The sequence below is a fragment of the Kosakonia oryziphila genome (assembly GCF_900094795.1).
Classification (GTDB): domain Bacteria; phylum Pseudomonadota; class Gammaproteobacteria; order Enterobacterales; family Enterobacteriaceae; genus Kosakonia; species Kosakonia oryziphila.
In genome coordinates, this window is record NZ_FMBC01000006.1 from 57,672 (window position 1) to 114,446 (window position 56,775).

The 56,775-nt window shown below is 53.9% G+C and carries 52 protein-coding genes and 4 pseudogenes (2 of these 56 running past the window's edge); 26 read left to right on the forward strand and 30 right to left on the reverse strand.

The window, feature by feature from the left end; genetic code table 11:
- Together dcuR and GA0061070_RS04390 are read right to left on the reverse strand one after the other, a co-directional pair.
- On the reverse strand, window positions 1-46 hold the start of the coding sequence (dcuR, locus tag GA0061070_RS04385; RefSeq protein WP_090134002.1) for a two-component system response regulator DcuR. Its footprint begins 674 nt before the window's first position; only the first 46 of its 720 coding nucleotides appear in the window; its start codon is at window positions 44-46; its stop codon lies beyond the left edge, outside the window.
- Complete coding sequence (locus GA0061070_RS04390) at window positions 43-1,659, reverse strand: sensor histidine kinase (protein ID WP_090134003.1); 1,617 nt, start codon at window positions 1,657-1,659, stop codon at window positions 43-45. The genes dcuR and GA0061070_RS04390 overlap by 4 nt, the downstream gene beginning before the upstream one ends.
- A 176-nt stretch (window positions 1,660-1,835) precedes the next feature.
- Between GA0061070_RS04390 and GA0061070_RS04395 the strand changes: the two genes are divergently transcribed.
- Complete coding sequence (locus tag GA0061070_RS04395) at window positions 1,836-2,750, forward strand: N-acetylmuramic acid 6-phosphate etherase (protein ID WP_090134005.1); 915 nt, start codon at window positions 1,836-1,838, stop codon at window positions 2,748-2,750.
- Window positions 2,751-3,031: 281 nt separating this feature from the next.
- A complete protein-coding gene (gene mqo / locus GA0061070_RS04400; protein WP_090134007.1) occupies window positions 3,032-4,684 on the forward strand; it encodes a malate dehydrogenase (quinone) in 1,653 nt (550 codons plus the stop codon).
- Here mqo and GA0061070_RS24625 read toward each other — a convergent pair.
- Together GA0061070_RS24625 and GA0061070_RS04405 are read right to left on the reverse strand one after the other, a co-directional pair.
- Window positions 4,685-4,857: pseudogene (locus GA0061070_RS24625) on the reverse strand (IS3 family transposase); the annotation flags it as partial.
- A 12-nt stretch (window positions 4,858-4,869) separates the two neighbouring features.
- Entirely contained in the window at window positions 4,870-6,606 is a 1,737-nt protein-coding gene (locus GA0061070_RS04405; RefSeq protein ID WP_090134009.1) for a sigma-54-dependent Fis family transcriptional regulator, read from the reverse strand.
- A gap of 272 nt (window positions 6,607-6,878) precedes the next feature.
- Between GA0061070_RS04405 and GA0061070_RS04410 the strand changes: the two genes are divergently transcribed.
- Together GA0061070_RS04410 and adhP are read left to right on the forward strand one after the other, a co-directional pair.
- Complete coding sequence (locus GA0061070_RS04410) at window positions 6,879-8,399, forward strand: aldehyde dehydrogenase family protein (RefSeq protein WP_090134010.1); 1,521 nt, start codon at window positions 6,879-6,881, stop codon at window positions 8,397-8,399.
- 27 nt (window positions 8,400-8,426) lie between these two features.
- Window positions 8,427-9,458 (forward strand): alcohol dehydrogenase AdhP, encoded by a 1,032-nt coding sequence (gene adhP / locus GA0061070_RS04415; RefSeq protein WP_090134012.1) that lies wholly within the window; start codon window positions 8,427-8,429, stop codon window positions 9,456-9,458.
- Between the two features lie 276 nt (window positions 9,459-9,734).
- Here adhP and gap read toward each other — a convergent pair whose 3' ends face one another.
- Together gap and GA0061070_RS04430 are read right to left on the reverse strand one after the other, a co-directional pair.
- Entirely contained in the window at window positions 9,735-10,745 is a 1,011-nt protein-coding gene (gap, locus tag GA0061070_RS04425; RefSeq protein WP_090134013.1) for a type I glyceraldehyde-3-phosphate dehydrogenase, read from the reverse strand.
- A gap of 78 nt (window positions 10,746-10,823) precedes the next feature.
- Window positions 10,824-11,804: a GlxA family transcriptional regulator gene (locus tag GA0061070_RS04430; protein WP_090134015.1), complete on the reverse strand. Its 981-nt coding sequence runs from the start codon at window positions 11,802-11,804 to the stop codon at window positions 10,824-10,826.
- Between the two features lie 178 nt (window positions 11,805-11,982).
- On the opposite strand from GA0061070_RS04430, the gene GA0061070_RS24630 reads away from it, so the two are divergent.
- Window positions 11,983-12,192 (forward strand): hypothetical protein, encoded by a 210-nt coding sequence (locus GA0061070_RS24630; protein WP_139109727.1) that lies wholly within the window; start codon window positions 11,983-11,985, stop codon window positions 12,190-12,192.
- A 346-nt stretch (window positions 12,193-12,538) separates the two neighbouring features.
- Here GA0061070_RS24630 and katG read toward each other — a convergent pair whose 3' ends face one another.
- On the reverse strand, window positions 12,539-14,722 hold the full coding sequence (katG, locus tag GA0061070_RS04435; protein WP_090134017.1) for a catalase/peroxidase HPI: 2,184 nt from the start codon (window positions 14,720-14,722) through the stop codon (window positions 12,539-12,541).
- Between the two features lie 337 nt (window positions 14,723-15,059).
- Here katG and GA0061070_RS25440 point away from each other — a divergent pair.
- From GA0061070_RS25440 to GA0061070_RS04455, 5 genes and pseudogenes are all read left to right on the forward strand, one after another.
- Window positions 15,060-15,218: pseudogene (locus GA0061070_RS25440) on the forward strand (IS4 family transposase); the annotation flags it as partial.
- A gap of 262 nt (window positions 15,219-15,480) precedes the next feature.
- Complete coding sequence (locus GA0061070_RS04440; RefSeq protein WP_090134019.1) at window positions 15,481-15,936, forward strand: MarR family transcriptional regulator; 456 nt, start codon at window positions 15,481-15,483, stop codon at window positions 15,934-15,936.
- 22 nt (window positions 15,937-15,958) lie between these two features.
- Window positions 15,959-17,137, forward strand: coding sequence for an HlyD/EmrA/EmrK family protein (locus GA0061070_RS04445; RefSeq protein ID WP_090134020.1), 1,179 nt, complete (start codon window positions 15,959-15,961; stop codon window positions 17,135-17,137).
- 10 nt (window positions 17,138-17,147) lie between these two features.
- A complete protein-coding gene (locus tag GA0061070_RS04450) occupies window positions 17,148-18,686 on the forward strand; it encodes a DHA2 family efflux MFS transporter permease subunit (protein ID WP_090134022.1) in 1,539 nt (512 codons plus the stop codon).
- A 143-nt stretch (window positions 18,687-18,829) separates the two neighbouring features.
- A complete protein-coding gene (locus GA0061070_RS04455) occupies window positions 18,830-20,062 on the forward strand; it encodes an MFS transporter (RefSeq protein WP_090134023.1) in 1,233 nt (410 codons plus the stop codon).
- 128 nt (window positions 20,063-20,190) lie between these two features.
- Here the strand turns inward: GA0061070_RS04455 and GA0061070_RS25305 are convergent, their stop codons facing one another.
- Entirely contained in the window at window positions 20,191-20,526 is a 336-nt protein-coding gene (locus tag GA0061070_RS25305; RefSeq protein WP_244153035.1) for a LuxR C-terminal-related transcriptional regulator, read from the reverse strand.
- A gap of 29 nt (window positions 20,527-20,555) precedes the next feature.
- Window positions 20,556-21,881 carry a cation:proton antiporter gene (locus tag GA0061070_RS04465; RefSeq protein WP_090134025.1) on the reverse strand — a complete coding sequence of 442 codons (1,326 nt, stop codon included), beginning with the start codon at window positions 21,879-21,881 and terminating at the stop codon, window positions 20,556-20,558.
- A 197-nt stretch (window positions 21,882-22,078) separates the two neighbouring features.
- Here GA0061070_RS04465 and GA0061070_RS04470 point away from each other — a divergent pair, with 197 nt between their 5' ends.
- The 7 genes from GA0061070_RS04470 to GA0061070_RS04500 all read left to right on the forward strand — a co-directional run bounded on the left by GA0061070_RS04470 (window position 22,079) and on the right by GA0061070_RS04500 (window position 31,016).
- Window positions 22,079-22,987: an SDR family oxidoreductase gene (locus GA0061070_RS04470; protein WP_090134027.1), complete on the forward strand. Its 909-nt coding sequence runs from the start codon at window positions 22,079-22,081 to the stop codon at window positions 22,985-22,987.
- 38 nt (window positions 22,988-23,025) lie between these two features.
- Window positions 23,026-24,219, forward strand: a complete 1,194-nt coding sequence (locus tag GA0061070_RS04475) for a zinc-dependent alcohol dehydrogenase (protein WP_090134028.1) — start codon at window positions 23,026-23,028, stop codon at window positions 24,217-24,219.
- Window positions 24,220-24,276: 57 nt separating this feature from the next.
- Complete coding sequence (locus GA0061070_RS04480; protein ID WP_090134030.1) at window positions 24,277-24,783, forward strand: 2-oxo-tetronate isomerase; 507 nt, start codon at window positions 24,277-24,279, stop codon at window positions 24,781-24,783.
- Window positions 24,784-25,200: 417 nt separating this feature from the next.
- Window positions 25,201-28,173 (forward strand): formate dehydrogenase subunit alpha, encoded by a 2,973-nt coding sequence (gene fdhF, locus GA0061070_RS04485; protein WP_090134032.1) that lies wholly within the window; start codon window positions 25,201-25,203, stop codon window positions 28,171-28,173.
- Entirely contained in the window at window positions 28,173-28,652 is a 480-nt protein-coding gene (locus GA0061070_RS04490; protein WP_090134034.1) for a helical membrane plugin domain-containing protein, read from the forward strand. The genes fdhF and GA0061070_RS04490 overlap by 1 nt, the downstream gene beginning before the upstream one ends.
- A complete protein-coding gene (locus tag GA0061070_RS04495; RefSeq protein WP_090134036.1) occupies window positions 28,645-30,036 on the forward strand; it encodes a cytochrome ubiquinol oxidase subunit I in 1,392 nt (463 codons plus the stop codon). Before GA0061070_RS04490 ends, GA0061070_RS04495 begins: the two co-directional genes overlap by 8 nt.
- A complete protein-coding gene (locus GA0061070_RS04500; protein WP_090134038.1) occupies window positions 30,033-31,016 on the forward strand; it encodes a cytochrome d ubiquinol oxidase subunit II in 984 nt (327 codons plus the stop codon). The genes GA0061070_RS04495 and GA0061070_RS04500 overlap by 4 nt, the downstream gene beginning before the upstream one ends.
- Window positions 31,017-31,032: 16 nt before the next feature.
- On the opposite strand, the gene GA0061070_RS04505 is transcribed toward GA0061070_RS04500, so the two are convergent.
- The 7 genes from GA0061070_RS04505 to GA0061070_RS04535 all read right to left on the reverse strand — a co-directional run bounded on the left by GA0061070_RS04505 (window position 31,033) and on the right by GA0061070_RS04535 (window position 36,113).
- The gene (locus tag GA0061070_RS04505) at window positions 31,033-31,161 is read right to left on the reverse strand and encodes a DUF2474 family protein (RefSeq protein ID WP_082934097.1); all 129 of its coding nucleotides are present in this window, start codon (window positions 31,159-31,161) and stop codon (window positions 31,033-31,035) included.
- Window positions 31,161-32,171, reverse strand: coding sequence for a cytochrome d ubiquinol oxidase subunit II (cydB, locus tag GA0061070_RS04510; protein ID WP_090134040.1), 1,011 nt, complete (start codon window positions 32,169-32,171; stop codon window positions 31,161-31,163). The genes GA0061070_RS04505 and cydB overlap by 1 nt, the downstream gene beginning before the upstream one ends.
- Window positions 32,171-33,571 (reverse strand): cytochrome ubiquinol oxidase subunit I, encoded by a 1,401-nt coding sequence (locus GA0061070_RS04515; protein WP_090134042.1) that lies wholly within the window; start codon window positions 33,569-33,571, stop codon window positions 32,171-32,173. The genes cydB and GA0061070_RS04515 overlap by 1 nt, the downstream gene beginning before the upstream one ends.
- 276 nt (window positions 33,572-33,847) lie before the next feature.
- A complete protein-coding gene (locus GA0061070_RS04520; RefSeq protein WP_090134044.1) occupies window positions 33,848-34,723 on the reverse strand; it encodes a manganese catalase family protein in 876 nt (291 codons plus the stop codon).
- A gap of 21 nt (window positions 34,724-34,744) precedes the next feature.
- The gene (locus GA0061070_RS04525) at window positions 34,745-35,251 is read right to left on the reverse strand and encodes a ferritin-like domain-containing protein (protein ID WP_090134046.1); all 507 of its coding nucleotides are present in this window, start codon (window positions 35,249-35,251) and stop codon (window positions 34,745-34,747) included.
- A gap of 86 nt (window positions 35,252-35,337) precedes the next feature.
- Window positions 35,338-35,832, reverse strand: coding sequence for a YciE/YciF ferroxidase family protein (locus tag GA0061070_RS04530; RefSeq protein ID WP_090134048.1), 495 nt, complete (start codon window positions 35,830-35,832; stop codon window positions 35,338-35,340).
- Window positions 35,833-35,930: 98 nt separating this feature from the next.
- Window positions 35,931-36,113, reverse strand: coding sequence for a con-10 family general stress protein (locus tag GA0061070_RS04535; RefSeq protein ID WP_090125319.1), 183 nt, complete (start codon window positions 36,111-36,113; stop codon window positions 35,931-35,933).
- Between the two features lie 782 nt (window positions 36,114-36,895).
- Here GA0061070_RS04535 and GA0061070_RS04540 point away from each other — a divergent pair.
- The gene (locus GA0061070_RS04540; RefSeq protein ID WP_090134051.1) at window positions 36,896-37,222 is read left to right on the forward strand and encodes a four-helix bundle copper-binding protein; all 327 of its coding nucleotides are present in this window, start codon (window positions 36,896-36,898) and stop codon (window positions 37,220-37,222) included.
- Between the two features lie 36 nt (window positions 37,223-37,258).
- On the opposite strand, the pseudogene GA0061070_RS04545 reads toward GA0061070_RS04540, so the two are convergent.
- A pseudogene (locus GA0061070_RS04545) lies at window positions 37,259-39,649 on the reverse strand (phosphoketolase family protein).
- Between the two features lie 159 nt (window positions 39,650-39,808).
- Between GA0061070_RS04545 and GA0061070_RS04550 the strand changes: the two are divergent.
- Window positions 39,809-40,132, forward strand: a complete 324-nt coding sequence (locus GA0061070_RS04550; RefSeq protein ID WP_090134053.1) for a hypothetical protein — start codon at window positions 39,809-39,811, stop codon at window positions 40,130-40,132.
- A 249-nt stretch (window positions 40,133-40,381) separates the two neighbouring features.
- Here GA0061070_RS04550 and GA0061070_RS04555 read toward each other — a convergent pair whose 3' ends face one another.
- Window positions 40,382-41,947, reverse strand: a complete 1,566-nt coding sequence (locus tag GA0061070_RS04555) for an EAL domain-containing protein (RefSeq protein ID WP_090134054.1) — start codon at window positions 41,945-41,947, stop codon at window positions 40,382-40,384.
- Between the two features lie 517 nt (window positions 41,948-42,464).
- Between GA0061070_RS04555 and GA0061070_RS04560 the strand changes: the two genes are divergently transcribed.
- Both GA0061070_RS04560 and cybB read left to right on the forward strand, forming a co-directional pair.
- Window positions 42,465-43,154: a VIT1/CCC1 transporter family protein gene (locus tag GA0061070_RS04560; RefSeq protein WP_090134056.1), complete on the forward strand. Its 690-nt coding sequence runs from the start codon at window positions 42,465-42,467 to the stop codon at window positions 43,152-43,154.
- 42 nt (window positions 43,155-43,196) lie between these two features.
- Window positions 43,197-43,733: a cytochrome b561 gene (cybB, locus tag GA0061070_RS04565; protein ID WP_090134058.1), complete on the forward strand. Its 537-nt coding sequence runs from the start codon at window positions 43,197-43,199 to the stop codon at window positions 43,731-43,733.
- 103 nt (window positions 43,734-43,836) lie between these two features.
- Here the strand turns inward: cybB and GA0061070_RS04570 are convergent, their stop codons facing one another.
- Window positions 43,837-44,313, reverse strand: coding sequence for a cold-shock protein (locus GA0061070_RS04570; RefSeq protein ID WP_090134060.1), 477 nt, complete (start codon window positions 44,311-44,313; stop codon window positions 43,837-43,839).
- Between the two features lie 154 nt (window positions 44,314-44,467).
- On the opposite strand from GA0061070_RS04570, the gene GA0061070_RS04575 reads away from it, so the two are divergent.
- The 4 genes and pseudogenes from GA0061070_RS04575 to GA0061070_RS04590 form a co-directional block, all read left to right on the forward strand.
- Window positions 44,468-44,986 carry a hypothetical protein gene (locus tag GA0061070_RS04575; RefSeq protein ID WP_244153036.1) on the forward strand — a complete coding sequence of 173 codons (519 nt, stop codon included), beginning with the start codon at window positions 44,468-44,470 and terminating at the stop codon, window positions 44,984-44,986.
- Between the two features lie 78 nt (window positions 44,987-45,064).
- Window positions 45,065-45,319: a hypothetical protein gene (locus GA0061070_RS04580; RefSeq protein WP_090134061.1), complete on the forward strand. Its 255-nt coding sequence runs from the start codon at window positions 45,065-45,067 to the stop codon at window positions 45,317-45,319.
- Window positions 45,320-45,327: 8 nt separating this feature from the next.
- Window positions 45,328-45,756, forward strand: coding sequence for a WapI family immunity protein (locus tag GA0061070_RS04585; protein WP_090134063.1), 429 nt, complete (start codon window positions 45,328-45,330; stop codon window positions 45,754-45,756).
- 38 nt (window positions 45,757-45,794) lie between these two features.
- Window positions 45,795-45,920, forward strand: a pseudogene (locus tag GA0061070_RS04590) (RluA family pseudouridine synthase); the annotation flags it as partial.
- A gap of 8 nt (window positions 45,921-45,928) precedes the next feature.
- Here GA0061070_RS04590 and GA0061070_RS04595 read toward each other — a convergent pair.
- The 6 genes from GA0061070_RS04595 to GA0061070_RS04625 all read right to left on the reverse strand — a co-directional run bounded on the left by GA0061070_RS04595 (window position 45,929) and on the right by GA0061070_RS04625 (window position 52,120).
- Window positions 45,929-46,468 carry a DUF2058 domain-containing protein gene (locus GA0061070_RS04595; protein ID WP_090134064.1) on the reverse strand — a complete coding sequence of 180 codons (540 nt, stop codon included), beginning with the start codon at window positions 46,466-46,468 and terminating at the stop codon, window positions 45,929-45,931.
- 57 nt (window positions 46,469-46,525) lie between these two features.
- Complete coding sequence (locus GA0061070_RS04600; protein ID WP_090134066.1) at window positions 46,526-47,674, reverse strand: alpha-hydroxy acid oxidase; 1,149 nt, start codon at window positions 47,672-47,674, stop codon at window positions 46,526-46,528.
- Window positions 47,675-47,960: 286 nt separating this feature from the next.
- On the reverse strand, window positions 47,961-49,211 hold the full coding sequence (locus GA0061070_RS04610; protein ID WP_090134068.1) for a flavin-containing monooxygenase: 1,251 nt from the start codon (window positions 49,209-49,211) through the stop codon (window positions 47,961-47,963).
- Window positions 49,212-49,348: 137 nt separating this feature from the next.
- Complete coding sequence (locus GA0061070_RS04615) at window positions 49,349-50,167, reverse strand: ABC transporter permease (RefSeq protein ID WP_090134069.1); 819 nt, start codon at window positions 50,165-50,167, stop codon at window positions 49,349-49,351.
- Between the two features lies 1 nt (window position 50,168).
- On the reverse strand, window positions 50,169-51,023 hold the full coding sequence (locus tag GA0061070_RS04620; RefSeq protein ID WP_090134071.1) for an ABC transporter permease: 855 nt from the start codon (window positions 51,021-51,023) through the stop codon (window positions 50,169-50,171).
- A 65-nt stretch (window positions 51,024-51,088) separates the two neighbouring features.
- The gene (locus GA0061070_RS04625; RefSeq protein WP_090134098.1) at window positions 51,089-52,120 is read right to left on the reverse strand and encodes an ABC transporter substrate-binding protein; all 1,032 of its coding nucleotides are present in this window, start codon (window positions 52,118-52,120) and stop codon (window positions 51,089-51,091) included.
- Between the two features lie 342 nt (window positions 52,121-52,462).
- Here GA0061070_RS04625 and GA0061070_RS04630 point away from each other — a divergent pair, with 342 nt between their 5' ends.
- Entirely contained in the window at window positions 52,463-53,425 is a 963-nt protein-coding gene (locus GA0061070_RS04630) for a LysR family transcriptional regulator (RefSeq protein WP_090134073.1), read from the forward strand.
- 19 nt (window positions 53,426-53,444) lie between these two features.
- Here GA0061070_RS04630 and GA0061070_RS04635 read toward each other — a convergent pair whose 3' ends face one another.
- The 5 genes in view from GA0061070_RS04635 to GA0061070_RS04655 are tightly spaced (at most 12 nt apart) and all read right to left on the reverse strand, a layout consistent with a single transcriptional unit that may run on beyond the window.
- Window positions 53,445-54,374, reverse strand: a complete 930-nt coding sequence (locus GA0061070_RS04635; RefSeq protein WP_244153038.1) for a 2-hydroxyacid dehydrogenase — start codon at window positions 54,372-54,374, stop codon at window positions 53,445-53,447.
- Window positions 54,371-54,820 carry a type II 3-dehydroquinate dehydratase gene (locus GA0061070_RS04640; protein WP_090134075.1) on the reverse strand — a complete coding sequence of 150 codons (450 nt, stop codon included), beginning with the start codon at window positions 54,818-54,820 and terminating at the stop codon, window positions 54,371-54,373. Before GA0061070_RS04640 ends, GA0061070_RS04635 begins: the two co-directional genes overlap by 4 nt.
- 12 nt (window positions 54,821-54,832) lie before the next feature.
- Window positions 54,833-55,444, reverse strand: coding sequence for a glutathione S-transferase (locus GA0061070_RS04645; RefSeq protein ID WP_090134077.1), 612 nt, complete (start codon window positions 55,442-55,444; stop codon window positions 54,833-54,835).
- Entirely contained in the window at window positions 55,444-56,436 is a 993-nt protein-coding gene (locus GA0061070_RS04650; RefSeq protein WP_090134078.1) for an NAD(P)H-quinone oxidoreductase, read from the reverse strand. The genes GA0061070_RS04645 and GA0061070_RS04650 overlap by 1 nt, the downstream gene beginning before the upstream one ends.
- A gap of 6 nt (window positions 56,437-56,442) precedes the next feature.
- Window positions 56,443-56,775, reverse strand: partial view of an ABC transporter ATP-binding protein gene (locus tag GA0061070_RS04655; RefSeq protein ID WP_090134080.1) — the 3' portion only. 816 nt of this gene lie beyond the right edge of the window; 333 of the gene's 1,149 nt are visible here — the last part of the coding sequence; its start codon lies off the right edge, out of view; its stop codon occupies window positions 56,443-56,445.

The following is a 56,775-nucleotide window of genomic DNA, read 5'->3' on the forward strand; positions in this document are numbered from 1 at the left end:
GTTCTGCCACCATGGCATCATCGTCAACAATTAATACATTAATCACGCTGCCTTCCTTTCACTATCCCAGGGGAGATGGACAAAAAATTGGGTAAATACGCCGGGCTCGGACTCAACAGTCAGAGTTCCACCCAGTTCGGTAAGTTGCTGGCTGGCAAGAAATAGCCCAACGCCACGTTTATCGCCTTTGGTCGAAAACCCTTTACGGAAAATCGCATCAATGTTGTCTGGCGCAATGCCCGGACCGTCGTCGCTGACCTCGCCGACAAGCCAGCCATCCTGATAATGCAGCAACAGACTGACTTCGCCCTCCGCTTGCTGGCTTAACGCATCGAGCGCGTTTTCAATCAGGTTACCGAGCACCGTTACCAGCACGGTAACTTGTTTTTCGTTCGGATTATCAGGAACCAGGCTTTCATCGGCCAGCCTCAGGGTCACGCCGCGCTCTTTCGCCCGGTTGAGTTTACCTAACAGAAAACCGGCGACCACTGGCGATTTAATTCGATGCTGAATGGAACCAATATCGGTCTGATAATTCTGCGCCGTTTGCAGCACATAATCCTCCAACTTGTCATAACGCTTCATATTCAGCAGGCCGAGGATCACGTGCAATTTGTTCATAAATTCATGGGAGGCGGTGTGCAGGGCGTCAACATAGTTCACCATCCCGTCCAGCCGTTGCAACAATTGGCTGACTTCTGTTTTATCACGGAACGTGCTGATAGCACCGATAATCGTGTTCTGGCTGCGCACTGGCACAGTATTGCACAGCAACAGCAGGCCATTACAGCCCAGTTCACGATCCTGAATCGACACCCCGGTTTTCAATACCTCCAGCAGATCGGCCAGCAGCGGGGCGTGGCCGACAGCGCCATCGGCGGCATTGGTCAGCAGCATCTGTCGCGCGGCGTGATTAAGCAACGTAATGCGACCATCTTCATCCACCGCAATCACCCCTTCTTTAAGCGACTGTAACATCGCCTGGCGTTGCTTAAACTGTGCAGAGATTTCGTACGGTTCCAGCCCGAGCAGAATACGTTTCAGTGCCCGCACCAGTTGCCAGATGCCGAGCGAGACAACCAGCGCGCTGAACAGTAGCATCCACATCACCGCCCAACGGCTGCGGTTTACCTGATCCTGCACTTTACTGAGCGAAATGCCGACCACCACTACGCCAATTTGCTGATAGCGGTTGTCATAAACCGGCGTAAATACGCGCAGCGCCAGTCCCAACGTACCGCGATTCACCGCCACATTCTCTTTGCCACGTAGCGCGGGTTGCAGGTCATCGCCGATAAAAGTCTGCCCGATGATCGCGGCATTCGGATGTGAATAACGAACCCCTTGCATATTGGTGACGATGGCGTAAAGCAGATCATTGCGCGCGGTCACCGCCGAAGCAAGCGGTTGAATCACATTGCTGCCTGGTGGCAACAGCAGACCGCGTTTGATCTCCGGTGCATCAGCCAGCGTGCGTGCTACTGCCAGCGCCGTCTCTTTCACCCCATCGCGCGTGGTGTTGCTGATTTGCCAAAACCACAGGGCAAACGCCAGCAGCAGCACGGATCCCGTGACGCTACATACCATCAATGTCACCGTGGTGCCGAGCTTCATAGGACGTTTGCGCGGTTTTATCGCCGGAGGCGCTAAGTCGTTCATGCCAGACCTGATTCTCTCTAAATAAGAAACGTATTATCACCGATGGCGATGATTTCATAAAGCCGTGTGAAAAAAGGAAAAGTGTCCAATCCGGGGCGGGAAGCGTGACCCCATTCGCAGGTATAACAAATAAATAACCTTATAGTGTGTATGGAGCCATTCAGAAGGAGCAGGGTATGAGCAATAAGCCAAACGGTTCAGTAATGGAACGCCGTCACACAGAGACCGCTGATATCGATCGGCTGGCAACGCAGGATATGCTGGCGCTCATCAACCGCGAAGACCAGGCGGTCGCCAGCGCGACAGGGGCCTGTTTACCGGAGATCGCCCGGCTGGTGGATAACGCCAGCGCCACGTTAAATCGCGGCGGTCGGGTGGTGATTGTGGGAGCGGGGGCATCCGGGCGCGCCGCGCTACAGATGGTTGCGGATTTCGCGCCGGAAGCGCACCCGCAACTCATCGGTCTGATGGCGGGTGGCGCGGGAGCAAAAAGGCAGGATCAGGAAAAAGCGGCGGCGAACTACGCGCTGGGTGTTGCCGATCTCCAGGCGATCCGATTTGGTCATCAGGATATGCTGGTGGCGCTGTCGGTCAGCGGGAAAACACCGTGGATGTGGGGCGCACTGCGCCATGCCTGGTCGGTTGGCGCGTGCATTGCGCTGCTCAGTCACTCCCGGGAGAGTGAGGCCGCACAGATGGCGGATATCGTGATTGCGCCGGAAACGGGCGCTGAGGTGATAGCCGGTTTTAACGAACCGAAAGCGCACCTGGCGCAGCAGCAGATCCTCAATATGCTGGCGAGCGGGCTGGCAATTCGCACCGGGCGAGTCTACAGCAATTTGCGCGTTGACCTTAAGCCCGATAATACGCACTGGATCGAGCGGCAAATCGCGCTGGTGATGGCAGCGACGCAGTGCAACCGCGAGCAGGCGAAAAACGCACTGGCCTCCAGCGATAATGACTGCCGTACGGCGATTCTGATGCAACTGACTGGCCTGAACAACGCGAAGGCGCAGGATTTGCTGGCGGAAAATCACCAGAGCCTGCGTATTGCCCTACAGGAGGCGAAACCGCAACTGGTGGAAGCCTGATATTTCTGCCCGCCAGACGCTGATCTGGCGGGTTTTTCCGCACTCATTTCTCACTATATAATTTATTATCTGGCGAAAATCGGCTTGATATTTCTCTGCTTTAAAATAAATCTTTGTGATATTAATTCCACACACTTTACGTCATTGCTTTTTTTAATTTAAAAAAGTAGTTAGCTATTGGTGCGGGTATTTAACAAGGTTGTGAATGATATTTTAAAATAACGTAAAGATGCGTTAATATCAGTTTTCACAAATCACACTTGCTATGTAACCTAATCAATATGCCTGCAATTAAAAAGACAATTATATCGCTGAGCGCCGTTGCGCTGCTCGTCAGTTCCGTGACCAGTGCCTGGGCGGAAGAAAATCAGAAAACTGACTTCCTGCTGATTGGCGGCGGCATCATGAGTGCTTCTCTGGGAACCTGGCTGCAGGAATTACAGCCGGAGTGGAAACAGGTGATGGTCGAGAAACTCGACGCTGTTGCACTGGAGTCCTCGAACGGCTGGAATAATGCCGGTACCGGGCATTCTGCCAATATGGAACTGAACTATACGCCGCAGCGTGCGGACGGTTCTATTGATGTCAGCAAAGCGCTGGAAATTAACGAGCAGTTTATGATTTCCCGCCAGTTCTGGTCATCGCAGGTTAAACGCGGCGTATTAAATAACCCGCACAACTTTATTAATTCCACCCCGCACATGAGTTTTGTCTGGGGCGATAATGTTGATTATCTGGCAAAACGTTATGCGGCTTTGCAACAAACCACGTTATTCCAGGGAATGAAATTCTCCACTGACCATCAGCAAATTAAACAGTGGGCGCCGCTGGTGATGGAAGGGCGCGATCCGAATCAGAAAGTGGCCGCCACCTGGACGCCAGTGGGTACGGATGTGAACTACGGTGAAATTACCCGCCAGTTGGTAGGCAGCCTGAAAAAGAGCAGCAATTTCTCCCTGCAAACCTCCTCTGAGGTTACCGATTTTAAACGTAATGCCGACAACTCCTGGCATGTCACCATCAAAGATGTGAACAGCGGCAACGAGCACACCATCGATGCGAAATATGTCTTTATTGGTGCTGGTGGCGGTGCGCTAAAACTGTTGCAAAAAACCGGTATTCCGGAAGCGGATAACTATGCGGGCTTCCCGGTTGGTGGTTCCTTCCTGATGACCGAAAACCCGGCGATTACCAGCCAGCATTTGCAAAAAGTGTACGGCCAGGCTTCTGTGGGTGCGCCGCCGATGTCGGTACCGCATATTGATGCCCGCTTTATCGATGGCAAACGTGTGGTACTGTTCGGGCCATTCGCAACTTTCTCCACCAAATTCCTGAAAAATGGTTCGTTCTTCGACCTGCTGAGCACCACCACCACCAGCAATTTTATGCCGATGACCCACGTAGGCCTCGACAATTTTGACCTGGTGAAGTATCTGGTCGGTCAGGTAATGCTGAGCGATGACGATCGTTTTGCGGCGCTGAAAGAGTACTATCCACAGGCGCGTAAAGAGGACTGGAAACTGATTCAGGCCGGTCAGCGTGTACAGATCATCAAGAAAGATGAAGAGAAAGGCGGCGTGCTGAAGCTGGGCACCGAAGTGGTGGTCGATCAGCAAAAAACCATTTCTGCGCTACTGGGTGCGTCACCGGGCGCTTCTACCGCTGCGCCGATTACGCTGAACGTTATCAAGAAAATGTTCCCGCAGCAGTTCAGCTCAGCGGAATGGCAGAGCAAAATCCGTGAAATCGTTCCGAGCTACGGCCAGCAGATGAATGGCAACGTGGCGCTGACACAGAAAGTATGGGATGACACCGCCGCAACGCTGCAACTGGCGAAACCTCCGGTGATTCAGATGCAAGAGAGTGCAACGCCGGAAGCTAAACCGGTAGCGCCAAACATGGAAAATACGCCGCAACACGACATGGCGCTGTGATTAATCTTTATATAGATTGACATTTTTCTGCCGGTCAAACGCCTGATGTATATCATCAGGCGTTTTGTATTTCAGGGGCTAATGGGGCCGCACGTGGTGATCAATTGCATGGGGCCTTTTACCATTTTCCGGGCTTGTGCCAGATCGGCCGGGCGTGACAGTGAAAACGCATTCGGCCGGTCATTCTATTTTGCCAGCCGTCGATACAACGTGCTGCGCGCAATGCCGAGTTTTTTCGCCGCAAGACTCATATTCCCTTGTGCTTGTGCAATGGCGCTCTGTTCGTCGCTGGACCCTTGCGGCGCTGGCGCAACGCGGATTTCGCCGGGCAGGTCGGCGAGCTTGATCTGATCGCCATCTTCTGCCAGCGCCATTAATACCCGTAGCTGGCTTAACAACTGACGCACATTGCCTGGCCATGGCCGATGCGCTAGCGTGCTCACTACCTCATTGCTTAACGTTAAACCACGGCTGGCAGCGCCCAGTTCGTGCCATAATTTCTGGATAAACCCCTCTTTATGCTGCCATTCACGCAGGGGCGGAATGCGCAGGTGAAACTCCTGAATGCGGTACAGCAGATCCTCGCGGAACGTGCCAGCCTGCACCCGTGCGGCCAGATCCTGATGCGTTGCACAGATCAAAGCAAAATGTACATCCCAACTGGTATTGGCACCCAGAGGCGTCACTTTTTTCTCCTGCAACACGCGCAACAGGCGGGTTTGCAGCGCCAGCGGCATATCACCGATTTCATCAAGAAACAGCACACCGCCATCCGCTTCGCGGCATTTGCCGATATACCCTTTCGGGCTGGCGCCGGTAAAGGCGCCGGGAACATAGCCGAACAGCTCTGATTCAATCAGATGTTCGGGTAACGCGGCACAGTTGATGGCGACGAAATTTCCCGTATGCCACTGGCTGCGGCTGTACAGTTCGCGCGCCAGATACTCTTTGCCACAGCCGGTTTCACCGGTAATACATAACGCAATCCCGGCATTCACAATGCGCAGCGCTTTCTCTTTTTCGATACCGTGATGATCTGTCTGCTGCACATTGGAGCGTCCGCTAAAACGGCGGGCTGGCAGCGTCTGGCGAGCATAGAAACGCTGATGATTACCGGTTTCCAGCACCGTTTCACCGGCGCGCAGCTCAAGGCCGGGAAACAACGCATCCAGCTCAAGTGCGCCAAAATGACCGCTGGTCAGAGCGAAAGCATCCATCGCCAGCTTATTGGCGCCGAGCAGTGTGCGATCGTCAAAAATCAGCAGCAATTCCTGCGCGGTGCCGAGGATTTTTTCATCATGGTGCAGGCTTAATAGCCAGCGATTAGCGCCCAGAGCGCTGGTGGCCCAGGCGTGCTCTATCTGGCATATCGTGCGGCGGATCAATGTGGCTGCATCGTGGCGCGGCGCCAGGGCCGGGGTGGAAAGATCAAGCACCCCGGCAACCTGGCCGTCAGGACGAAATACCGGCGCGGCTGAGCAGAACAACCCGGCGTTACGGCTCAGATAGTGTTCGCCGCCTGCCACTTCACAATGCTGCTGGAGCGCCAGCGCGGTACCGATAGCATTAGTGCCGCGCGCATGTTCGCCCCACAGATTGCCGGGCGAAAGCGCATAACGCTGCGCTTTATGCAGAAAATCGCTGTTGCCATGCGTCTCCAGCACCAGGCCGCTCGCGTCTGACATCACCATAATCGACGGGTGTTTGTTCAGTTCAGGTCGCAGCCGCGTCAGCAGAGGTGCCACCAGGTGTTTCACCCAGCCATTTTCCGCACGCGCATCTTTCAGCATCGCGTTAGCCACCCACGGCTGGGCGTCATCATCCCGTGTCAACCCATAGTTGAGGCTACGTTGCCACGAATCCTGCAACTGGCAAGGCAGACCGGAACGGGTTGTTGGCAAAGCGTCTACGCGCGTTGGCATGTTACTCTCCGGCAATTGCAATGTTACATTTATGTAGCATAAGAGTGTCTCGTGTGTAGCGATGTGCGACACAATTCCTGCATTCGCTGCACCTCATTTTTTGCCGTTTTGTACGTCAGATCGTTAAACTTTCCTGTTACTCATTGTTTTTAAAAAATAAAACCTGTTTATCCTTATGATGCCAGCAATCTGGCATAAGAAGTGCTTATGTTCCTCTGTCCGCTTTGGCGCGAGACGCCTCACCTGTACCGATAATAAAAGAGGAACATCTGATGAAATATGCTCACCCTGGCCTTGATGGCGCAAAAGTCTCTTTTAAACAGCGTTATGGCAATTATATCGACGGAAAATTTGTAGACCCGGTAGAGGGCGGCTGGTTTACCAATACCTCGCCGGTAACCGGACAGGTGATTGCCGAATTCCCGCGTTCGGGCGCGGTGGATATAGAGAGGGCTCTGGATGCAGCGCATGCTGCTGCCGACGCCTGGGGAAAAACCAGCGCGCAGGAACGTTCGAATGTGCTGCTGGCGATTGCAGACTGCATTGAAGCCAATCTGGAAGTTCTGGCGTTAACAGAAACATGGGATAACGGGAAACCCATTCGCGAAACGATGGGGGCGGATATTCCGCTGGCGGTCGATCATTTTCGTTACTTTGCCGGTTGCATTCGGGCGCAGGAGGGGACAGCCGCTGAAATCGACAGTAATACGGTGGCTTATCATATCTATGAACCGCTCGGCGTGGTCGGGCAGATCATTCCGTGGAACTTCCCGTTGTTGATGGCGGCCTGGAAACTGGCACCTGCGCTGGCTGCGGGTAACTGCGTGGTGCTGAAACCTGCGGAGCAAACGCCGCTTGGCATTTGCGTGCTGATGGAGTTGATTGGCGATCTGCTGCCAAAAGGCGTGCTCAACGTGGTTCATGGCTTTGGTTCGGAAGCGGGCGAACCGCTGGCTCGTAGCAAACGCATTGAGAAAATTGCGTTTACCGGCTCGACACCGATTGGCCGTCACATCCTCTCCTGCGCGGCGGAAAACATTATCCCCAGCACCGTCGAACTGGGCGGTAAATCACCCAATATTTACTTTGAAGATGTGCTCAATGGCGATGCTGAATTTATCGATAAAGCCGTCGAAGGCGTCGTGCTTGGCTTCTTTAACCAGGGCGAAGTCTGTACCTGTCCGTCACGCGTGCTGGTGCAGGAGTCCATCTATCCGCAGTTCGTGGAAAAAGTGCTCGCGCGCATGGAAAACATCCGCAAAGGCGACCCCTTTGATACCGAGACGATGATTGGTGCTCAGGCTTCGCAGGAGCAGTACGACAAAATCCTTTCCTATATCAACATTGCCCGCGAAGAGGGGGGCGAAATCATCACCGGCGGCGAGCTTATCAGGCACGGTGATGCGCTGCAAAACGGCTTCTATATTCAGCCGACATTGATTAAAGGCCACAACGGCATGCGCTGTTTCCAGGAGGAAATTTTTGGGCCGGTGCTCGGGATCACCACTTTCAAAGATGAGGCTGAAGCGCTGCGTATTGCTAACGATACCGAATTCGGCCTTGGCGCCGGGCTGTGGACGCTGGATATCAACCGCGCATGGCGCATGGGGCGCGGCATCAAAGCCGGGCGCGTGTGGACCAACTGCTACCACCTCTATCCGGCACATGCTGCTTTCGGTGGCTACAAAAATTCGGGCGTTGGGCGAGAAACGCACAAGCTGGCGCTGAGTCATTATCAGCAGATTAAAAACCTGCTGGTCAGCTACAGCGGAACGCCGCTGGGTCTGTATTAATCAATCTCATCAGGATGAGGCAATGCTATGCAACTGAAAACGATGAAAGCGGCAGTGGTTAAAGCATTCGGGCAACCGCTGGTGATTGAAGAAGTCATGGTACCTGCGGTGGCAGCGGGCAAAATTCTGGTTAAGATCGCGGCGACCGGCATTTGCCATACCGATTTGCATGCCGCAGAAGGCGACTGGCCGGTGAAACCGAATCCACCGTTCATTCCCGGTCACGAAGGTGTTGGTCATGTGGTCGCGGTGGGGCCGGGCGTGACACATGTAAAAGAGGGCGATCGGGTTGGCGTGCCGTGGCTTTATTCTGCCTGCGGGCACTGCGAACACTGCCTGAGCGGTTGGGAGACATTGTGCCATGGGCAACAGAATTCCGGTTATTCGGTAAACGGTACTTTTGCTGAGTATTGTCTGGCGGACGCTAACTATGTCGGTCTTCTGCCGGATAACGTCGATTTCCATGCGATTGCGCCAATCCTCTGCGCCGGGGTAACGGTTTACAAAGGGCTGAAGATGACGGAAGCCCGCGCCGGTGAATGGGTGGTGATCTCCGGTATCGGCGGTCTTGGTCATCTGGCGATCCAGTATGCCGTAGCGATGGGGATGAATGTGGCGGCGGTAGACATTGACGATGACAAGCTCGAATTTGCCCGTCGGCTTGGCGCATCGGTGGTGGTCAATGGGCGGGAAGAGGATCCCGGCAAGCGCTTCCACGCTGAGTTTGGCGGCGCGCACGGCGTGCTGGTCACGGCGGTGTCACCAAAAGCGTTTGAGCAGGCAACCACTATGATGCGCCGTGGCGGAACGATGGTGCTGAACGGGCTGCCGCCGGGCAAATTCGACCTCTCGATCTTTGATATGGTGCTGGATGGCATCACCGTGCGCGGCTCAATTGTTGGGACGCGCAAAGATCTGCAAGAGGCGCTGGATTTTGCCGGTCGCAATAAAGTGCATGCGGAAATTGCCGTTGAACCGCTGGAGAATATCAACGGCATCTTTGATCGGATGCGCGCCGGGAAAATAACCGGCCGTATTGTGGTGGATATGTCGTTGTGATTGCGTGGTGATAAAAAACGGGGCTCCGGGCTAATGCTGGTCACTTAAGGTGACCAGCAACCTTTTTATCCGGATACTTTTTGCATTTTGCTCTCACCTCTCGCGGGTAACTTCGCTCCCGTCTCATGGGCAACAATTGCAGCGTAGACGCCTCGGTCGCATTGAAGCGCAAATCGCCACTCTTGAGCAGCGCCGCGCACAGTTGCTCGCCGCCTTGAGTCACAGCGACGAGCAATAACAAACCACGCCGTAACGTGGTTTGTTGGGGGCGATGTATTATAAACCGCGCTGCGCCATCAGTTTCGTGAGATCCACCAGCCGGTTGGAGAAGCCCCACTCGTTATCGTACCAGGCGAGGATTTTCACCAGGTTGCCGCCAATCACCAGCGTCGACAGGCCGTCGATGATGGAAGATCGCGGATCGCCCTGATAATCACTGGAAACCAGCGGCTCATCGCTATAGCCAAGAATGCCTTTTAACGGCCCGTTTGCGGCGGCTTTGCGGAAAGCGTCATTCACTTCTTCTACAGTCACATCGCGTTTCAGCGTTACCGTCAAGTCGACGATCGACACCACCGGTACCGGTACGCGTAGTGAATAACCGGTCAGTCGGCCGTCCAGTTCCGGGATCACTTTGCCGAGCGCTTTCGCCGCGCCGCTGGAGTAAGGCACGATGGAAAGCGCTGCGGCACGCGCGCCGCGTAGATCTTTTTCCGGCTGGTCGTGCAGCGCCTGGCTGTTGGTGTAAGCGTGGGTGGTGTTCATCAACCCGTGTTCAATACCAAAGTTCTGGTGCAGTACCTGTGCGGCAGGCGCAAGACCGTTGGTGGTACAACTGCCGTTGCTGACCACGAAGTGACGTGTCGGATCGTACTGCGTATCGTTAACGCCGAGCACGATAGTCAGGTCATCATTTTTCCCCGGCGCGGAGATAATCACCCGTTTTGCGCCGCCGTGGCTAATATGCACCGCCGCTTTTTCGCGATCGGTAAAGAATCCGGTGGCTTCAATCACAATTTCCACACCGACATCGCGCCACGGAATGTTCGCCGGATCGCGTTCACTGAAGACGCGTACCGCGTTGCCATCGACAAACAACTGGCCTTCACCTGCTTCAACCGGAACCGGCAATGTGCCGAGCAGCGAATCGTGTTTCAGCAGATGGGCGAGGGTTTTGCTGTCCGTTAGATCATTGATGGCGACGATTTGAACCTCTGTGTTACCGAGCGCGGCGCGCAGTACGTTGCGCCCGATCCTGCCAAAACCGTTAATGCCGACCTTAACCATGATTGACTCCTTCTTTTTCGTGTCTGAAGTCACTTTAGGTCGGCAGCGTTTTGGCGTAAAGGACGAATAAGGATCACTTTACGCCATTTTGCGGCAATGGAAACGCTGGCGATACTCTCCGGGGGTAAGGTGCAACTGACGCTCAAAGATGCGGCGTAAGTTGATGCTGTTGCCGAAACCCGTAGCGGCTGCCACACTCTCCAGTGTTTCGCGGGTTTGTTCCAGGCGATGTCGTGCAGCGGCAAGCCGCGCTTCGGCAACATAACGCGCCGGAGGAACGCCGGTTTCTCGGGTAAAGACGCGGGTGAAATTGCGCGGGCTCATCGCCACACGTTCGGCAAGTTTTTCGACTGAGAGATCGGCAGTCAGGTTTTTCAGGATCCAGCTTTGTAACTCACTGACAGGCCCGATACTCTCCGCCTGTTGCAGATGATAGCGGCTAAACTGCAACTGGCCGCCGGGACGACGCAAGTACATCACCAGATCCTGCGCGACGTCGCGGGCGAGGGTGAAACCATAATCCTCTTCGACCAGCGCCAGCGTCAGATCAAACCCGGAACTGACGCCGCCGGAAGTCCATATCGGCCCATCCTGAATATAGAGAGGGCCACTTTCTACCTGGACCATGGGGAAGCGTGACTGCATGATCTCGAGCAGCCGCCAGTGGGTAGTGGCACGCCGACCGTCAAGCAACCCGGTTTCCGCCAGCAGCATCGCGCCGCCGCAGATAGAAGCCACTCTGTCGGCATGGGGAGCGGCGAGACGCAGCCAGTCAACGACAGCGGTGCCTTCCTCTTCATTAGTTCCGCGCCCGGTGATCATAATGGTATCCCACGGCTCACGCGGGTCCAGTTCCGGTAGACGGAAATCGGCCAGCAGATTCAGGCCAGACTGGCCGTGGATCACCTGGTGTGGCTGCGTGGTAGCAATGCTCACCCGGTAACGCGGCTGTTGGGTTTCATCCACATGCAGGCGATTGGCCTGCATCAGAATGTCGGCAATACCGGCAGCTTCGAACAACATGCTGCCATCGGGAACGATAATCAGGAATCTCTTCATGTCCTGAAAAGTACGCTTGCCACATTATATGTCAAGATGCGGATAGGATTTTAAGCGTAAGAGCTGGCTTTGATCCAAATCTGAAAGACTGTAAATGAGAAGCAAACGAATTTCCAAATCGCTACTATAACTACAGTACAGGATTTTTATCGGTCGCATATCACGCGAGGATTCATCCATGACAATAGCAAAGGCGTATAACTTAAAGCAGGCTTATCAAATGATTACCTCTGGCAAGCAGACGGAGGTGGAGTTGGCATTTGATGTCGATGCCGATGACTTTTTCATGCTTTCTGCGAATTATGGCGACAGCGGTGCAAAAATAACCCGCCATAATAATCATTTTGTGCTCACGATCGATCAAGAAGAAACGTCAGCATCTGACTGACTTTTAATCATATTTTTTTTGGTGGCTATTTTGGGCGACGGGCATAACGGTGCCGCCCTGGTACTTATTTTTCCTGAAATCCTGCCGTCATCTCTGCGTTATATTCCTGCCGTTTAATGGCGTAAGCGTGCCCCGAAGCGTACTTCTCGCAGTGTCTGGCATCATCGGTTGTTACTCTTTGATCGTGGAGCGCGGTCAGCAAAACTCGTTATCAACTGTTTCCCCCGGTATTTCCGCCGGGATTTTTTTACTCCAGGATGAAAGTGACGCTGTCACAAAATAAAGCGGCAGGCATAAAAAACCTGCGGGTTTGATCCCGCAGGTGTGTTATTTGCCGCAGCACGGTTTATTGCAGGTCGAAACGGTCCAGATTCATCACTTTCGTCCAGGCGGCAACGAAATCGATGACAAATTTCTGTTTCGCATCGCTGCTGGCGTAGACTTCCGCCAGAGCGCGCAGTACCGAGTTGGAACCGAAGACCAGATCGGCGCGCGTCGCCGTGTAGCGCACTTCGCCGCTCTGACGATCGCGGGCTTCAAACAGTTCCGCTTTTTCGTCGGTCGTTTTCCACGCGGTACGCATATCCAGCAGGTTGACGAAGAAGTCGGTGCTCAGCACGCCGACGCGATCAGTAAAGACGCCGTGTTTGCTGCTATCGTAGTTGGCACCCAGAACACGCAGCCCGCCGACCAGTACTGTCAGTTCCGGTGCGGTCAGTGTCAGTTGCTGGGCTTTATCAATCAGCAGGGTTTCAGTGCTCACCCCATCCCAGACGCGGCGATAGTTACGGAAACCATCAGCCAGTGGTTCCATCAGATTAAAGGAGTCGACATCCGTTTGATCCTGACGCGCATCAACACGTCCCGGTGTAAACGGCACATTCACCTGTACACCGGCCGACGCCGCCGCCTGCTCAACGCCAACCACACCGGCCAGCACAATGATATCGGCCAGTGAGGCTTTTGCTGACGCCTGCTGAATGCGTTGCAGCACCGGTAAAGCTTTCACTGCATGGGCGTTTACTTCCCAACCATTTTGCGGGGTGAGCGCAAGACGTGCGCCATTGGCACCGCCGCGTTTATCACCGCCCCGGAAGGTGGAAGCGGAAGCCCAGGCTACCGAAACCAGATCGCTTACCGACAAGCCTGATGCGGCGATATCCGCTTTCAGGTTGGCGATATCTGTACCGTCAGGGTGATAAGTGGCAGCCGGTAACGGATCCTGCCAAATCAGATCTTCATGCGGAACTTCAGGCCCGATATAGCGGGATTTCGGCCCCATATCACGGTGTGTCAGTTTGAACCATGCGCGGGCAAAGGCTTCGTTAAATGCCTGCGGATCGTTCAGGAAGCGACGAGATATTTTCTCGAATTCCGGGTCAAAACGCAGCGTCAGGTCGGTAACCAGCATCGTGGGTTTACGTTTTTTCGCCGGATCAAACGGGTCCGGGATGATTTCCGGCGCATCGACGGCTTCAAACTGGATAGCGCCAGCCGGGCTACGGGTCTGGACCCACTCATATTTGAACAGGTTCTCAAAGAAGTAGTTGCTCCACTGGGTTGGCGTTTGTGTCCACGCCACTTCCAGCCCGGAGGTGATAGCATCAGCGCCTGCGCCGCTGCCATAGCTGCTCATCCAACCAAGGCCCTGTGCTTCCAGCGGTGCGGCTTCCGGTTCTGGACCAACATGGCCATCCGGTGTGGCTGCGCCGTGGGTTTTACCCAGTGTATGACCGCCGGCGATCAGCGCGACGGTCTCTTCATCGTTCATCCCCATATTGCCGAAGGTGGCGCGAATTGCCGAGGCGGCGGAAACGGGCTCACCACTAGCGTTCGGGCCTTCCGGGTTAACGTAAATCAGCCCCATCTCAGTGGCGCCAATTGCTGCCTGTGCCAGACTTTCCGGATGACGATGGCTCAGCCACTCTTTCTCATTACCCCAGTCCACGTCGAAATCCGGTTCCCAGACATCTTCACGGCCCGCGCCAAAACCGAAGGTGCGGAAACCGGCATTTTCCAGCGCCACATTCCCCGCCAGAATGATCAAGTCGGCCCAGGAGATTTTCTGGCCATATTTTTGTTTTACCGGCCACAGCAAACGGCGCGCTTTATCAAGGCTGACGTTATCCGGCCAGGAGTTCAGCGGCGCAAAGCGCTGCTGACCGCGTCCAGAGCCGCCACGGCCATCAACGGTGCGATATGTCCCGGCGCTGTGCCAGGCCATACGTATAAACAACCCGATATAGCTGCCCCAATCGGCAGGCCACCACGATTGCGAATCAGTCAGTACGCTACGGATGTCGGCTTTCAGTGCGGAATAGTCGAGTTTTTTAAACTCTTCGCGGTAGTTAAAAGACTCACCCAGCGGATTGGAGCGGTTAGAATGCTGGTTCAGCAGATCGACACGCAGTTGGTTTGGCCACCAGTCCCGGTTACTGGTGGCTCTGGGCGTGCTGGGCTTGCTGGCTTTATCATGGAAAGGGCATTTCTCGACGGCTGAAGAGAGGGGTTTTTCGTCTGACGTGCTCATATCTGGCTCCATTTGCTTGTGTAATGCCGTTACGATATACACTGCTTCCTGTTAAAGGTACTTGAATAAATCTACAGATTTGATAGTTAATACCTTTCTTTTGATGCGTAAAAAATAGACAAGCATCACATAAATTCATCATTGCCCCAAACCTTAGCAATCGCGCTACGCTTGATCCGTTTTTTTTGTGTCTTGTTTGATCGAACCCATAAAAGGGCGGCAGAAGCGCAGATTACCGTCAGTGCACAAGAGACTGAGGCAGAAAGAAAAGATCGCAGAGACTCCGCCATAAACCAGCATAAAGGCGGGATAAAGGCTTTTACTATGAAAAGGCAGTTATCAGGCGAACAGCCTTAAAAATCGAAGAGTGATATCGTTTTTGACACTGGCGGAAAATGTACTGCGGCATTCACCACGAATAATCGGGTGGGTGAAACTGGAGAGTATTTTAGCCCAACTCACCAGCACCTACCGAAGCATGGTGCTGGTTTATTAGCGGTGATTTTGTGGGGATCCCTCAGCCCGAAGGGGTAAGGCTCAGGGATGAGCCGAATAAAAAAGCCAACACACCTGCGACTTGAAGGATGACGGGTAATTCTCTTGCCATGGGACGTCAGAGGCATTCGCCTGAAAACCTCTATGCAGCATGCTGTCCGCTGCTGACAGACATGACAAAATGTGCGCTTATCTTGACAATCCATTGACAGATAATTGCCTGGTCAGTAGTTTCATTTGCAATTACTGACCAGGCAAACATCATGACAGACACGACAGATACCCCCATTCCCAAACTGCATCTTGGTTTACTGATTCATCTGGCGAACCAGTTTAAAGACCAGCTCATCAGCCAGTATTTTTCGTCGACGGACATCACTGCCGCCCAGTTCAAAGTGCTGATCAGTATCTACAAAGGCTTTAACAGCCCGATAGAAGTGAGCAAAAACTTGCTGATGGATGCGGGGGCAATGAGCCGCATGCTGGAACGGATGGCGAAACGCGATCTGATCGTGCGCAACACCAATCCGCAGGATAAACGCCAGGTTATCCTGGCACTGACCGAAAAAGGGCAGCAGATTTGCGAACGTTTCCAGAATGAGGCGCTGGCCTCGATTCTCAGTTCGCTGACCTGCCGCCTGACACATGACGAGTCCCGATTGCTGGTCGATTTATTGATAAAAATGTTGCCGGAAGAGGCAACCCGCCCACATCGCTAAGCTGTCCAATAAGGTATTCACGATGCAAACTTCATCTGCACAAGCCGAACGCGCGCCGGGCAAACGTAAGCGCAACTTCGCTATTCTGTTCCTCATCTTGCTGGCGATCGCCGCAGGATGTCTGGCCTGGTACTTTTTGTATGCCCGCTATTACGAAACGACCGATGACGCCTACGTCAATGCCAACCTGGTAACGCTGACCCCGCAAATTGCCGGTACTGTCACGCAGGTTGCGGTTGATGAAGGCGATTACGTAGAAAAAGGGCAGCCACTGGTGCTACTCGATCCGAGCGATACGGAAATCGCCCTGCAACAGGCGGAAGCCAACCTTGCCAGCACTGTGCGCCAGGTGCGCGGGCTTTACAGCACCGCCGATAACTATCGCGCGCAGGTTGAAGCGAAACAGGTGGCGCTGCAAACCGCGCAAAATGATTATGCGCGTCGGCAAAAGATCTTCGCCAGCGGAGCGATTGCTGCTGAAGATCTGGCGCATTACCGCGATGCGGTGACTACTGCGAAAAGCGATTTGGCGGCGGCGCAACAGGCGTTAACCACCAATCTGGCGATGGTCGATGACACGGTTATCGACAGCCACCCGGAAATCAAAAGCGCGGTCGCCACCCTGCGCCAGCGCTATCTCGACAATGCCCGTAGTACCATTGTTGCGCCGGTGAGCGGCTTTGTTGCCAAACGCGCGGTGCAGCTTGGCATGCGGGTTGATTCCGGCACGACGTTGATGTCGATTGTGCCGCTGGATCAGGTCTGGGTGGATGCCAACTTTAAAGAGAGCCAGATGGAGACGATGCGACTGGGGCAGAAAGTGACGCTGACCGCCGATCTCTATGGCGATAACGTCGAATACCACGGGGTGATTGAGAGCCTTGGCATTGGTACCGGCAGCGCCTTCTCGTTGCTACCCGCGCAGAATGCCAGTGGTAACTGGATCAAAATTGTCCAGCGTCTGCCGGTGCGCATCACGCTCGATCCGCACGATATACAGAAACATCCGCTGCGCGTGGGGCTGTCAATGTTTGCCCGCGTGGATATCCATGATACGGATGGTCACCTGCTGCCACAGCAAACTGTTGCCGCACCGCGCTTTACCACCGATGTGTACCAGAACGCGCTGCAAAATGCCGATCAACTGGTGGCGAAAATTCTTCATGACAACAGCCAGGCGGTAGCGTCCAGCGCCCGTTAAGAGAGACGTTATGCAAGATAAGTCGGCGTTTACGCCTCCCAGCCTGCTGCTGGCGACGATTGCGTTGTCGCTGGCAACATTTATGCAGGTGCTGGATACCACTATCGCCAACGTGGCGCTGCCGACCATCGCCGGTAATCTCGGCGTTAGCTCGGATCAGGGCACCTGGGTGATCACCTCGTTTGCGGTGTGTAACGCCATTGCGCTGCCACTAACTGGCTGGTTCACCCGCCGCTTCGGTCAGCTTAAGCTGTTTGTCGGTTCGGTGGCGCTCTTTACCCTGACCTCGTTCCTCTGCGGCTTCGCCCACAGCATGACCGAGTTGATTATTTTCCGCGCCCTGCAAGGCTTTTTCGCCGGGCCGATGTTCCCAATGTGCCAGACGCTATTACTGGTCATTTTCCCGACCAGCAAACGCAGCATGGCGCTGGCCCTGCTGTCGATGGTGACCGTTGTGGCGCCGATTGTCGGCCCGATCACTGGCGGCTGGATCACTGATAACTACTCGTGGCCGTGGATCTTTTATATCAACGTGCCGATCGGGATTTTCGCCGCCATTACCGTCTGGAGCCAGCTTCGCGCCAGGGAAGAGACTACCACCACTGCGCCGATTGATTATATTGGCATTGTGTTGCTGGTTCTCGGCGTTGGGCTGTTGCAGGTGGTGCTCGACAAAGGCAACGATCTTGACTGGTTCAACGCGCCGGAAATCATCGTCATGTCTGTTATTTCCGCGATTGCGCTGGTCTCGTTTGTGATTTGGGAACTGGGGGAAAACCACCCGATTGTGAACCTGCGGCTGTTTAAGGATCGTAACTTCGCGATCGGTACGGCAACGCTGACGCTCGGCTATGCGGCGTTTTTTGCCATCAACATTATTCTGCCGCAGTGGCTGCAAACCCAGATGGGCTACACCGCCATCTGGGCCGGGCTGGCCGCTGCGCCGATGGGTTTTTTGCCACTGTTGCTGACGCCGTTTATCGGCCGCTATGCGCACAAAGTGGATCTGCGATTCCTCGCCACGCTGTCGTTTCTGACGATGGGCATATCGTGTTTACTTCGTGCTCAGTTCAATACCAGCGTCGATTTTCGCACTATTGCCGAAGTGCAGATGTTTATGGGCATCGGTGTGGCCTTCTTCTTTATGCCGATCACCACCATTGTGCTATCGAATTTGAATGGTGTTGAAGTGGCGGAAGGCTCCGGGCTGGCGACCTTTTTCCGCGTGCTCGGCGGTTCTTTCGCCTCGTCGCTCACCACCTGGATTTGGTCGCGGCGTGAGGTTTACCACCATGCTAACCTCACCGAGAGCGTTACTACTTATAACCCTGCGGCAATGAACTACCTGCATAAGATGGGTGGTGTAACGCAGCAGCACCTTGCAGCAGTGGATAAAACCATCGAGCAACAGGCCTATATGATGTCGACCATCGACTATTTCTGGCTGCTGGGCTGGGGTTTTATGGGGCTAATGGTGTTGATTTGGTTTGCCCGTCCGCCGTTTGTGCGTTCCGGTGTGTCTGGTGCGCCGCCCGCAGCAGGACATTAATACAGATACCCAAAATAATTCGAGTTGCAGGACAAAACGCGTTTCCGTTTTGAGCAGTGCTTGCGCAGGGCCAGAGGTCCGAGTCTGAATAAAAAGCCAGCACGTGTAACCTGAAGTATGACGGGAATAAGATGAGATACGCTATGGCACCCGTGTTATCCGGCAGTGATGGTCGTTTATTGCAGCACCGTTCTTTTGTCGCGTTCTGGCTGTCGCGAACCAGTTCCAGCTTTGGTTTTCAGATGTTATCCATCATTGTCGGCTGGCAGATCTATTCCCGGACGCAAAGCGCCTTCTGGCTGGGGATGATTGGTCTGGTGCAGTTTGTTCCTTCGGTCACGCTGGCACTGCCTGCCGGGCATATCGCTGACCAGTTTGATCGGCGCCGCGTGGTGCTGATAGGACAAATTTGCGAATGGCTGGCGATTGCGGTGCTGGCCTGGCTGACGTGGCAAGGCGATGCCAGCGTCTGGGTGATCCTGCTGCTGATTTTTATTATCGCCTGCGCCAAAACTGTTGAATCACCGTCGATGATTTCGATGCTGCCAGCTCTGGTTCCGGCCTCGATTTTACCCCGCGCCACCGCTGCCAATGCGGTTTCCGGCCAGGCTGCGCAGATTGTCGGCCCGGCGTTGGGCGGTTTTCTCTATGCGGCGGGCGCGGAGGTGGTGTATACCGCCACGGCGGGGTTGTATCTGATGTCGTTGTTGCTGGTCGCCACATTGCGCTATGAACAGGCGCAGCCGAGACGCACACCCGCCACGCTTTCATCACTGTTCGCCGGGGTGAATTTCATCCGCAAACGCCCGGATGTGCTGGGGGTGATCTCTCTCGATCTGTTTGCCGTGTTATTGGGTGGGGCGACGGCGCTGCTGCCTATTTTCGCTCATGATGTGTTGCATACCGGGCCGCTGGGATTGGGTTTGCGCAGCGCGCCTGCGGTTGGGGCGCTGCTGGTGGGCTTCTGGCTCAGCCACCGTTCACTTACGCGCAACGTCGGAATGATCATGTTTATCAGCGTGACCGGGTTTGGCGTGGCGACGCTGATCTTTGCGTTTTCAAACCTGATGTGGCTGTCACTGCTGGCGCTGTTCGCCCTCGGTGGCTGCGATATGGTGAGCATGGTGATCCGCGGTTCGCTGGTGCAACTGGATACGCCGGATGAGATGCGCGGGCGGGTCAATGCGGTTAACTCGATCTTTATCAACACCTCAAATCAGCTTGGCGAATTTGAATCCGGGATGCTCGCCGCGTGGCTCGGAGCTGTGCCCGCTGCGGCGCTGGGTGGTATTGGCACGCTGCTGGTGGTGGCGCTGTGGATGAAGATGTTCCCCGGACTTAGGCATCGTCAGCGGCTGGAGAGCAGTACAGCTTAACCGCTGGTGCGGGGGGAAGACCGGAAAGCGCCCGGCGGCGAAGCTGATTAATTTTGACGGGATTGGCCACGCGCCGCAGAGAGAAGAAGGGGGGCGTTTTGATCATGCGGGAGTCCCTTCGTGAATAGTCAGTGTAACAGTTGTTGTTTACGTGCCTGAATGCGCCCCTTCACCTGCAACTTTTCATATAACTGTTTCAGATGCCATTTGACGGTTTCCACAGAGCTCCCCAGTGCGCTGGCGATTTGTTTGTTGGAATGGCCATCGGCAATTAAGCGCAATGTTTGCTGTTCGCGCTCCGTTAACCGCAGGCTTGCAGTTGCGGGAGCGGGCAGCATCGCGCCCAATTGGCTAAGTAGCGTACGGATGACCATATTCTGCGTGGGCTGCTTATTCAGGTGAGCCAGCCACAAGGCAAGATCCGGGCCGAGGTCTTGTAAACTGCGTCGAAGATTTTTCGCCACCGCGCTTTGCAGTGCTGGTAAGCCCCGCCTTAATCCTGCTCCCGCTTGCGGCGCAACGTCAGCAATGGCGTGACCGAGATGCCGTGGATCAGCACGCTGAAAGTCACTATCGTAATAGCGATATTCGCCAGTTCGCTGGCGCGGACGCTGTCTAACCCGTGCATATACGCATACGCAATATAATTCAGGCTACCGATGCCGCGGATCCCCAGCCATCCGAGGCTCAGACGATGCAACAGCGACTCTTCCGAATGCCAGGTCAGCAACAGCACCGACAGCGGTCGAATAATGACAAACAGCATGAAAGCCAACAGCAGGGCGGGCATATCCCAGTGTTGCGCCAGCGTGATGCCCAGAATAATCACCAGCGCCGCCGCAAAGATCCGCTCAACCGTATCGCCAAAGGAGAGCGCATCGCCAATCACCAACCCCACCGATTTGATCGGGTTATGTTCTTCCAGTCCGTGGCGCGCGTGGGGGTTCACCTGCATTTCCGCCGGTAAGTCGTGGTCAACTTCTTTCTGGTCCGGATGCCTTTTCTGCACGCTGACTTCGGCGCTACGCAGCCCAACGCCGGCGGCAAACGCAGCAAGAAAACCGGACGCGCTGACGGCCATGGCAAAGGAAAAACTGAGACAGATCAGCGACAGCGCGACAAAATCGCTGGGCGCGACTTCGCCCTGAGCATGTCGGGAGCGGGTGGCGATAAGCCCAATGCTGCGCCCCAGCAAAAAACCGATAGCCAGCCCGCCTACCAGCGCCCAGACCAGATCGATGCTCAGCCAGCTAAGCCACTCATCGGCGCTGATGCTGCCGCCCGCCCGATGCCAGATCAGCGCCAGCATCAGAAAAGGCAGAGCGGTGCCATCATTCAGCCCGGCTTCGCTGGAGAGGGCGATTCGGAGTTGGTCGCCATCCCTGGCATCGTTGATGGAGACCAGGCTTGCCAGTACCGGATCGGTTGGTGCGAGGATCGCGGCAAGCGCCAGCGACAGCGGCCAGGAAAGATCGGCCATGAAATGGGCGGCCAGCATCATTCCCCCGATGGTGAGCAACATGCCAGGCAGCGCCAGTTTGATACCCATCTTCCAGTAAGGCGAGGTGAGTGGCAGGCGAATTTTTAACCCGGTAATAAAGAGCGAAGCCGCCATAGCGATTTCTGTAACCCGGCTAGTCAACATGGCGTGTGCCGCAATATCAATATTGAGGATATTAAATACCCAGGGGCCGCAGGCAATACCCACCAGCAGATAAAGGCCAAAAACCGACACTGGCGCACGGTTTATCCAGCCATAAGAGAGTGACATTAATAATAATAAACAGCCAGTTGCTGCCGTCCACGCCCAATATCCCATATCTCTCCACTGTGTCATTTAGCTATTTAAAAGGGTGTAGCCGCTGAAGAGACTATATTCAAGGATATTGCAAAGCGAGGCGGTAAATTAGGTGTTGTGAACGATAAAATATTATTTTCAGCTTCGTTATTTTCATTCATCGCTATTTTTGTTCTACCCTTTACGTTCGTGGTAATTAAACATTGAGAGGTAAGTGAATGGATAGCATAAATAACCCGAAGCACACCACAAATCAGACTAATACCGAAAACTACCCGGTTCCGCCATTTCCACATCAAAAACAGCCGTTCCCCGGCCTTGCCGGGAAAATGGAGCCGCGTCCCGATCACGGTGAAAAAAGCTACCAGGGCAGCGGTCGGCTGAATGGCCGTAAGGCGCTGATAACTGGTGGTGATTCCGGTATCGGCCGCGCTGTTGCGATTGCCTTTGCCCGCGAAGGTGCCGATGTGGCCATCAACTACCTGCCAGCGGAAGAGGAGGATGCGCGGGAAGTGATTGCCCTGATCAAAGAAGCCGGACGCAAGGCGGTGGCGATCCCCGGCGATATCCGCGATGAAACGTTCTGCCAGCAATTAGTGGAACAGGCCAGTGAAGCGTTAGGTGGGCTGGATCTGCTGGTGAATAACGCCGGGCGTCAGCAGTTCTGTGAATCGATAGAAGATCTGACCACCGAAGCGTTTGATGCCACGTTCAAAACTAATGTCTACGCCATGTTCTGGATCACCAAAGCCGCGCTGAAGAAGATGTCCCGCGGGGCGGCGATTATTAATACCACCTCCGTTCAGGCGTACGAACCGAGCGAAATACTGCTCGATTATGCCCAGACCAAGGCAGCCATCGCGACGTTTACCAAATCCCTTGCCAAACAATTGGGGCCGAAAGGCATCCGTGTGAACGCCGTTGCGCCTGGCCCGTACTGGACGGTGCTGCAATGCTGCGGCGGGCAGCCGCAGGAAAAAATCGAGCAGTTTGGCGCCTCCGCGCCGCTCGGCCGTCCCGGCCAGCCGGCAGAGATTGCGCCGCTGTATGTCACCCTGGCTTCGTCTGAAAACAGCTATGCATCAGGCCAGGTCTGGTGTTCTGACGGTGGTACGGGAACCGTGTAACGCGCAGCCCTCTTTTATCAACGTCAGGAGAATCGCCTGTGAAAGCATTAACGTATCATGGACCTCATAGCGTCAAAGTTGAGAACGTCGCCGATCCGGGGTTAATCGCGCCGGACGACATCATTCTGCGCGTGACCGCGACGGCGATTTGTGGCTCCGATTTGCATCTGTATCGCGGCAAAATTCCGGGTACGCATCATGGCGATATCTTCGGCCATGAGTTTATGGGCGAAGTTGTCGAAGCCGGGCCGGAAGTGAAAAACGTCAGCAAAGGCGATCGCGTGGTGATCCCGTTTGTGATCGCCTGCGGCGACTGTTTTTTCTGCCAGTTGCAGCAATATTCGGCCTGTGAAAACACCAACAGCGGACAGGGCGCAGCGCTAAATCGCAAGAGCATTACGCCGCCCGCCGCGCTGTTTGGCTACAGTAGCCTGTACGGCGGTGTTCCGGGCGGGCAGGCGGAGTATGTCCGTGTGCCGAAAGCCAACACCGGGCCCTTTAAAGTCCCGGACATTCTGCCGGATGAGAAGGTGCTGTTCCTCTCCGATATTCTGCCGACGGCCTGGCAGGCTATGCTGAATGCCGAAGTGAAACCGGGCTCGCGGGTGGCCATTTACGGTGCCGGGCCGGTGGGGTTGCTGACGGCGGCCTGCGCGCGCTTTAAAGGCGCTGAGCAGATTTTTATCATCGATCACAACGATTACCGGCTGGAGTTCGCCCGGCAACGCTATGGCGCTATCCCGATTAATTTCGATAAAAACGACGATCCCGCTGCGTGGATTATCGAAAATACGCCGGGCAACCGGGGCGTTGATGCGGTGATAGATGCCGTGGGTTTTGAAGCGAAAGGCAGCATTACGGAAACCGTGCTGAGCACACTCAAAATTGAAGGCAGCAGCGGGAAAGCGCTGCGGCAATGTATCGCTGCGGTGCGGCGTGGCGGCATCGTCAGCGTGCCTGGCGTTTACGCCGGGTTTATCCACGGCTTTATGTTCGGCGATGCCTTCGATAAAGGGCTGACCTTCAAAATGGGGCAGACGCATGTTCATGCCTGGCTGCCGGAATTGCTGGCGCTTGTCGAACAGGGACACCTGACGCCGGAGGAGATTATTACCCATCATTTGCCGCTGGAAGAGGCGGCGCGCGGGTATGAAATCTTCGAAAAACGCCAGCAAGAGTGCCGCAAAGTGATCCTCGTACCCGGCATGAATGCGGAAAAAGCTACCGTCTGATTCTGTGTCAGACACAGGCGCTGCGGTGTCTGTGCCTTTACTCTGGAGAGCGATTTGATGACTACACCTTCGTTATCTATTGCCAATGAACTGGGGCGGTTGTTAACGGAAAAGAAGCTGCAACTGGCGACGGCGGAGTCCTGCACCGGCGGGATAATCGCCTCATCGTTGTGTGCGGCGGAAGATACCCCGTCATTCTATGGCAGCGGGTTTGTAACCTTTACCGACGAAGCCAAGATGATCATGCTTGGTGTCAGTCGTGAAACCCTTACCGCACACACGGCGGTAAGCGAACAGACGGTTATTGAGATGGCGGCGGGCGCAGTGCGCCAGTCGCAGGCGCATATCGGTGTTGCGGTCAGCGGCTATGCCGGGCCGGACGGCGGCGAAGATGGCACGCCTGCGGGCACGATCTGGTTTGCCTGGCAACTAGCCGACAACAGCGTGCATACCCGGGTGAAACAGTTTACCGGCGACAGCGAAGCGAATATTAAAGAGGCGACCAATTATGCCCTCGGCAGATTAATTCGCTTATTAGCCGAATCTGACCAAATGCGGAAATGAGCGCGCTGAAATAAAACAAGCGTAACGAGGAAATAATCTTCCTTGTGCCGTTTGGTTGTTTTTTGCTTTACCGGGCTATAGTGAAAAGTCTGCGTAAATAATGAGGAGGTAACCATGTTACAGGTTGAAAAAGACGATCCCCATGAAGCACCGGAATCCGGCGATAAAAAACCCGTTCCGCCCAAAAAATAACCGTGAACAGGCCACACGCGTGGCCTTTTTTAACGACATAAGAAAATACCTAAATATCTCTGGCTAAGGCAACAATCGCCTGACAATTTGGCCGCTATGTTGTAGCGGCTATTTTTAAACATCATCGATACGTCATGTAAAAACACTCACCGCGTACAGACGCGGAAGGTGATCTGTTTCCCCGCAGAAGGGAACGGACGTAGAGGATGGGTCTGAGGAAGCAAAATGAGCCTGCAAAAATGTACCGTAATTTACGACGGCCAGGCCCTTGTTGGCCCGGCGGATATCCCATTGATTGATTTTCTGGATGCCTGCAACAAGACCTTGCCCCATGTCTGCTATCACCCGGCGCTGGAGCCGCTGCAAACCTGCGATGTCTGTTGGGTGGAACAGGCGGGTAAATTGGTGCGTGGCTGCACGCTGCGCAGCCATGAAGGCCTGGAGATCAACAGCGCCAACCCGCATGCCAGCGCCGCCCGCGAAGAGGGAATGGATCGCCTGCTGGCGAAACATGAGCTCTACTGCACGGTCTGCGAACATAACACCGGCGACTGCACGTTGCACAACACTATGGTGGACATGCATCTGCCGATTCAGCGCTATGCGTGGCAGCGTAAACCTTACGTGAAGGACGAATCCAACCCGTTTTACACCTACGATCCTGATCAGTGCATCCTGTGCGGGCGCTGCGTGGAAGCCTGCCAGAATGTGGAAGTGAACGAAACGCTGAGCATTGATTACACCCAACAACATCCCCGTGTTTTGTGGGATGGCGGCACGCGGATTGCGGGTTCCAGTTGCGTCAGTTGCGGCCATTGCGTCACGGTTTGCCCCTGTAACGCGCTGCTGGAAAAAACCATGCAGCCCGATGCCGGGCCGTTTACCTCCATGCCCCAGTCGCTGAAACGCCCGCTAATCGACGTGGTGAAGGCGCTGGAAAATACCATCGGCGCAGAGATCGTTTCCGGGGTGTCTGTCATCGATACGCAACTGCGCCAGCAGGAGATTAAACGCACCAAAACGGTCTGTACTTACTGCGGCGTGGGATGCAGCTTTGAGATGTGGACCCGCGACCGTCATCTGCTGAAAGTCCAGCCCGTCACCGACGCGCCCGCCAACGGCATTTCCACCTGCGTGAAGGGGAAATTCGCGTGGGATTTTATTAACAGCCCGCAGCGGCTGACCACGCCGCTTATCCGCGAAAATGACCGCTTCCGGCCCGCCTCCTGGGAGGAGGCGCTGGATCTGGTCGCTAAACGGTTGCTGGCGATCCGCGATGAAACGGGGCCGGACAGTATCGGTTTTATTGGTTCCAGCAAAGGCAGTAATGAAGAAGCCTATCTGACGCAAAAAATCGCCCGGCTGATTATCGGCACTAATAGCGTCGATAACTCCTCACGTTACTGCCAGAACCCGGCCACTGAAGGGCTGTTTCGCACCGTGGGTTATGGCGGCGATGCGGGTACTATTGCGGATTTGGCACAGGCGGAGCTGGTGGTGATCGTCGGCAGTAATACCGCAGAAAACCATCCGGTAATTGCCTCACGGCTGAAGGCCGCGAAAAAACAGCGCGGTCAGCAGTGGCTGGTGGTCGATCCGCGACGCCACGAAATGGCCGAACGCGCCGATCAGCACCTGCGCATTCACCCTGGCACCGATCTGGTCTGGGCTTCGGCGATGTCCCGCTACATGTTTGACCACGGTTACGCCGACGAGGCGTTTCTCACTCAGCGCGTTAACAATGTCGAGGCGTACCGCCGCTCGCTTGAACCCTTCACCCTCGATTATGCCGCGCAAATTACCGGCATTCAGGAAGCGGATCTGCGCGCGGCGGCGGAGCGGATTGGCCGCGCGGGCAGCGTCTGCATTATGTGGGCGATGGGGATCACCCAGCACAGCCACGGCGCAGATACCAGCACGGCGCTCTCCAACCTGCTACTGGTGACCGGCAACTACGGTCGGCCGGGAACCGGCGGTTATCCGATGCGTGGGCATAACAATGTGCAGGGTGCCAGCGATTTCGGTTGCCTGAAAAATTTCTATCCTGGATATGAATCGGTCAGCGATCCGCAGGTGCGCGATAAGTGGGCGCGCGCCTGGGGTGTGGACCCGCAGCGGCTCTCGCTGGAGATAGGCGAAGACAATTTTATGATGGTCAAACTCGCCAGCAGCGACCAGCTTCGTGCGATGTATGTGATTGGCGAAGAGACGGCTTTTTCCGATGCCGATACCACCAATGTGCATCAGGGGTTTAGCGAACTGGATTTTCTGGTGGTACAGGATCTGTTTCTCAGCCGTACCGCGCAGTTCGCTGACGTGGTGCTGCCAGGTTGCCCAAGCGTGGAAAAAGAGGGCTCGTTTGTCAACACTGAGCGGCGCATTCAGCGTTTCTACCCGGTGATGCCACCGCTCGGCGACAGCCGTCCGGACTGGCTGATCCTGACTCAGCTTGCTGCGCGGATGGGCTTCGACTGGGGATATACCCATCCGGGGCAAATCATGGCCGAGGTGGCAGGCATCGCCGGGAGTTTTGCAGGCGTTAGTTATGAGCGGCTGGAGGGCTGGAAATCGCAACTCTGGCCGGTGAAGGCGGATGGCAGCAGCACGCCGTTGCTTTATACCGACCAATTCAAAAGCGCGGATGGCCGCGCCACGCTCTATCCGGTGAGCTGGCAGCCTCCGGCGGAAGAGGCAGATGCCGACTACGATCTGCTGCTGAATAATGGCCGCATGCTGGAGCATTTTCAGTCCACGAATCAGAGCGGCAGAGGCGGGCGCACCACCAGCTTATCCCCCGAATGGTATGTCGAAATCAGCCCTGAACTGGCGGCTGGCCGTAACCTGAACACTGGCGACTGGGTCAGGCTGAGTTCCCGCCGTGGCGCACTGGAGATCCCGGTGCTGGTCACTGATCGGGTGCAGGGCAAGGTGCTGTTTATCTCGATTCATCAGGGTAAAGAGGGCATCAATCAGTTGACCGGCGAACATCACGATCCGGCGGTGAATACGCCAGCCTATAAAGAGATCGCCATCCGCCTCGACGCGCTTGACAGAACGCCCCATCCCAATCCTTTACCGGAACATAACTTCCGCCACGGTAAGCGTACTCCCATCTCCAGGGTGCCGGTGGAAGAGAAATGGCGTCGTGACGATTACCGCGAGCCGCCGGAACATGAACCTCATCCGGAGAAATTTTAATGGCGAAATCGATTGAGTATCAGCCGGAACCGGCAAAAATCGGGCCGGACGCCCGAGAAGAACTGGATCGCCTGCTGGAAACCCTGCACCAGCACGGTGTGCTGCGGTTGCTGAACGATCTGGTCGCGGCGAACAACGAAGTGGCGCAGATCCTCGTCAACGGCTTGCAGCGGCAGGGCACGCTGAACGCCATTCAGAATATCTCCCTGATGCTGATGGCGCTCTCTTCATTGCCGCCGGATCGCGTCTATAAACTGGCCTTTGGCCTGCGCGATCTGGCAGAGGCAATAAGCCAGCCAAAAGCCGATGACGAGGAAAAAGCGCCCGGCGTACATGGAGCGTGGAAGATGTTGCAGGATGACGATCTCTGGCGCGCACTGCGTCCGCTGATCCATGGGCTGGCGGCGTTTTCCCGGCGTATGGAGGAGCCGGTAGACAAGCCGATCTCCGCTTTTACCGGTAAGCCCAGCGATGCCTGATATCAGTCCGGAAACGGCTCTGCTGCTGGCGCGTACGCAATTCGCTTTCACCATCGGCTTCCATATTGTGCTGGCGGCATTCACTATTGGCCTCGCGCAGTTTCTGATGCTGCTGGAAGGGATGTGGCTTTGGCGCAGGCAGCAGGTCTGGCTCAGCCTGTGGCGCTACTGGAGCAAAATCTTCGCTCTCAATGTTGCCGTCGGCGTGGTGACTGGCGTGGTGATGGAGTTTGCTTTCGGTACCAACTGGAGCGGGCTGGCGAGCCGGACGGGCGCAGTGCTCGGGCCGATGCTCTATATGGAAGTGCTGGTGGCGTTCTTCCTTGAAACCGGTTTTATGGGCGTGATGCTGTTCGGCATGGGCAAGGTGCGGCCGTGGGTCCATCTTATGGCGACCTGCATTGTGGCGCTGGGATCGTTTTTCAGCGCCTTCTGGATCCTCGCGGCGAACTCGTGGATGCAAACACCAGACGGTTTTGCCATCGGCGCGGATGGCCGTTTTCGCCCCGTGGACTGGTGGGCGGTAATTTTTAACCCGTCGTTTCCGTGGCGGATGGCGCACATGGTAGCGGCCGCGCTGCTCGGCACCGCCTGTCTGGTCGCAGCCAGTGGCGCATGGCATTTGCTGCGCGATGTGCGTCATCCTGCGGCACGTAAAATGTTCTCTCTCGGTATGTGGATGCTGGTAGTGATGGCACCGCTGCAAATCGTGCTTGGCGATCTGCATGGCGAAAACACCCGCGATCACCAGCCGGTAAAACTGGCGGCGATGGAAGGGAGCTGGAATCCGCCGCCGCCGGGTGAAGGCGAGCCGATGCGGCTGTTTGCGCTGCCGGATATGGCCGAACAGCGCAACCATTATGAAGTCGCCATCCCCGATATCGGTTCACTCTACCTGCGCCATAACCTGAGTGGCACCATTCATAGCCTCAACCAATACCCCACCAACGAACTACCGTGGGTGCCGTTGGTGTTCTGGTCTTTTCGCCTGATGGTCGGCCTTGGCCTGTTGATGGCCACGGCGGGTATCGCCGGGCTGGTGGTGCGCCTGCGCGGTCGTCTGTGGCGCGCGCGTTGGTTGCATAAGCTGATGGTGCTGATGGCTCCAGCCGGGTTTATCGCCATGCTGGCGGGGTGGGTGGTAACGGAGGCCGGACGCCAGCCGTGGACGGTATATGGCCTGCTGCGCACCGATGAAAGTGCATCGCCGATAGCCCCGGGTTTACTGTTGGGTTCACTGGCGGCTACCGTCACCGTTTATCTGCTGCTGTTCAGCCTCGGGCTGTGGTTTTTGCTGCGTTTGCTCGCGCACCCGCCGCAGTCGGACGAAGAGAGCGCAATGCCGGAAGTGGCGCAACGTACGGGAAGAGGAGCCGATGAATGAGTGACGTGTTGGGGTTACCCTGGCTGCAAACACTGTCGGCGGCGGCGCTGGTGCTGAGCGTGTGGATCTACGTGCTGCTTGATGGCACCGATCTCGGCACCGGTATGCTGTGTGGATTGCAGCGAGATGCCGCTTCCCGCAAGAGGATTAATCTCTCATTGCTGCCGGTGTGGGACGGTAACGAAACCTGGCTGGTGCTGGCGGCAGGAGGGCTGCTCGGGCTGTTTCCGCTGGCATATGCCATTATTCTCAGCGCGCTGTATGTCCCGGTTTTTGCCATGCTGCTGGCGCTGGTTGTGCGTGGGATGGCAATTGAGTATCGCCACCACGCCCCGCGCCTGTTCGATACGATGCTGGTGGGCGGCTCGTTACTGGCGAGCCTCGCGCAGGGCACTATTGTCGGCTGTCTGATCGAGGGCATTCCGAATGACGGCCAGCAGTTTAACGGCACCGGCGGCGAGTGGTTCAGCCCGTTTCCTCTGTATTGTGCACTGGCACTGGTGGTTGGTTACTGCCTGATGGGCGCCGGCTGGCTGAACTGGCGCTGCACTGGAGCATTGCAACAGTGGGGCAGACGCGCGATCCCGCCGCTTGTCGCGCTCGCCGCGTTACTGGTGGCGGGATTACTCTTCTGGACGGGGCAATTACAGGAAACCTGGCGTCGCCATCTGCTGAACCCGTGGCTGTGGCTGCCGCTACTCAGCGTGGCGGTAATCGCCGCCGCCGGGTTAGGGTTCAGCCTTACGCGGCGCTACGCGTTTATGCCGCTGGCGGCGATCCTCATGCTGGTGAGCTGCGCGTTGGGCGCGCTGGTGTTTACCCTGTTTCCGTTTATCGTTCCGGTTAATGTGATGATCCACCAGGCGGCCGCGCCGCCAGAAACGCAAAAATTTCTGCTGATCAGTTTTGCGTTACTGGTGCCCATCACGCTGCTCTATAACAGCTGGGGATTTCGCGTTTTCAGCGGCAAGATTGAGTAAACCTTCCCGCGTTGCCTTACGCGCGTAGCCCGGCCATTGACATCAGCAGCCTGAGCACAGAGCTGACGAGAAACAGGGCCAGCACGCTGGCAAACCACAGGCCAACAAACCACATGATTTTCGGTGCGATACGTTTAAATGACATCAGTGATACCCCGCACCATGCTGAATTTTCCCGCGAAACACATAGTAGCTCCAGAAGGTATAACCCAGGATCACCGGAATAATCAGCAGTGCGCCAACCAGCATAAAGCCCTGGCTTTGCGGCGGCGCGGCGGCCTGCCACAGCGTGATATCCGGTGGAATAATATGCGGCCAGATGCTGATGCCCAGCCCGCTAAAGCCGAGGAAAACCAGCCCCAGCGTCAAAACGAACGGCAAAATATGGTATTGCACGTTGCTCAGCGTATGCCATAACCAGACGCTGAAGAGGATCACCAGCAGCGGAACCGGGACAAAGAACCAGATATTTGGCCGACTGAACCAGCGTTCGGCGATCGCCGCATGGGAAAGCGGCGTCCACAGGCTGATCGCGGCCATCGCCACCAGCAGCGCCAGCAACAGCGTTCTGGCGACAACACGCATTTTCTGTTGCAGGTTTCCTTCACTTTTCATCACCAACCAACTGGCGCCCAGCAGGGCATAAGTGATAACCAGCCCAATACCGCAGAACAGGTTAAAGGGTGTCAGCCAGTCGAGCGAACCGCCGCTGAAGGTACGGCCAGTGACGGCAAAACCGTTGATCACCGCGCCGACCACCATGCCCTGCATAAAGGTCGCCAGCAGCGATCCGGCGAGAAAGGACTTATCCCAGAATGGTTTGTGATTCGGCGTGGCTTTAAAACGAAACTCAAACGCCACACCGCGAAAAATAAGACCGATCAACATTAATGTCAGCGGGATGGCCAGCGCATCCGCGATCACCGCATAAGCGAGAGGAAACGCGCCGAAAAGCCCGGCTCCGCCGAGCACCAACCAGGTTTCGTTGCCATCCCATACCGGCGCGACGCTGTTCACCATAATGTCTCGTTCGCCGCCATCCTGAATTGCCGGGAAGAGAATACCGATGCCCAGATCGAAGCCGTCCATCACGATATACATCAATGTGGCAAAGACGATAATGACAAACCAGATAAGCGATAAATCGATGCCCATTATTTTTTCTCCTCCGCCTGCAAACGTTCACCCGCCGCGGAGAGCGGGCGCGTCGGTCTGCCGTCTGTTGCGTGTTCATCCCAGGGCTGCGGCCCTCTCTTAATCAACCGCACCATATAGCTGTAACCGACGCCGAAGACCGAGGTGTACACCACGATAAAGGCCAGCAGACTCAGGCTCATCTGTAAGGTGCTGTGCAAGGAAACCGCATCTGCCGTGCGCAGCAGCCCGTAGACAACCCAGGGTTGTCGCCCGACTTCGGTGGTCACCCAACCGGCAAGAATGGCAATCAACCCCACCGGGCCCATCCACAGTGCGAAGTACAGGAAGGGACGCGATTCATACAGCCGGTGGCGAAAACGCAACCACAAAGCGGCAACACCGAGCGCAATCATCAATAGCCCCATACCTACCATCAGACGGAATGACCAAAAGACAATGGTGGAGTTGGGCCGATCCGCTTTCGGAAAATCTTTCAGCGCTGGCACTTGTTCGTGCAGCGAGTGGGTGAGGATCAGACTACCAAGCGAAGGGATTTCCACTGCGTATCGGGTGCGTTCTTGTTCCATATCCGGCAAGCCAAACAGCAACAACGGCGTGGCTTCGCCGGGCGGATTTTCCCAGTGCCCTTCAATGGCGGCGATCTTCGCTGGCTGATGTTTCAGGGTGTTCAGGCCATGCATATCGCCAATAAACGCCTGGAGCGGCGCGACGGCCAGCGCCATCCACATCGCCATTGACAACATTTTGCGGATTGCGGGTGTGTCATTGCGGTGCAGCAAGTGCCAGGCGGCGGAAGCGCCGACGAAGAGGGCGGTGCTGAGGAAAGCGGCAATGGTCATATGCAGTAAACGGTATGGGAACGAAGGGTTAAAAATGACCGCAAACCAGTCGACAGGGATCACCTGACCATTTTCAATGGCGAACCCTTGCGGCGTATGCATCCAGCTATTGGAGGCAAGGATCCAGAAAGTGGACATCAGCGTGCCCAGCGCCACCATGCAGGTAGCGAAAAAGTGCAGACCCGGCCCCACCTTATTCCAGCCAAACAACATCACGCCGAGAAAACCCGCCTCAAGGAAGAAAGCGGTCAGCACCTCGTAGGTGAGTAATGGCCCGGTAATACTGCCAGCAAACTGGGAGAAGCCGCTCCAGTTCGTACCGAACTGATAAGCCATCACCAGCCCGGAAACCACACCCATGCCGAAGTTGACGGCAAAGATCTTCAGCCAGAAGTGATACATCGCGCGCCAGTCGGGATTTTTGGTTTTCAGCCATAACCCTTCAAGCACCACCAGATAGCTGGCAAGCCCGATAGTGATGGCGGGAAAAATAATGTGAAACGAGACCGTAAAGGCGAACTGAAGCCTTGCCAGATGGAATGCATCGAACTCAAACATGCCCGGTTACCCCACAAAAAAACACCCCTAAACTAAGAGCCTATCCCATTAGGCTATTTTATTTGCCATTTTGGTCCTGGGCAGTGCTCACACAAAATGTTATAGCATTTTGAACGCCGCTTGCGGCGGCCCTTTAGGGCGAGCGAAGCGAGTAATCCTCACGTACTGAGTGTACGCTCCGGTTGTTGCGCGCTGTCCGTGCCCAAACTGGCTGCAACAATATACGCCTACTGGGATAGGCTCTAAGGGGTGAATACGACAGGTTATCAGTAAGTATTATTTCTCTTGCGGTTCTCCGCTACCCAGTTCAGCACCGGTCAGCGGATCAACACGGGGATCGGATTGCGTACGTTCCGCCATCGCTTTCACCAGCGCGCGCTGTTTATCGTTGAGTTGTACCGTGGCGAGGCCATCGCCGCCATCCACGGCAGGCTGCGGATCGGCCACGTAGTCGAAGTTTTCGTCGCTGTTCCAGCTTCCGCGCGGATCGTCGCCCTCGGACATGTTGTAGTACACATTGCTGTACTGTTCGATGGGCGGCAATTTACCTGGCGGAAAGTTATTACGAATGGAATAGAGCGCTTTCTCGAAGGAGAGTTGATGCGCCGCTTCTCGCGTCATCAGAAAACCCAGCGCATCTTTAACGCCCGGATCGTCCGTGACATTAATCAGCCGTTCGTAAATAATTTTCGCGCGTGCTTCTGCCGCAATATTGGAGCGCATATCCGCCGTGACTTCGCCAATGGTATCAATATAAGCCGCCGTCCACGGCACGCCGCCGGAATTCGTCAGGGCCGGGCCGCCGCCATATAACAGTGAAGTAATGTGGCTGTCATTGCCATTGGCGGTTAATGAGCGATAAAGTTCCGCTTCATTTTCTGTACCTTCGGCCAGTTCGCCTTTTGCGCCTTTATTCAGCATGCCGACCAGAGTTCCGATAATTTCCAGATGGCTTAATTCTTCGGTGGCAATATCCATCAACATCTCTTTGCGGCCACTGTCGTCATCGCCCAGGCCCTGGGTGAAATAACGGCAGGCTGCCGCCAGCTCGCCTTGCGGGCCGCCGAACTGTTCCAGTAATAGGTTCGCCAGCCCTGGGTTTGGCTCGCTGACGCGTACGGTGTACTGTAGTTGTTTTACGTGTCGAAACATAAATTCTCCTGATGCTTTAGTTTATTTTTTAGCTTCTACACCGGCAGCGGCATCACGAAGTAAAAATTGTTCGGTAACGTCGGGTAAATGATTAAACGCCCATTCAGCCATCGCTTTCTCTTCGGCAAGAATTTGTTTGAAAATATCGATGCTGGCAATATCATCGACTTTTTCTGCCGCAGAAATTAACGACGTATAACAGGCAATTTCAAATTGCTCGAATACGTAACTGCTGATTGAGCCTTTGACAACTTCATCAGAAGAAAACATGCCTCCAACGGCCTGGCCCATAGCACTCATTTTACTGGTGGCATCTTTCATTAATGATCGATTAATATTGTTGCGGTCGAGAACCTCTTCCAGAAGTTTAATTTGCCCTTGCGTTTCCGTTAAGTGTTGTTCAATTCTTGCACGCAGATCGGGATAATTATCGATGCGGCTACTCATTGCATTGAGCATCGATTCCGCTTGTTTTTCCATGGCGTGCGCGTCGCGTAACCAGTCATGATAATTTTCTTGCGGCGTCATAGTACATTCCTCTATTTTGGGGCTGTATTATTGACCCTGAAGAATAATATTATCAGGGATGACATTTGCTGGTTTACTGGCGGTTATTAGCCTTCGGCTTTCTGGTTAATACTTGAAGTCGCTATTTTGGTAAGTAATGTATCGGTGGTTTTTTCTTCTTCTAACGTTTCGGCAAGTAATTGCTGCGCCTTTTTCAGACCTAACTGACTGGCGAGGGTACAAAGCGTACCGTAGGAGGCAATTTCGTAATGTTCGACTTTTTGCGCGGCCGCAATCAGTCCGGCATCGCGTACGCTGCCTTTCTCCGTGGCTTCAATGGCTTCATTGGCTTCATCAATCAATCCTTCCATCGCGTGACATTTCATGCGCTTAAGTTTGATATTGGGCTCGGCTTCTACTAACTGGTCAAGTCGCTCAATCTGCCCCTGGGTTTCTTCATAGTGCTTTTTGAAAGCCTCAGACAGCTCGCTGCTTGAAGATTCTCGCGCCAGTTTGGAGAGCGCGCGGGTCAGTTGCTTCTCTGCGCTGTAAATATCAGAGAGAGAATGAATAAATAGATCTGTCAGGGAATTAATCTGCATAGAGAATTACCTTTCATGCAAGAGAAAATAATGGCGAGCCATGTAGGCTCGCCGTAAAGTGCTAATTACTAAGATGCTTGAAGCGAGGTGGTAATGAATCATTCACCTGATTTGCGGCCACCGCCATGGCTATTTTGGCCGCCTTTTTTTCCGGCTTCAGATGCACGCTGCGGATCATTTTTGAAATTACCGCCGCTGTGTTGACCACCTTTACGACCTGCTTCGGATGCTTTTTCACGATCTTCTGCGAAATTACCAGAACCGCCACGATGTTCAGTCATGTTATTTCTCCAGTTTCGTTGTTTAAAATAAACGACATGTTTTGCATCTCAATGTCGTCGGTGCTCGTGATTAAAGTTAGTTGCTATCGAAAATTAGTCAAACCGAAGCGGTAAAAATTGATGTGATGAAAAATTAGTCACTTGGTATATATTCTAAAGCCGTTGTGTAAGTTATATATCTTTGCAGATAAAGAGCTTATGGTCATTTTTATAGATATTGAATAATAACTATGGTTACTAAATGGCTAAAATGACGGAGAAATAGCCGAAATAGTGACTTTTGTTTACTCGTTTGCATTGCCCTGAAAAGGATTTACATAAATTTTGTTAATTGTTTTAAGACAAATCTTAGAGGAAAGAGAGGCATAGCTGTGATGTGTCGTGCACCTAACATCTTTTTTATGCAGAAAGGAAGAGTCGAAACGTTAGCAGCAATAAAAAGACCTTCAGGAACAGGAAATCCGGACCGATCCTGAAGGCATGCAAATGCATATTCGCTACCGGAATTAGTCTGCTAACAATTAAGAAAAACGCTCTCAGAATAGTCCTGGTTAAGATGCGTTAGCACTGAATGTTACTGTTTCTCAGTATGGGTAATCACCCAGGGTGTTGTTTAATATATTAATTTTAAACGAATTTAATTGATTTTTGTTGTCTGGTATTTCTGATAAAAGTATTTCCGCCAGGGATGAACGCCATTTTATTGTGCAGATAAATTAATAATTCGCGTAAATGCAACCTTCGTTCACACTTAATACCTCCGATGACAAAAGGAGGAATTTATGCAAACCGAACATAAAACCTGTAGCGATGCCTGTTACCAATGCGCCATTGCCTGCGAGCATTGCGCGGCGAGTTGTCTGAATGAAGAGGATATGGCAATGATGCGCAACTGCATCAAGCTGGATCTTCAGTGCGCGGCGCTCTGTCGGCTGGTGGGGCAGTTTATGGCGCTGGAGAATGAATATCTGCAACCGCTGTGCCGGGTATGTGTGGATATTTGTAAATCCTGCGCTGAAGAGTGTAGCAGGCACCAGCATGAACACTGCCAGCAGTGCGCGCAGGCGTGTCGAACCTGCGCGCAAGCCTGCCTGCAACTGGCCGCCTGATGCGGTAATAAGCGCGGTGGCGCTGACCCGGTATTCCTATTCCGGCGCAGCGTCGCTGCCTTGCTGTGACGGCCATTTCCAGTTCTGCACTTCCGGCAGATCTTCACCGTATTCGCGGACGTAACGATGGTGGGCTGCGATTTTCTCCTGCAACAGATCAAGGATCTCGTCCGCTTTACCTTGCAGCGACGGCACGCGTAATATCGCTTCCTGCGCCAGATGAAAGCGATCCAGTTCGTTCAGTACCGTCATATCAAACGGCGTGGTTGTAGTGCCTTCCTCCATAAAACCGCGTACGTGAAAGTTGCGGTGGTTGTTGCGCAGGTAGGTCAAACGGTGGATCAAACTGGGGTAGCCGTGGAAGGCGAAAACGACCGGCTTATCGGCGGTGAAAAGGGCGTCAAACGCCTCTTCGCTCAGGCCGTGCGGGTGTTGATCGCTGGTCTGTAAAGCCATTAAATCAACCACGTTCACTACCTGAATACGTAACGCTGGCAGGAATTCACGCAGCAGATCGACCGCCGCGAGTGTCTCCATGGTGGGTACGTCACCGGCACAGGCCATCACCACATCCGGCGTTTCACCTTCCTCAACCGTGCCAGCCCAGTACCAAATCCCCATTCCGTCCGCACAGTGCTTAGCTGCGCCATCAAGCGTTAGCCATTGTGGCTCAGGCTGTTTCCCGGCGACGATCACATTGATGCGATCCCAGGTTTTCAGGCAGTGATCCGCCACGCAAAGCAGCGTGTTGGCATCTGGCGGCAGATAAATGCGCACAATATCGGCTTTCTTGTTGGCAACGTGATCGATAAAGCCAGGATCCTGATGGCTATAGCCGTTGTGATCCTGGCGCCAGACATGGGACGAGAGCAGGTAATTCAGCGAGGAGATGGGCGCCCGCCACGGCAATTTTCGGGACACTTTCAGCCACTTGGCATGCTGGTTAAACATCGAATCGACAATATGAATAAAAGCTTCATAGCAATTAAACAGGCCGTGCCGCCCGGTGAGCAGATACCCTTCCAGCCAGCCCTGACATTGATGTTCGCTGAGAATCTCCATCACCCGACCATCGGGCGCGAGCTGTTCATCCCACGGTTTTTGCGCCGCCTGCCACGTGCGGCTGGTCACATCAAACACTTTACTCAGACGATTAGATGCCGTTTCATCGGGGCCAAAAAGGCGGAAGTTATCTGCATTTTCCCGGAAAATGCCTGCCAGATATGCGCCAAGTGCCGCAGTGGATTCCGCCTGGGATTCACCGGGAGATGTCACCTCCACGGCGTAAGGTTGCAGTGCCGGTGTTATCAGTTCGCGGCGTAAACGGCCGCCGTTCGCCCATGGCGAAGCGCCCATGCGTTTATCACCGTTGGGTGCCAGCGCGCGCAATTCCGCCTTTAACTGACCGTTTTCATCAAAGAGATCCTCCGGCTGGTAGCTTTGCATCCAATGTTGCAGGATCTGGCGATGTTCGTCGTTTTCCCGGCATGAAGAAACCGGCACCTGGTGTGCGCGCCAGAAATCTTCCACCTTTTTGCCGTCCACCGTTTGCGGGCCAGTCCAGCCTTTGGGGCTGCGTAACAAAATGATCGGTCAACGCGGTAAACGCTCTGCTGTCTGATGGTTGCGCGCCTGCTGCTGAAAATTCGCAATGTGGTCAAGGGCGTTATCCAGCGCCTGTGCCATATCGCGATGCATTTGTTCCGGCTCATGGCCGCTAACCAGCAGGGGTTCATACCCGTAGCCGCGAAACAGTTGAAACAGATCGTCATCGCTGGCGCGCCCAAGGATGGTCGGGTTAGCAATCTTGTAACCATTAAGATGCAAAATCGGTAGTACTGCGCCGTCGCGCACGGCATTGAGGAATTTAATCCCATGCCAGCTTGAGGCCAGCGGGCCGGTTTCCGCTTCACCATCGCCAATCACGCAGGCGGCAATCAGCGACGGGTTATCAAATACTGCGCCGAACGCATGTGCCAGCGAGTAACCCAGTTCGCCGCCTTCATTAATGGAACCGGGCGTTTCCGGCGCGGCGTGGCTGGGGATCCCGCCGGGAAAAGAGAACTGACGGAACAATTTTTTCATCCCCTGAGCATCCTGGCTCACCTGCGGATAAATGTCGCTGTAGGAGCCTTCAAGCCAGGTATTCGCCACCATGCCTGGACCGCCATGCCCTGGGCCGCAGATATAGATCATATCGAGATCGCGCTGGCGTATAACGCGGTTGAGATGGGCATAAATAAAGTTAAGACCCGGCGTGGTCCCCCAATGTCCCAGCAGGCGCGGCTTGATGTGCTCCGGCTTGAGGGGTTCGCGCAGTAAAGGGTTATCCATCAGGTAAATTTGTCCAACGGAGAGGTAATTAGCGGCCCGCCAGTAGCGATCGATCAATTTAATGTCATGGTCAGAAAGGGAAGATGCCGTCATGTGTTCTCCTTTTGTGTTGTTGCGGTGAGGTCAGAAGAGGTAACTCCTGTCAACGTTGATTCTCCTTAAGCCTGGCATAGATGTTAAGGAGAGGCGTCGGGACGCGGTTTCTGGCCTATGTTGTAAGCTTGATAAATGTTCATCTGGTGGAGAAGGTCAATGGCGAAAACAGTGATGCAGGAATATCTGGTTCTGGGCGGCGAGCACCATGGCGAAGTCTGGCGCGGCGTTTACCCGGCGCTCTGGTTAACGCTGCCGGATAACGATAAACGCGGCTGGCAGTTTCATATGCGCGACAGCGGAGAGAAAGTCGAGTTACGCCCGGATGCGCAACTTTTTATTACCGAATGGAAATCACCGCAAGGTTCGATTTGGCTATTGATTGCCGAAGAAAATTTAACCGAATTTGATGTTGCTGATGAAATTGCCCGTATCTTTCCGCCGCTGCGCCCTCTGGATGGGCCGTCCGAAGATTTCGCCTGAATCTGATACCGAAAGCGAGCCAGCCTGCCAGGCTTCTGGATGGTGTTCTTCATCTCTGGAGATCGAAACGGCAAGGGGCGGAATAATGAAACACGATGAGACGTTGCCCGGCGTGTCTGAAAGCGCCCGGGCGCTGAATTTCGAAGCCGGGTTTCGGCGGCCCTGGCAGCGATAACTTGCAGAAAGAGAGTGCGGAACGCGCTCCTTAAGCGCAGCGTTTCGCTGCCACGACTCCAGCATTAAGGCTATTCAGCACACCACATCGTGTGTATCGTCTTTCGGGGTAGTCGGATCATTAACAGCCACCTTCACTTTGGGTTTTGACAGCAAAATTTTGATCAGATCCTGAAAGTTGACCGGCTTATAGAAGTAGTAACCTTGCAGGAAAGTGATGTTATTTTGATTCAGGTAATCAAGTTGTTCTTTCGTTTCGACGCCTTCAGCGACGATGCTTAAAGAGAGTTTGCGTGCCAGATCCAGTACGCAATCTAAAATCCGCGTCGAGTCCTGTTCGGCATTCACTCTGGCAACGAAACTCTGGTCGATTTTAATGTAATCGATATGCAGATCCTGCAAGTAAGACAGCCCTGAGTAGCCAGTGCCGAAATCGTCCAGGGCAATAACAAACCCATTTTCATGCAGGGTATTTAGCCGCTGTACAAGATCTTCATCCACGTCTAAGGGCTCACGTTCGGTGACTTCAATCACCAGATTGAGCGCAGGATGGTTGAAACTGTGTTTGAATTTCAGACACTCCGCGACAAAATCGGGTGAAGCAATATGGGCTGCGCTGACGTTAATACCGATGTGAAAACCTTCTGGTAACCTGTGGGCAATGACATTCATATGGGTCACCACCTGCCTCATCAGGCTTTGCGTTAGCGGTATGATCAGATCTGATTTTTCGGCTAAAGGGATAAATAATGCGGGCGGGATATAACCGGATCGCGGGTGTTTCCAGCGCGCCAGTACCTCGACGCCGCACAGGGTTCCTTCTCTGCCATTCACCACAGGCTGGTAAAAAGGCACGATCTCGCCGTTGGTGATGGCCCGGCGCAGCGTCTCTGCCGGCGTGGCATTTTTATTCAGGTATTTAACCAGTGCGAAGGCCGTTGCGCAGGAGATGAACAGGATGAAAATCAGGATGCCAGGCCCCTGCGAGACGAGCCGGAGCAGGCTAAATAGCGGCGGTTGAGTGTAAATGATGCTGAAGGGATACGTTTTCGAATCGACCTGTCCGGAAGGGAGAGTGTTTATGTTAAGCGCTGTGATATCCCCCGACAGGCCAATCACATTATTCCCGACGCGCAATCTGTAGATAATGCCCTCTAACGGCGCATTCAGCGCCTCGCGAATATGCTGATCGCTGATGGTGACCAGCACGCGGCTTGCGGCAAATCGCGTCTGATAGACCATAAAAGGCTGTTCATTTGCTGCGTCCTCTGCTGGCGCGAGAAACAGACGCGAAGCCGACATTTTGGGAATCCGCGCCAGCAGCCCGCGATTCCCCGGTAGCGATGAGCACCAGATCTCCCCATCTTTAACAATCAGGATTGTGCGCAGGTGGGGTTGCAGGGCGGCCTCAGTACCGAGCTGAAATTGTCCTTCCGTATCGCATCCTTTAACCGCAATGCCAACGGCGAGACGGGTGGCATGGGAAGCCTCATCAAGAATGTTGTTGATGCTGTTTACCGCGTAACGGGCTCCCTCCAGGCGGTCTGTCCGGGCGGAGTACCAGAGTTGCAAATTAAGAATAAAAACGCCGGTAATAAAAAGAAGCACTGCCGCGATGAGAGGAATAAGGGCATTGCGCATCGTTTGTCCTGGGCGAATTGGTTGATTTCTCGTATCAAAATGTAAGTACAAAAAGCACGGTTGAGAGAAGCTGAAATCGCCAGCGCACGGTGTGTATCGTTATGGCTGAAATGGCGTTGCTGTACATTATTACGTTAGTGCGAACGCCAGCCGCCCGTTTACGTCTCTTTTTTTTTGCTGACAGCACGACAACGTCGACAATGCATTTTGACTGTGAATAATAGTCTTAACAATTAATATCGGCACATGAAAAATTGCCCGCCAGATCCTGCGTAAATGATAGGATAGAATTAATGGTAACGCAGATAAGATAATTTCTGAAACATTATAAACGAGCATGATAGCTATTATCATTTCGGGAGTGAGCGTTCATGGAAATGAAAACCAGCAGATGCTGGGTTTCATTCATTTCTTCTTAATCTGGCGTTAAGACTGGCATAATAAACTATCAATACGATTTTTTTTCATATCGGCAATGCCAGGCAGATTCATTCACTGATAAAAGGCAAACATAAGCATGCATCTGGAACTACACAGCATCGGAAGAGTCGGGTGGCTCCGGGCAGCAGTGCTGGGAGCCAATGATGGTATCGTGTCGACGGCCAGCCTTGTTCTCGGGGTTGCGTCTGCGGGAAGTTCTTCCTCCGGGGTGTTGCTGGCGGGTGTTGCCGGGCTGGTCGCAGGCGCTATGTCTATGGCGACCGGAGAATATGTCTCCGTCTCATCGCAAGCCGATACAGAAAAGGCTGCGATTGCCCAGGAGAAAAGGGAGCTGGCGACGGATTATGATGGAGAGGTACAGGAACTGGCTTCACTGTATATGCAACGGGGGCTGGCGCCTTCGCTTGCCCGCGAGGTCGCGGTACAGTTGATGGCAAAGGACGCGCTCGATGCTCATGCCCGTGAAGAACTGGGCCTGACGGAGACAAATTCAGCACAGCCGCTACAGGCCGCGATTTTTTCAGCCATCAGCTTTTCTGCCGGTGCGGTGTTGCCGGTTCTGGTGGCGTGGTTAACTCCGGCACCGCTAGTTTTGCTGTTCATCATCCTTTCCACACTTTTTTCACTGGCGCTGCTCGGCTATATCTCCTCGGTCGCAGGCAAAGCGCCACCGGTGAAAGCCATTATTAGAATCACCTTCTGGAGCGCCATGGCGATGGCTTTGTCGATGGGGGCGGGTTCGCTCGCCGGACAGGCGCTGGCTTAAATAATCGTTTTATTCTCAGGATAGAAAACTCAGGACAGAAAAATGAAGAAATACTCAGGTGGGCAGATAGCATTACACTGGCTGGTTTTATTGCTGATCGTTGTCACGTACGCCGCGATGGAATTCAAGGGCATTTTCCCCAAAGATTCTGTCGGTCGTTACTGGATGGCAATAACACATTACACTTGTGGTGTCAGTGTGTTTATTCTGATGCTGATCAGAATGGTATTTAGATTTATTTTCCCGGAACCACCGGTTGTTCCCGCTCTGCCACAATGGCAAAAACTCAGCGCCACTGTTGTGCATTTTATTTTATATGCACTGTTTATTTTTCTTCCACTTTTGGGAGTGGTGTCGCTCTATTATGGCCAGAAAGAGTGGAGTTTTCTGTTTATTAACATGCCGGTTGCGGCGGAAAAAAATAGCGTACTGCAACATAGCCTGAAAGAGGTTCATGAATTACTGGCTAATGCAGGCTATTTTCTCATCGGCTTGCATGCTGCGGCGGCGCTGCTGCACCACTATATACTGCGGGATAATACATTACTGAGAATGATGCCAGGCAAACGCCAGGATTAAGCAGGTTTTCCCGGAACGAGAAAAGAAGCGACACTCTGTCGCTTCTTACTCATCACCGGCCAGCGCGTGGTGCCGAAAAAGTTGCCTGAAGGTGGAGTACTGCTCAGACCTTGAGCATTTTTACCGTCGCATCAATATCAATTTCATCTTCCGAGAAAATAGAGGTCGTTCCCTGGAAGGTGGTGATCGCCAGTTTTTTCACTGAGCGCATTTCACCCGGCCTGGCGGCGGTTTTCGGCCTGATATTTCCCATCAGTAGACCCACAGACAACACGGCATTTTCTTTATCAATGCGGCTATCAGCAGGGATTTCTTCGCTGTACACCAGATACGTTTTTATCGAAGCAAGCTTGAAACGTTCGCCTGCGATATAGATGTATTTGCTGTCAGGGATGACTTTCACCGCGTACGCCGATAACCCCTTGTTATTGGTGGTGGGTTCAAAAGTCACTGCGGCATCTTTTTTAATTAGCTCAGGGTTAGCGACTTTAATCACATGAAAATAACGGTTATCGCCGTTTTCATCTTTGATAAAGCCAAAACCTTTATCTTTAAACCATGTTGTGATCGTTCCGTTCATCGCTGTACCGCCTGGTTAATCGTTTATCTACTCAGTTTTTTGCAGCGCGCAGTGTAAAGCACAATGCCTGCTATTGTATAGCTAACTACACTACACTCGGAATGTCATAGTTTGAACAAAATCATACCATACGGTTATCTACGCGTCTCTCATCATGCTTTCGGTCGCTGGTTTATGTCAGCTACTGGCAGGCACTGCTGCGATCGGATGGGCCGTTTTGGGTACGGATGTTTTTCGGGTTAAGCACTTACCCAATAAGCTCGTGAATAATTATACCGTGCCAGTACTGATTATCGGGCTTGCCATCGCAGCAAGTGCAGCCAGTTCCTCAAGTGATGAAGTGAGAGCACAAAAACTTGGTTTTAAAGACGGTAAAGAGTTTTCCCACGCCCGTGAAAATAACATTACCAATACTGCCGATTACGCAAAATACCTGGCGGAGCAGAAAGCTAAAGCTAAAGCTGAAGCAAAAGCCGCTCAGGATGCAGCTCTTGCCGCAGCGAAGGAACAAAAGGCAAAAGAGGAAGAGATTGAATGTATGCGTGGTAATAATCCTGAACGCTATATATTGAAACATGAACGAGAGGATTATGTCTGTGAAAAAGCTGTCGAAGATTCTACAAAATACGATTTTAAATGGACTGATGGAGTTGCTGAGGCAAATCTGCTGTAATACTTGGTATGAGCAAAGCTCCTGTAAAATTTTCTACGTGGGTGATTGAAGGCGGGGCTTTCAGCCCGCAGTCTTAAAATGACAGAAACTGCTGCGAAGCACATGCAGAACCCCGGTCGCTATGTCCCTTTACAAATTCAGGAAAAAGCTATCCGTTATGGCAGACGAATGCCTGATCCAAAGAAAAAACCAGAGCTTTTTCGCTATGAGACTGAAATATATAGACTTGTTGAGAACAAACAGGCTAAAGGAACATATTATTATAAAAAGTATACTCTCGAAGTCCTTGTTCGTGAGAAAGACTGGACAATCAGTCATTTCCAGTATTTTTAGAGGTAATTATGATTGATATTGAAGTTGGGATACTGAAATTTCAACTGTCACCTTATGAAAGAGAATATGCCGAAGATGACCTATCAGACGACTCGATAAAGACGTTTGTTGAATATAAGTTGCCAGTATTAACGACACAGTACAGCACTGCATTTACGGTTCCTGAACTTATTGATTTAAAGAAAGAACTTCAATCTTTCTATGGAGGTCTGATTAAACAGGAACCTCGCCCTGATATTTTTTTTGACAGTTTAGAACGTCATTTTAGTTTACAGTTCAGGCAAGTTGGTCATCATGATACTGCAGAAGTAAATATTATGATGAAACCAGAAGATAATGCAGACAGCATCAAAGTCACCGACACATTTTATCTTGACCAGAGCTACTTTCCGGCGTTGCTGTCCGGCCTTGACGAGATGATTAACTGGCAAAACTGACAGGTGAAGAACTGGCCATTCTCCAGAGGGCCGCGACATATGGTGGTCGGCTGACGCCGGGTACTGAACGGGCACCGCGACTGATGCTGCACGCCAGCGAGTTGCATTTTGTTCATCCCATCAGCAACAGGCGGATCACCGCCCGTAATGACAGCCCATTCTGAAACGTTAATTACCACATCAAATCATCGGGCACTTTGAAGTCTGCATACGGATCGTCTTCATTCTGTGCTTCCTGAGTTAGTGTGCTGTGCAGCACAATACTGTTTGCATCGCGCTGGGCAATTTTATCGGCAACAGCCGCCGGGATGATGGCGTACTGGCTATCACCGCTGTTGTCGGACACCAGACGAGCAATGGCGAGACGGCCATTCATTAGCTGCGCCTGAGTCAGTTTATTGACCTCAATTTTTTTAATCACACTATTGTCGGTGAAGTTAAAGCCAATATCGCCTTTCGCTATTGTGATGCGGTTCATCTCAATAAGCTGCTTGATCTGCGCTTTATACTCTTTCGATAATGCAGCCTGCTTTTGTTGTTCACTGAGCTGCTTATCACGCTCAAGTTGCGCTTTCTTATTTTCTTCTACCGCTTCTCTGGCCTCACGCGCCTGAACGCGGGACTTTTTCGCCGTTCTCTGGACTTTGGCCATTTTCTTGCTGGTGACTAATCCAGCTTTTAACATCTGCTCTTGCAAGGTAAGTTTTGTCATCGTCGCCGTTAAACCCGTTGGTGTGTTAGCGGGATTATAACAGGCAAATAGGGGAAGTCAGTCAAACAACCTGCGTCGTAGGATCCCACTATCAATCGAAGCAACATGGGTCTTGCCGCAAAAAGCCATCGACAAATCGAATTCATTACGAATGATATTTAGCGCCATTGTGACACCTTCTTCACCCATTGCCCCTAATCCATACAGCATACTGCGCCCGATATAGGTTCCCTTAGCCCCCAGCGCAATTGCCTTCAGCACATCCTGTCCGGAACGTATCCCGCCGTCGAAATGGACTTCAATATCATTGCCCACTGCGGCGGCAATCTCTGGCAATAATGCACTCGATGACGACACCCCATCTAGCTGACGGCCGCCGTGATTAGAGACAATGAGCGCATCCGCTCCTGCTGCCACTGCCTGGCGCGCATCCTCCACGTCCATAATGCCCTTCACGATCAGCTTGCCGCCCCAGCGCAGTTTAATCCACTCAATATCCTGCCAGGAGAGACGCGGATCGAACTGCTGCGCAGTCCACTCCACCATCGCATCAATGTTATTTACGCCACTGGCGTGACCGATAATATTGCCAAAGTTACGGTTGTGTGTGGCGAGCATTTTGCGACACCAGCGTGGTTTGCTGGCAATATTAAGCAGATTGCGCAGCGTCATCTTAGGTGGGGTCGAGAGGCCATTTTTGATGTCTTTATGGCGCTGTCCAAACACCTGAAGATCCATGGTGACGACCAGCGCGCCGCAGTTGGCGGCTTTCGCGCGATCGATAAGATTCGCGACAAACTGGCGATCGCGCATGACGTAGAGCTGGAACCAGAATGGGTGATAATCGGTGGCCTGTGCCACGGTTTCAATGGAACAAATGCTCATGGTCGAAAGCGTAAAGGGGATGCCAAACGTTTTCGCTGCACGCGCCGCAAGAATTTCACCGTCGGGATGGATCATGCCGGTTAACCCCGTGGGGGCAATGGCCACGGGCATTGTAACGGCTTGTCCGAGCATTACGCTGGCCGTGCTGCGGGCGGCAATATCGACTGCCACTCGCTGACGAAACTCAAGCCGACGTAAATCAGCTTCATTGGCTCGATAGCTATATTCGCTCCAGGAGCCGGCATCCACATAGTCATAAAACATTTTTGGCACCCGCTTACGCGCCAGTTGCCGTAGATCTTCAATGCAGGTGATGATCATGTTGGTTATCCAATACTATGTGGCTAAATAACGATGATTTAGAGCCTGGCCCATTAGGCTATTTTATTTGCCATTTTGGCCCAGGGCAGTGCTCACACAAAATGTTATGGCATTTTGAACGCCGCTTGCGGCGGCCCTTTAGGGCGAGCGAAGCGAGTCATCCTCACGTACTGCGTGTACGCTCCGGTTGTTGCGCGCTGTCTGTGCCCAAACTGGCTGCAACAATATACGCCTACTGGGCCAGGCTCTTAGCCACCGGTGACGATCAGAATACGTAGACTGGAAATTATGATTTAACGTAGTCGGTATAAGCATTCTGCAAAACAATATGATCGGCAATGTATTTAGCGTCGTGCCATACGCCATAAATAAACGATGATGCACGGTTTACTAAATTGGGCAGGCCGAGAAAATAAATACCGCGTTCGGCGGAAATGCCGCGTTTATGGAATGGCAGACCTTTTTCGTCAAAGGCATCCACTTGCAGCCAATTGAAATCAAATTTAAAACCCGTCGCCCAGATAATTGTGGTAATTCCCGCAGCGGCAATATCTAATTGCGCCAGCGGATTGCGCAGACATTCCGGATCCGGCAGGAGTTCCCAGGCTTGCGGCTCCGGCGGCAGGTTCAGCCCGTTGCGTTCGATCCAGGCATCTGCATCACGCAGCACATCAAAGTAGGCGTTATCGCCCGCCGCGATATTCTCGGCCAGACCTTCGGCAAAGCTCAGGACACCGTTATTCCAGCCTTTGGTGATCCCCACAAGCGTAATACCCATATGCGCCAGGCGACGGAAATCCACGGTTTTACCGCCTTCATAGCCGCTTACCGCAAAGGCAACGTGCTCTTTCTTCGGCTTTATTTTCACTTCATCCCACAGACCAAGCGCGCCGAGCCACCAGCAGTAATCACGGTCGCGGTAGGAGCGCGGCGGGCGATAATGTTCGCCGACTGACAGATAAACATCCCGGCCTGAGTTACGCAGCTCTTCGGCAATTTGCGTACCGGAAGCGCCTGCACCGACCACCAGCACGCCGCCTGCGGGCAGTTGCTGCGGATTTTTATAGACGGAAGAGTGAATCTGGTGCACTCCTGCGCTTTCTGGCACGATCTGCGGGAATGAGGGTTTCTGAAACGGGCCAGTGGCGGCCACCACATTGTTGGCTTCAAATTCACCGGCAGAGGTCACCACTTTGAATCCGCTGCGTCCTGCCAGGCGCACAACCTGATGTACATCAACGCCGGTGCGAACCGGGGCGTTAATCATCCTGGCATAGTCTTCAAAATATTGCGCCATGCGCTCTTTAGGCGGAAAAGCTTCCTGGGAAATATTGTCGAATTTCAGCGACGGGAAGCGATCATGCCACGCTGGGCCATTCGCCACCAGCGAATCCCAACGTTCCGAGCGCCAACGTTCAGCGATACGGCTGCGCTCCAGTACGACATGGGGCACACCCATTAATGCCAGATGTTCGCTCATGGCAATACCAGCCTGACCTGCACCGACGATTACGGTATTAATTTTTTCTACTGACATGTTGCATCCCTAAATATAGGCGACCCTCGATAGTTTTATCGCTAAGCGTAATCGAGTGTCGTATTAATGATAATCAGGTTTCTTAAGGCAGCGCATGGGAAAATCCAGCGCGCCTTCATTCACGCATTCACGCTTTATTAATGTCTGGTCTCAACATTTAATATTTTCCCCAGGCCCAAAAACTTATTGGTGATAATTAACAAGGTAGCGGTGACGGTAATATAAATGACCGACAGGGCTGCCAGTGTCGGGTCAGCAAATTCACGCACATAGTTGTACATCGCCACCGGTAAGGTCTGTGTTGCCTGGGTAGTAATAAACAACGACGCGGTAAATTCGTTGAAGGAGAGGATCGCGGCAAACAACCAGCCGCCAAACAGGCCTGGTAAAATTAATGGCACGGTGATAGTCCATACCACGCGCAACGGCGATGCACCAAGGCTTGCCGCCGCCAGTTCAATGCGCTGCTCAAGGTTTTTTAACGACACATAAACGCTGCGCAACACAAACGGCAGTATTAGCACGATGTGGCAGAAAATCACCAACGGATAACCGCGCCCCAGGTTGAGTTGCGACACCAGCATCAACAGCCCCAGGCCAATGGTGAAGTGGGGGATAAACAGCGGTGACAGCAGAATCCCTTCCAGCACCTGTTTGCACGGAAACGCATAGCGTTCGATAGCTATCGCCAGCGTGGTGCCGATGATTACCGCCAGTGAAGACGCCCATGCGGTGACAATCAGCCCGGAGTAGAAGCCGTGACGGAAATCATCATAATTCACCGCGCGCTCGAACCAGCGCAGCGACCAGCCTTTCGGCGGGAAAAACAGCACGGCGGTGCTGCTGAACGAGGAGATAAATACCACGATAGTCGGCAGCATCACAAAGAGCAGAATAGCGGCGACCAGCAGCCGGCCCGCCAGTACAGTCAGTTTGTCTTTGAGCGAACGGGTCATATCAATGCTCTCCCATCGTGTGCAGGAATCGGGTCATGCGTTTGAGCGCCATCAGCAACAGAATGGTCAGGATTAAACCGGCGATGCTCAGCGCGGCGGCAAACGGGAAGTTCATCGATGAGAAACCCAGTTGATAGACCATGGTCGCCACGGTGCTGACGCGTCCGCCGCCAATAAGTTGCGGTGTGGCAAAGGCGCTAAAGGTCCAGGCAAACGCAGTAGTGAGGCTGGAGATAATGCCGGGGATAGACAAGGGGATCGTCACGGTCAGCAAGGTGCGGATCGGCCCTGCGCCCAGGCTGGCGGCGGCTTTCTCGTAATCCGGGTTGATGTGCGACAACGCAGTCGCCAGCATCAACACCATAATTGGCATGGTAACGTGTACCAGTGCCAGAACCACGCCGGTTTGCGTAAACATAAACTGAATCGGCGTTGAGATGACGCCTAACGCCAGCAGCAAACTATTAAGGAAGCCGCTGTTACCCAGAACGATAATCCATGAATAGGTGCGCACCACTTCGCCGAGAAACATCGGCGTAATCGCAATAATCAAAATCGCGGATTTGATCCACATGGTGCGAGTGCGCACCAGTGCATACGCCAGCGGATAACTCATCAACAGGCCAAAAATAGCGGTTTTCGCGCTCAGTATGACGGTGTTAATAAAAGCATCGGCATAGATACTTTTGAACAGGCCTTTGAAGTTCGCCAGCGTAAATCCGCCCACGTCGAGCGAGCCGGGAATATAAGCGCGCACGCTGAACTGCATCACCGCGAACATCGCGACAACCAGCCCGACTGCGGCCAGCGTCGCGGGAATAATGAACCAGGGGAAAAATGTCGGTTTTCTCGTCATAGACCTTGCTGCCTGATTAATGTGCTGCTGGTAGAACCCGGGCGACCCGCAAGCCGCCCGATAAATCAATGAGACATGATGTTTTCAGAGAACCATTGACGCCACTCTGCGGTTTTCTCAGCACGCAGTTGCGGATCGGTATTGATGGTGGCATTCCACTGCTCAGGCGTGGTAAGCATGCCTGGCAGTTTCGCCAGTTCAGGATCGATATGCGCGTTGGTTACCGTTGGACTGCCGTGGTAAATTTTTGCCACTTGCTGCTGAATTTCGGGTTTCAGAGCAATATTCATAAACTTATATGCGAGATCGCTATGTTTGGTGCCTTTGTTGATACCAATGGTATCGACGCCTAAAATCGCTCCCTCTTTGGGTATCGCCAGTTTGACGTCCACCCCTTCAGCCATCATGTTGTAGGCGTTCATCGACAGCATCACTTGTACCGGGGTTTCGCCGGTGGAGATCAGTTGCTGACTGTTGGCATCGTCGGTATAGAAAGATTTGATATTTGGGATCAGCGCTTTCAGCTTCGCCTGGCCTTGCTGCCAGTGCGCCGCATCGGCGCCGGAGAGTTTTGCTGCCACCGCAATGATATGGCTCGGATCCCAGTCCGGCAGCGCCAGTGTGCCTTTCAGTTCAGGCTTCCACAGATCGTTCCAACTGGTAAAGGTTTCGCCTTTGGGTACCAGGTCCGGACGATAGCCGATGGTGTAAACGTAGCCCCATACGCCGAGGTGATAAGGGCTGACTTTCGCCTGTTGCACGAGGTTTGCGGCGTTCGGGATTTTACTCATATCGAGTTTTTCAAACAGGCCAGAGTTAGCGTACAGATAACCCACATGCGCGGTGGTAAAGGTCACATCAGTTTCTGGTGAACCGCCCGCCAGCTTAGCTTTGTTGAGACGATCAATGGTACCGCCGGTGACAAACTGCACTTCTACGCCGGTTTCTTTGGTGAACTCTTTGGCAATGGTTTCATCGATCAAATCTTTAAAACCGCCGCCCCAGGTGCTGACAATCAGCTTGTCAGCGGCCATCGCATTTCCGGCGCTGAGTACACTGGTGGACAACAACGTTAAGGCACAAATCTTACGCAACATATTCTTATCCCCATCGATGAAATGGCTGTGGTAGCAATCTGAAACCCGGCGCGCCAGAACGGTGCAAACGGTGTTCCCTGGTGTGAAATCGATAATGCCGTGGCGAACAGATTGCGTAAAACAGCCTTTTCCTCGCCGTTGCATCAGAATTTCTGAGGCTAAAAAGGGTGCTGCTTTGCAACGGATTTTCTTAACCAGTGATAAGGCAGAAGGGAAGAAGATCACAACAAAAGCAGGGGATTATGCTGTTAATTTTCATTTGGCATGATAAATGCATAAAAATTAACACTATTAGAATGACTGGCGCGACATGATCGCGTCGGCGATCTTAGGAGAACCTGCATGCTCAGTCGCATTACCCAGCGTCAGCTGGAATATTTTGTCGCCTCCGGAGAGGCTGGCAGTATCATTGGCGCCTCAGAACGTATCCACGTTTCATCACCGTCGATCTCCGCTGCTATCACTCATATCGAATCCGAACTGGGCGTACAGCTTTTTGTTCGCCATCACGCGCAGGGCGTTTCGCTTACTGCTATTGGGCATCAGGTTCTGAAAGAGGCGAAGCTCATTCTGGAGCAGATGTTGAATCTTTATACTATCGCCTCGGAATCCATGAACAATGTGCGTGGCCCGCTGCGCGTGGGCTGTCTGGATACGCTGGCGCCGATGCTGACCCCTGAACTGGTGTTCGGTTTTGGTCGTGCGTTTCCCGGCGTGCGCATTACGCTTGTCGAAGGCAACCATGAACAGTTGCTGAAACAGCTACGCACCGCCGATATCGATATCGCCCTGACCTACGATTTAGTCCCCGCCAGCGATATCGCATTTACCTCACTGGCACAGTTGCCACCCTATGTGATGGTGGGTGAACATCACCCGCTTGCGACACAATCGGCGGTGACCATTCAGGATCTGGCGACGATGCCAATGGTGTTGCTGGATATGCCATGGAGCCGTGAATATTTCCTTGGCCTGTTTAGCGAGGCGGGCGTGACGCCGAATGTGGTAATGCGCTCCAGCAATATGGAAGTGGTGCGCTCGATGGTGGCAAACGGCGTGGGGTTTGGTATCGCCAACGTGCGGCCGAAAGCGCATCTCTCCCAGGATGGTAAACGCCTGATTCGCGTACGGCTTGCAGGAACGAACAGGGCGATGCAACTCGGTTACGCGACTGCCGCTCACACTCAGCACTCCATGGTGGTTAACGCCTTTGCTGAGCGCTGCCGCGTTTTTATCTCCGACCAGTATATTCCTGGCATGGCGGCGCCAAGCTATTTCGATCCGCAGGTGGTGCGGGTGGCGTGACGCCGGGCGTGGCGACAGCTTAGTAGCCACGCTCCGGGAATACCTGATTGGTCACCGATTCACCGCGTGCGGCGCGCTGAATGTTTTCTGCCACCTGAAGTGCGGCGCTGGCAGGGATGGCAACCGATGCCAGATGTGGCGTGATCAGCACGTTGTCCATGCGCCATAATGGATCATCTGGTGGCAGTGGTTCGCGGTCAAACACGTCCAGCGTGGCTTCAGCAATCTGCCCTGATTGCAGCGCCGCTGTCAGCGCTGCCTGATCGACAATCGCACCGCGCGAAACATTGATAAACGCCGCGCCAAAGGGGAGGTGGGACAGCCGTTCTGCACTGAGCAACCCAGCCGTGTGCGGTGTGAGCGGCAGCATGACCACCAGAATGTCACTCTGGCTGAGGAAATCATTCAGCGACGCCAGCCCACTGCTGCACCTTATGCCGGTCATCACTTTTGGCGAACGCGACCAGCCGCGCACGTCGAATCCTTGTCGTACCAGTTCCTGCGCCGTATACGCGCCGAGTTCTCCCAATCCCAGTACACCGACACGGATGTCGGAGGGCTTACGTGGATGCAGATAATGCCAGCGTTGTTCACGCTGCGCGTGCTCAAATGCCGGGATATCTCGCGCGTAGCGCAGCACGGCAAACAGTACATATCCGGCCATCATGCGCGCCATATCAGGGTCGGAGAGCCGAATTATCGGAATATCCGGCAGATCGTCGCGTCCCACCAGTGAGTCGACGCCCGCCCCGAGATTCACCAACAGTTTGAGATTGCGGTATGGCGCAAAGAAGCCATGTGGTGGCTTCCATGTCAGCGCATAGTGCACCTCAGCGGGGTTTTGCACCGTTTCGGCGCGGCAAATTGTCACGCCGGGCAAATGTGGGGCAAGTAACGCTGACCACTCTTCGAAGCTGTCGAATTCGCTGTAAAACACTAATGTACTCATACAGCGCGCGTTCCCAACAGGTTGACTACCGCATCAATCGCCAGCTCGTAACCGGCTGCGCCCAGCCCGGCAATGACACCGGTTGCCGCTTTCGACACCAATGAGTGATGGCGGAACGGCTCGCGTTTCCAGATATTGCTCATATGCGTTTCAATGATCGGGCCATCAAACATCAGTAACGCATCAAGAATGGGCACCGAACTGTAGGTCAAACCCGCAGCATTGATAATTAATCCCATGGCGTTTTGGCGCGCTTCCTGAATCCAGCCAACCAGTACACCTTCATGGTTGCTCTGGCGGAAATGCAATATTACCCCGTGTGACGCGGCGCGGCGCTGACAGCGCTCTCCGATGCTGACAAAACTTTCGCTGCCGTAGGTGCCATTTTTATCCAGCCCATACAAGTTGGCGTTCGGCCCATTGAGAAAATAGATCTGCTGTGACATGCACACTCCTGATTAATACGGACGCGTCGCGGCCATCGCCGGATGCGCATCGAAGACGGCGAACCATGCGGCGGTAAGCGGGTGATCGGCACGCCAGTTGAGTTCGGCAAAGCGGAAGTCGAGATAACCGAGTGCACAGCCAATGGCAATCAGCCCGATATCGTTGGGATTTTCGCTGAAATCACTGACCTGGCCTTCGATCTCTGACAGTGCAGCGGCGACTTTTTTTAGCTGCGCGTCAGCCCATTTTTGCCACTGCTTCTCCGGTGGTCGCGCACTGAATTCGTAGCGCGCCAGTAATGCGGCATCTATCATCCCGTCACCCAGCGCCTGGCGTGCCAGGCTTCTCCAGCGCGCCTCACCCTGTTCCGGGTATAAATTGCCCTTGGCCCGCGCGTTGAGGTATTCACAAATTACCCGGCTGTCATAGAGACAGAGTCCGTTCTCGGTGCGCAGCGCTGGCACTTTTGCCAGCGGATTAAACACGGCGATACGTTCGTCGCGTTCGATCGGATGGGCGGCAGAGTCCAGCCGTTCCATTTCATCAGCAAGACCCAGTACGGTTGCGCACACCATCACTTTGCGTACATACGCGGACGTGGTGGCAAAAAAGAGTTGCATCATTAGGCCACCTGTAGCAGCACTTTGCCGATGTTGGCGTTGGCTTCCAGGATACGATGGGCGTCTGCGGCTTGCGCTAACGGTAAGGTTTGATACAGCGTCGGTGCGATTTTGCCTGCGGCGATCAGCGGCAGCAGATGTTTGCTGATGCACTGCGCCAGCCGCATTTTCTCGGCCGCGCTTTTGGGGCGCAGGGTCGAAGAGGTCAGGCTCAGTCCCTTACGCATCACCAGTTGCAGATCAAGTTCAATCTTCGCGCCCTGCATAAATGAAAGACTGACATGACGTCCGCCTGGCGCTAACACACTCAGGTTGCGCGCCACATAATCGCCACCGACATTATCCAGCACCACATCGACACCGCGTCCTTCGGTTGCAGCAAGCACGGCGGTAACGAAATCTTCGCTGTGGCGATCGATAGCGCGCCATACGCCGAACTGTTGCAGCGCCGATATCTTTTCACCACCGCCAGCCGTCGCAATCACGCGCGCTCCGCAGGCCTGTGCGCATTGAATAGCAAACGTGCCAACACCGCTGGCCGCACCGTGAATCAGTACGGTTTCACCCGGCTGCAAACGCCCCAGTTCAAACAGGTTATGCCATACGGTAAATGCCGCTTCCGGCACGCCTGCTGCCTGCGTGAGTGGCAGCGTTTCCGGCACGGATAAACAGAGTTCAGCACGCGCCACGCAGTAGTCCGCATAACCGCCACCATTGAGCAGCGCCATAACCGGCGAACCCACAGCGGGGGATTCAACTCCCGCACCCAGCGCCACCACGGTGCCGGAGACTTCTAACCCCAACACATCTGTTACTCCTGGCGGCAACGGCATACCGTTGCGTTGCAGGATATCGGGGCGATTGACCCCCGCACTGACAATACGAATCAGCACTTCACCCGCGCCAGGCTGCGGTACAGGACGCTGTACGCGTTCTAACACCTCAGGGCCGCCCGGGCGGCACGCAATCACGGCATTCATCATTTCAGGTATCATCGGTGTTTATCCCTCGCTTGCCGTGCTAAACGCACACACGCCTTCGTCATCTACATTTACGCCAACCAGGCTACCGACGGGCCAGTGCGTCAGCGAATTCAGGCCGGACTGGCGTGCAAACAGCGCTGCGCTGCCCAGTGCGGGCACATCAAGATGTACATCGACATGATCGCCCTGAAAGACATGGGCAATAACCGTGGCGCTAAACAGTGAATGCGGGCCAAGCGCTGCCAGTTGAATATTTTCCGGACGGACGTAGACATCAAGGCGTTCGCCAATCGTGGCATGTACACGCTCTGCTGGCAGACGTAGCACATTACCGCCCAGATTGAGCATCGC

What these genes read in the sequence shown, in the direction of transcription:
- cydB (WP_090134040.1), bottom strand. Translation starts at nt 32,171, where the DNA reads ATGGGCATCGATTTATCGCTTATCTGGTTTGTCATTATCGTCTTTGCC.
- GA0061070_RS04455 (WP_090134023.1), top strand. Translation starts at nt 18,830, where the DNA reads ATGGCACCCGTGTTATCCGGCAGTGATGGTCGTTTATTGCAGCACCGT.
- GA0061070_RS04520 (WP_090134044.1), bottom strand. Translation starts at nt 34,723, where the DNA reads ATGTTTCGACACGTAAAACAACTACAGTACACCGTACGCGTCAGCGAG.
- GA0061070_RS04540 (WP_090134051.1), top strand. Translation starts at nt 36,896, where the DNA reads ATGCAAACCGAACATAAAACCTGTAGCGATGCCTGTTACCAATGCGCC.
- GA0061070_RS04445 (WP_090134020.1), top strand. Translation starts at nt 15,959, where the DNA reads ATGCAAACTTCATCTGCACAAGCCGAACGCGCGCCGGGCAAACGTAAG.
- katG (WP_090134017.1), bottom strand. Translation starts at nt 14,722, where the DNA reads ATGAGCACGTCAGACGAAAAACCCCTCTCTTCAGCCGTCGAGAAATGC.
- GA0061070_RS04395 (WP_090134005.1), top strand. Translation starts at nt 1,836, where the DNA reads ATGAGCAATAAGCCAAACGGTTCAGTAATGGAACGCCGTCACACAGAG.
- GA0061070_RS04615 (WP_090134069.1), bottom strand. Translation starts at nt 50,167, where the DNA reads ATGACCCGTTCGCTCAAAGACAAACTGACTGTACTGGCGGGCCGGCTG.
- GA0061070_RS04525 (WP_090134046.1), bottom strand. Translation starts at nt 35,251, where the DNA reads ATGACGCCGCAAGAAAATTATCATGACTGGTTACGCGACGCGCACGCC.
- GA0061070_RS04580 (WP_090134061.1), top strand. Translation starts at nt 45,065, where the DNA reads ATGACAGAAACTGCTGCGAAGCACATGCAGAACCCCGGTCGCTATGTC.
- GA0061070_RS04600 (WP_090134066.1), bottom strand. Translation starts at nt 47,674, where the DNA reads ATGATCATCACCTGCATTGAAGATCTACGGCAACTGGCGCGTAAGCGG.
- GA0061070_RS04650 (WP_090134078.1), bottom strand. Translation starts at nt 56,436, where the DNA reads ATGATACCTGAAATGATGAATGCCGTGATTGCGTGCCGCCCGGGCGGC.
- GA0061070_RS04430 (WP_090134015.1), bottom strand. Translation starts at nt 11,804, where the DNA reads ATGAAGAGATTCCTGATTATCGTTCCCGATGGCAGCATGTTGTTCGAA.
- GA0061070_RS04625 (WP_090134098.1), bottom strand. Translation starts at nt 52,120, where the DNA reads ATGTTGCGTAAGATTTGTGCCTTAACGTTGTTGTCCACCAGTGTACTC.
- mqo (WP_090134007.1), top strand. Translation starts at nt 3,032, where the DNA reads ATGCCTGCAATTAAAAAGACAATTATATCGCTGAGCGCCGTTGCGCTG.
- GA0061070_RS04480 (WP_090134030.1), top strand. Translation starts at nt 24,277, where the DNA reads ATGACTACACCTTCGTTATCTATTGCCAATGAACTGGGGCGGTTGTTA.
- GA0061070_RS04555 (WP_090134054.1), bottom strand. Translation starts at nt 41,947, where the DNA reads ATGCGCAATGCCCTTATTCCTCTCATCGCGGCAGTGCTTCTTTTTATT.
- GA0061070_RS04560 (WP_090134056.1), top strand. Translation starts at nt 42,465, where the DNA reads ATGCATCTGGAACTACACAGCATCGGAAGAGTCGGGTGGCTCCGGGCA.
- GA0061070_RS04645 (WP_090134077.1), bottom strand. Translation starts at nt 55,444, where the DNA reads ATGATGCAACTCTTTTTTGCCACCACGTCCGCGTATGTACGCAAAGTG.
- GA0061070_RS04390 (WP_090134003.1), bottom strand. Translation starts at nt 1,659, where the DNA reads ATGAACGACTTAGCGCCTCCGGCGATAAAACCGCGCAAACGTCCTATG.
- GA0061070_RS04465 (WP_090134025.1), bottom strand. Translation starts at nt 21,881, where the DNA reads ATGGGATATTGGGCGTGGACGGCAGCAACTGGCTGTTTATTATTATTA.
- GA0061070_RS04490 (WP_090134034.1), top strand. Translation starts at nt 28,173, where the DNA reads ATGGCGAAATCGATTGAGTATCAGCCGGAACCGGCAAAAATCGGGCCG.
- cybB (WP_090134058.1), top strand. Translation starts at nt 43,197, where the DNA reads ATGAAGAAATACTCAGGTGGGCAGATAGCATTACACTGGCTGGTTTTA.
- GA0061070_RS04530 (WP_090134048.1), bottom strand. Translation starts at nt 35,832, where the DNA reads ATGCAGATTAATTCCCTGACAGATCTATTTATTCATTCTCTCTCTGAT.
- GA0061070_RS04550 (WP_090134053.1), top strand. Translation starts at nt 39,809, where the DNA reads ATGGCGAAAACAGTGATGCAGGAATATCTGGTTCTGGGCGGCGAGCAC.
- GA0061070_RS04585 (WP_090134063.1), top strand. Translation starts at nt 45,328, where the DNA reads ATGATTGATATTGAAGTTGGGATACTGAAATTTCAACTGTCACCTTAT.
- GA0061070_RS04635 (WP_244153038.1), bottom strand. Translation starts at nt 54,374, where the DNA reads ATGAGTACATTAGTGTTTTACAGCGAATTCGACAGCTTCGAAGAGTGG.
- GA0061070_RS04630 (WP_090134073.1), top strand. Translation starts at nt 52,463, where the DNA reads ATGCTCAGTCGCATTACCCAGCGTCAGCTGGAATATTTTGTCGCCTCC.
- GA0061070_RS04405 (WP_090134009.1), bottom strand. Translation starts at nt 6,606, where the DNA reads ATGCCAACGCGCGTAGACGCTTTGCCAACAACCCGTTCCGGTCTGCCT.
- fdhF (WP_090134032.1), top strand. Translation starts at nt 25,201, where the DNA reads ATGAGCCTGCAAAAATGTACCGTAATTTACGACGGCCAGGCCCTTGTT.
- GA0061070_RS04515 (WP_090134042.1), bottom strand. Translation starts at nt 33,571, where the DNA reads ATGTTTGAGTTCGATGCATTCCATCTGGCAAGGCTTCAGTTCGCCTTT.
- GA0061070_RS04575 (WP_244153036.1), top strand. Translation starts at nt 44,468, where the DNA reads ATGCTTTCGGTCGCTGGTTTATGTCAGCTACTGGCAGGCACTGCTGCG.
- GA0061070_RS04410 (WP_090134010.1), top strand. Translation starts at nt 6,879, where the DNA reads ATGAAATATGCTCACCCTGGCCTTGATGGCGCAAAAGTCTCTTTTAAA.
- GA0061070_RS04495 (WP_090134036.1), top strand. Translation starts at nt 28,645, where the DNA reads ATGCCTGATATCAGTCCGGAAACGGCTCTGCTGCTGGCGCGTACGCAA.
- gap (WP_090134013.1), bottom strand. Translation starts at nt 10,745, where the DNA reads ATGGTTAAGGTCGGCATTAACGGTTTTGGCAGGATCGGGCGCAACGTA.
- GA0061070_RS04570 (WP_090134060.1), bottom strand. Translation starts at nt 44,313, where the DNA reads ATGAACGGAACGATCACAACATGGTTTAAAGATAAAGGTTTTGGCTTT.
- adhP (WP_090134012.1), top strand. Translation starts at nt 8,427, where the DNA reads ATGCAACTGAAAACGATGAAAGCGGCAGTGGTTAAAGCATTCGGGCAA.
- GA0061070_RS04440 (WP_090134019.1), top strand. Translation starts at nt 15,481, where the DNA reads ATGACAGACACGACAGATACCCCCATTCCCAAACTGCATCTTGGTTTA.
- GA0061070_RS04470 (WP_090134027.1), top strand. Translation starts at nt 22,079, where the DNA reads ATGGATAGCATAAATAACCCGAAGCACACCACAAATCAGACTAATACC.
- GA0061070_RS24630 (WP_139109727.1), top strand. Translation starts at nt 11,983, where the DNA reads ATGACAATAGCAAAGGCGTATAACTTAAAGCAGGCTTATCAAATGATT.
- GA0061070_RS04535 (WP_090125319.1), bottom strand. Translation starts at nt 36,113, where the DNA reads ATGACTGAACATCGTGGCGGTTCTGGTAATTTCGCAGAAGATCGTGAA.
- GA0061070_RS04620 (WP_090134071.1), bottom strand. Translation starts at nt 51,023, where the DNA reads ATGACGAGAAAACCGACATTTTTCCCCTGGTTCATTATTCCCGCGACG.
- GA0061070_RS04450 (WP_090134022.1), top strand. Translation starts at nt 17,148, where the DNA reads ATGCAAGATAAGTCGGCGTTTACGCCTCCCAGCCTGCTGCTGGCGACG.
- GA0061070_RS04500 (WP_090134038.1), top strand. Translation starts at nt 30,033, where the DNA reads ATGAGTGACGTGTTGGGGTTACCCTGGCTGCAAACACTGTCGGCGGCG.
- GA0061070_RS04505 (WP_082934097.1), bottom strand. Translation starts at nt 31,161, where the DNA reads ATGTCATTTAAACGTATCGCACCGAAAATCATGTGGTTTGTTGGCCTG.
- GA0061070_RS04610 (WP_090134068.1), bottom strand. Translation starts at nt 49,211, where the DNA reads ATGTCAGTAGAAAAAATTAATACCGTAATCGTCGGTGCAGGTCAGGCT.
- GA0061070_RS04640 (WP_090134075.1), bottom strand. Translation starts at nt 54,820, where the DNA reads ATGTCACAGCAGATCTATTTTCTCAATGGGCCGAACGCCAACTTGTAT.
- GA0061070_RS04595 (WP_090134064.1), bottom strand. Translation starts at nt 46,468, where the DNA reads ATGACAAAACTTACCTTGCAAGAGCAGATGTTAAAAGCTGGATTAGTC.